54 protein-coding genes (2 of these 54 running past the window's edge) are annotated in these 55,936 nt (G+C 66.6%); 34 read left to right on the forward strand and 20 right to left on the reverse strand.

What is annotated here, in order from left to right; translation table 11 throughout:
* The 5 genes from ACXYMN_RS07110 to ispH form a co-directional block, all read left to right on the forward strand.
* Positions 1 to 274 carry the 3' end of a competence/damage-inducible protein A gene (locus tag ACXYMN_RS07110; RefSeq protein ID WP_459012825.1) on the forward strand. Its footprint begins 449 nt before the window's first position, so 274 of the gene's 723 nt are visible here — the last part of the coding sequence; the start codon falls outside the window, past its left edge; its stop codon occupies positions 272 to 274.
* Positions 271 to 990, forward strand: a complete 720-nt coding sequence (locus ACXYMN_RS07115; RefSeq protein WP_459012826.1) for a GNAT family N-acetyltransferase — start codon at positions 271 to 273, stop codon at positions 988 to 990. The genes ACXYMN_RS07110 and ACXYMN_RS07115 overlap by 4 nt, the downstream gene beginning before the upstream one ends.
* Before the next feature lie 5 nt (positions 991 to 995).
* On the forward strand, positions 996 to 1,559 hold the full coding sequence (locus ACXYMN_RS07120; RefSeq protein WP_459012900.1) for a peroxidase-related enzyme: 564 nt from the start codon (positions 996 to 998) through the stop codon (positions 1,557 to 1,559).
* Positions 1,531 to 2,505 (forward strand): OmpA family protein, encoded by a 975-nt coding sequence (locus tag ACXYMN_RS07125; RefSeq protein WP_459012827.1) that lies wholly within the window; start codon positions 1,531 to 1,533, stop codon positions 2,503 to 2,505. Before ACXYMN_RS07120 ends, ACXYMN_RS07125 begins: the two co-directional genes overlap by 29 nt.
* A 67-nt stretch (positions 2,506 to 2,572) precedes the next feature.
* Positions 2,573 to 3,523 (forward strand): 4-hydroxy-3-methylbut-2-enyl diphosphate reductase, encoded by a 951-nt coding sequence (gene ispH, locus ACXYMN_RS07130; protein WP_459012828.1) that lies wholly within the window; start codon positions 2,573 to 2,575, stop codon positions 3,521 to 3,523.
* A 48-nt stretch (positions 3,524 to 3,571) separates the two neighbouring features.
* Here ispH and ACXYMN_RS07135 read toward each other — a convergent pair whose 3' ends face one another.
* Entirely contained in the window at positions 3,572 to 4,849 is a 1,278-nt protein-coding gene (locus tag ACXYMN_RS07135; protein WP_459012829.1) for an acetylornithine deacetylase/succinyl-diaminopimelate desuccinylase family protein, read from the reverse strand.
* 42 nt (positions 4,850 to 4,891) lie between these two features.
* The gene (locus ACXYMN_RS07140; RefSeq protein WP_459012831.1) at positions 4,892 to 5,821 is read right to left on the reverse strand and encodes a DUF2125 domain-containing protein; all 930 of its coding nucleotides are present in this window, start codon (positions 5,819 to 5,821) and stop codon (positions 4,892 to 4,894) included.
* 66 nt (positions 5,822 to 5,887) lie between these two features.
* On the opposite strand from ACXYMN_RS07140, the gene ACXYMN_RS07145 reads away from it, so the two are divergent.
* From ACXYMN_RS07145 to ACXYMN_RS07155, 3 genes are all read left to right on the forward strand, one after another.
* The gene (locus tag ACXYMN_RS07145) at positions 5,888 to 6,415 is read left to right on the forward strand and encodes a gamma-glutamylcyclotransferase (protein ID WP_459012832.1); all 528 of its coding nucleotides are present in this window, start codon (positions 5,888 to 5,890) and stop codon (positions 6,413 to 6,415) included.
* 71 nt (positions 6,416 to 6,486) lie between these two features.
* Positions 6,487 to 7,728 carry a biopolymer transporter ExbB gene (locus ACXYMN_RS07150; protein ID WP_459012833.1) on the forward strand — a complete coding sequence of 414 codons (1,242 nt, stop codon included), beginning with the start codon at positions 6,487 to 6,489 and terminating at the stop codon, positions 7,726 to 7,728.
* Positions 7,729 to 7,731: 3 nt separating this feature from the next.
* The gene (locus ACXYMN_RS07155; protein WP_459012834.1) at positions 7,732 to 9,522 is read left to right on the forward strand and encodes a peptidoglycan -binding protein; all 1,791 of its coding nucleotides are present in this window, start codon (positions 7,732 to 7,734) and stop codon (positions 9,520 to 9,522) included.
* Positions 9,523 to 9,542: 20 nt separating this feature from the next.
* Here ACXYMN_RS07155 and ACXYMN_RS07160 read toward each other — a convergent pair whose 3' ends face one another.
* From ACXYMN_RS07160 to gloB, 3 genes are all read right to left on the reverse strand, one after another.
* Complete coding sequence (locus ACXYMN_RS07160; protein WP_459012835.1) at positions 9,543 to 10,499, reverse strand: M23 family metallopeptidase; 957 nt, start codon at positions 10,497 to 10,499, stop codon at positions 9,543 to 9,545.
* The gene (gene clpA, locus ACXYMN_RS07165) at positions 10,499 to 12,826 is read right to left on the reverse strand and encodes an ATP-dependent Clp protease ATP-binding subunit ClpA (RefSeq protein ID WP_459012836.1); all 2,328 of its coding nucleotides are present in this window, start codon (positions 12,824 to 12,826) and stop codon (positions 10,499 to 10,501) included. Before clpA ends, ACXYMN_RS07160 begins: the two co-directional genes overlap by 1 nt.
* 155 nt (positions 12,827 to 12,981) lie before the next feature.
* Complete coding sequence (gene gloB, locus ACXYMN_RS07170; RefSeq protein ID WP_459012837.1) at positions 12,982 to 13,749, reverse strand: hydroxyacylglutathione hydrolase; 768 nt, start codon at positions 13,747 to 13,749, stop codon at positions 12,982 to 12,984.
* A gap of 64 nt (positions 13,750 to 13,813) precedes the next feature.
* On the opposite strand from gloB, the gene ACXYMN_RS07175 reads away from it, so the two are divergent.
* From ACXYMN_RS07175 to ACXYMN_RS07205, 7 genes are all read left to right on the forward strand, one after another.
* The gene (locus ACXYMN_RS07175) at positions 13,814 to 14,551 is read left to right on the forward strand and encodes a methyltransferase domain-containing protein (protein ID WP_459012838.1); all 738 of its coding nucleotides are present in this window, start codon (positions 13,814 to 13,816) and stop codon (positions 14,549 to 14,551) included.
* Between the two features lie 304 nt (positions 14,552 to 14,855).
* Positions 14,856 to 15,422, forward strand: a complete 567-nt coding sequence (locus ACXYMN_RS07180) for a F0F1 ATP synthase subunit delta (protein WP_459012839.1) — start codon at positions 14,856 to 14,858, stop codon at positions 15,420 to 15,422.
* Positions 15,423 to 16,961 carry a F0F1 ATP synthase subunit alpha gene (gene atpA, locus ACXYMN_RS07185; protein ID WP_459012840.1) on the forward strand — a complete coding sequence of 513 codons (1,539 nt, stop codon included), beginning with the start codon at positions 15,423 to 15,425 and terminating at the stop codon, positions 16,959 to 16,961.
* A 12-nt stretch (positions 16,962 to 16,973) separates the two neighbouring features.
* The gene (locus ACXYMN_RS07190; RefSeq protein ID WP_459012841.1) at positions 16,974 to 17,858 is read left to right on the forward strand and encodes a F0F1 ATP synthase subunit gamma; all 885 of its coding nucleotides are present in this window, start codon (positions 16,974 to 16,976) and stop codon (positions 17,856 to 17,858) included.
* An 18-nt stretch (positions 17,859 to 17,876) separates the two neighbouring features.
* A complete protein-coding gene (gene atpD, locus ACXYMN_RS07195; protein WP_459012842.1) occupies positions 17,877 to 19,301 on the forward strand; it encodes a F0F1 ATP synthase subunit beta in 1,425 nt (474 codons plus the stop codon).
* A 57-nt stretch (positions 19,302 to 19,358) separates the two neighbouring features.
* A complete protein-coding gene (locus ACXYMN_RS07200) occupies positions 19,359 to 19,796 on the forward strand; it encodes a F0F1 ATP synthase subunit epsilon (protein ID WP_459012843.1) in 438 nt (145 codons plus the stop codon).
* Positions 19,797 to 19,975: 179 nt separating this feature from the next.
* Positions 19,976 to 20,326, forward strand: a complete 351-nt coding sequence (locus tag ACXYMN_RS07205; RefSeq protein ID WP_459012844.1) for an H-type lectin domain-containing protein — start codon at positions 19,976 to 19,978, stop codon at positions 20,324 to 20,326.
* 150 nt (positions 20,327 to 20,476) lie between these two features.
* On the opposite strand, the gene ACXYMN_RS07210 is transcribed toward ACXYMN_RS07205, so the two are convergent.
* Positions 20,477 to 21,487 (reverse strand): ribose-phosphate pyrophosphokinase, encoded by a 1,011-nt coding sequence (locus tag ACXYMN_RS07210; protein WP_459012845.1) that lies wholly within the window; start codon positions 21,485 to 21,487, stop codon positions 20,477 to 20,479.
* Positions 21,488 to 21,588: 101 nt separating this feature from the next.
* Between ACXYMN_RS07210 and ACXYMN_RS07215 the strand changes: the two genes are divergently transcribed.
* Entirely contained in the window at positions 21,589 to 22,188 is a 600-nt protein-coding gene (locus ACXYMN_RS07215; RefSeq protein ID WP_459012846.1) for a DsbA family protein, read from the forward strand.
* A complete protein-coding gene (locus tag ACXYMN_RS07220; RefSeq protein ID WP_459012847.1) occupies positions 22,188 to 22,997 on the forward strand; it encodes an alpha/beta fold hydrolase in 810 nt (269 codons plus the stop codon). The genes ACXYMN_RS07215 and ACXYMN_RS07220 overlap by 1 nt, the downstream gene beginning before the upstream one ends.
* 6 nt (positions 22,998 to 23,003) lie before the next feature.
* Here the strand turns inward: ACXYMN_RS07220 and plsY are convergent, their stop codons facing one another.
* Complete coding sequence (gene plsY / locus ACXYMN_RS07225; RefSeq protein WP_459012848.1) at positions 23,004 to 23,612, reverse strand: glycerol-3-phosphate 1-O-acyltransferase PlsY; 609 nt, start codon at positions 23,610 to 23,612, stop codon at positions 23,004 to 23,006.
* 313 nt (positions 23,613 to 23,925) lie between these two features.
* Here plsY and ACXYMN_RS07230 point away from each other — a divergent pair, with 313 nt between their 5' ends.
* On the forward strand, positions 23,926 to 25,221 hold the full coding sequence (locus ACXYMN_RS07230) for a DUF2254 domain-containing protein (RefSeq protein ID WP_459012849.1): 1,296 nt from the start codon (positions 23,926 to 23,928) through the stop codon (positions 25,219 to 25,221).
* A 6-nt stretch (positions 25,222 to 25,227) separates the two neighbouring features.
* Here ACXYMN_RS07230 and ACXYMN_RS07235 read toward each other — a convergent pair whose 3' ends face one another.
* From ACXYMN_RS07235 to ACXYMN_RS07265, 7 genes are all read right to left on the reverse strand, one after another.
* Complete coding sequence (locus ACXYMN_RS07235) at positions 25,228 to 25,962, reverse strand: ABC transporter permease (protein ID WP_459012850.1); 735 nt, start codon at positions 25,960 to 25,962, stop codon at positions 25,228 to 25,230.
* Complete coding sequence (locus tag ACXYMN_RS07240) at positions 25,959 to 26,894, reverse strand: ABC transporter ATP-binding protein (protein WP_459012851.1); 936 nt, start codon at positions 26,892 to 26,894, stop codon at positions 25,959 to 25,961. Before ACXYMN_RS07240 ends, ACXYMN_RS07235 begins: the two co-directional genes overlap by 4 nt.
* Entirely contained in the window at positions 26,891 to 28,063 is a 1,173-nt protein-coding gene (locus tag ACXYMN_RS07245) for an ABC transporter permease (protein ID WP_459012853.1), read from the reverse strand. The genes ACXYMN_RS07240 and ACXYMN_RS07245 overlap by 4 nt, the downstream gene beginning before the upstream one ends.
* 11 nt (positions 28,064 to 28,074) lie before the next feature.
* On the reverse strand, positions 28,075 to 28,983 hold the full coding sequence (gene osmF, locus ACXYMN_RS07250; protein WP_459012854.1) for a glycine betaine ABC transporter substrate-binding protein OsmF: 909 nt from the start codon (positions 28,981 to 28,983) through the stop codon (positions 28,075 to 28,077).
* Positions 28,984 to 29,179: 196 nt separating this feature from the next.
* A complete protein-coding gene (gene pyrC / locus ACXYMN_RS07255; protein WP_459012855.1) occupies positions 29,180 to 30,472 on the reverse strand; it encodes a dihydroorotase in 1,293 nt (430 codons plus the stop codon).
* A gap of 6 nt (positions 30,473 to 30,478) precedes the next feature.
* On the reverse strand, positions 30,479 to 31,033 hold the full coding sequence (locus tag ACXYMN_RS07260; protein ID WP_459012856.1) for an aspartate carbamoyltransferase catalytic subunit: 555 nt from the start codon (positions 31,031 to 31,033) through the stop codon (positions 30,479 to 30,481).
* Entirely contained in the window at positions 31,030 to 31,980 is a 951-nt protein-coding gene (locus tag ACXYMN_RS07265) for an aspartate carbamoyltransferase catalytic subunit (protein WP_459012857.1), read from the reverse strand. The genes ACXYMN_RS07260 and ACXYMN_RS07265 overlap by 4 nt, the downstream gene beginning before the upstream one ends.
* A 232-nt stretch (positions 31,981 to 32,212) precedes the next feature.
* On the opposite strand from ACXYMN_RS07265, the gene ACXYMN_RS07270 reads away from it, so the two are divergent.
* The 4 genes from ACXYMN_RS07270 (at position 32,213) to ACXYMN_RS07285 (ending at position 38,536) form a co-directional block, all read left to right on the forward strand.
* Entirely contained in the window at positions 32,213 to 33,007 is a 795-nt protein-coding gene (locus tag ACXYMN_RS07270; protein ID WP_459012901.1) for a uracil-DNA glycosylase, read from the forward strand.
* On the forward strand, positions 33,004 to 33,546 hold the full coding sequence (moaB, locus tag ACXYMN_RS07275) for a molybdenum cofactor biosynthesis protein B (protein ID WP_459012858.1): 543 nt from the start codon (positions 33,004 to 33,006) through the stop codon (positions 33,544 to 33,546). The genes ACXYMN_RS07270 and moaB overlap by 4 nt, the downstream gene beginning before the upstream one ends.
* Before the next feature lie 147 nt (positions 33,547 to 33,693).
* Positions 33,694 to 35,154: an efflux RND transporter periplasmic adaptor subunit gene (locus ACXYMN_RS07280; protein WP_459012859.1), complete on the forward strand. Its 1,461-nt coding sequence runs from the start codon at positions 33,694 to 33,696 to the stop codon at positions 35,152 to 35,154.
* Between the two features lie 4 nt (positions 35,155 to 35,158).
* Complete coding sequence (locus ACXYMN_RS07285; RefSeq protein WP_459012860.1) at positions 35,159 to 38,536, forward strand: efflux RND transporter permease subunit; 3,378 nt, start codon at positions 35,159 to 35,161, stop codon at positions 38,534 to 38,536.
* Between the two features lie 154 nt (positions 38,537 to 38,690).
* Here the strand turns inward: ACXYMN_RS07285 and ACXYMN_RS07290 are convergent, their stop codons facing one another.
* On the reverse strand, positions 38,691 to 39,503 hold the full coding sequence (locus tag ACXYMN_RS07290) for a protein-disulfide reductase DsbD domain-containing protein (protein WP_459012861.1): 813 nt from the start codon (positions 39,501 to 39,503) through the stop codon (positions 38,691 to 38,693).
* A gap of 123 nt (positions 39,504 to 39,626) precedes the next feature.
* Between ACXYMN_RS07290 and ACXYMN_RS07295 the strand changes: the two genes are divergently transcribed.
* A complete protein-coding gene (locus tag ACXYMN_RS07295; protein ID WP_459012862.1) occupies positions 39,627 to 40,226 on the forward strand; it encodes a YqgE/AlgH family protein in 600 nt (199 codons plus the stop codon).
* Positions 40,227 to 40,229: 3 nt separating this feature from the next.
* On the opposite strand, the gene ACXYMN_RS07300 is transcribed toward ACXYMN_RS07295, so the two are convergent.
* Positions 40,230 to 41,165 (reverse strand): L-threonylcarbamoyladenylate synthase, encoded by a 936-nt coding sequence (locus ACXYMN_RS07300; RefSeq protein WP_459012863.1) that lies wholly within the window; start codon positions 41,163 to 41,165, stop codon positions 40,230 to 40,232.
* Between the two features lie 153 nt (positions 41,166 to 41,318).
* Here ACXYMN_RS07300 and ACXYMN_RS07305 point away from each other — a divergent pair, with 153 nt between their 5' ends.
* The 4 genes from ACXYMN_RS07305 to ACXYMN_RS07320 all read left to right on the forward strand — a co-directional run bounded on the left by ACXYMN_RS07305 (position 41,319) and on the right by ACXYMN_RS07320 (position 44,959).
* Positions 41,319 to 43,034, forward strand: coding sequence for an acyl-CoA dehydrogenase (locus ACXYMN_RS07305; protein WP_459012864.1), 1,716 nt, complete (start codon positions 41,319 to 41,321; stop codon positions 43,032 to 43,034).
* Positions 43,031 to 44,071 carry an MBL fold metallo-hydrolase gene (locus tag ACXYMN_RS07310; protein ID WP_459012865.1) on the forward strand — a complete coding sequence of 347 codons (1,041 nt, stop codon included), beginning with the start codon at positions 43,031 to 43,033 and terminating at the stop codon, positions 44,069 to 44,071. Before ACXYMN_RS07305 ends, ACXYMN_RS07310 begins: the two co-directional genes overlap by 4 nt.
* A 95-nt stretch (positions 44,072 to 44,166) precedes the next feature.
* On the forward strand, positions 44,167 to 44,301 hold the full coding sequence (locus ACXYMN_RS07315; protein ID WP_459012866.1) for an aa3-type cytochrome c oxidase subunit IV: 135 nt from the start codon (positions 44,167 to 44,169) through the stop codon (positions 44,299 to 44,301).
* Positions 44,302 to 44,335: 34 nt separating this feature from the next.
* Positions 44,336 to 44,959: a hypothetical protein gene (locus tag ACXYMN_RS07320; RefSeq protein ID WP_459012867.1), complete on the forward strand. Its 624-nt coding sequence runs from the start codon at positions 44,336 to 44,338 to the stop codon at positions 44,957 to 44,959.
* Positions 44,960 to 44,990: 31 nt separating this feature from the next.
* Here ACXYMN_RS07320 and ACXYMN_RS07325 read toward each other — a convergent pair whose 3' ends face one another.
* Positions 44,991 to 45,317, reverse strand: a complete 327-nt coding sequence (locus ACXYMN_RS07325) for an AzlD domain-containing protein (RefSeq protein WP_459012868.1) — start codon at positions 45,315 to 45,317, stop codon at positions 44,991 to 44,993.
* Positions 45,314 to 46,027 (reverse strand): AzlC family ABC transporter permease, encoded by a 714-nt coding sequence (locus ACXYMN_RS07330; RefSeq protein WP_459012869.1) that lies wholly within the window; start codon positions 46,025 to 46,027, stop codon positions 45,314 to 45,316. The genes ACXYMN_RS07325 and ACXYMN_RS07330 overlap by 4 nt, the downstream gene beginning before the upstream one ends.
* A 61-nt stretch (positions 46,028 to 46,088) precedes the next feature.
* On the opposite strand from ACXYMN_RS07330, the gene ACXYMN_RS07335 reads away from it, so the two are divergent.
* The 4 genes from ACXYMN_RS07335 (at position 46,089) to ACXYMN_RS07350 (ending at position 50,317) form a co-directional block, all read left to right on the forward strand.
* Positions 46,089 to 46,982: a formate dehydrogenase accessory sulfurtransferase FdhD gene (locus tag ACXYMN_RS07335; RefSeq protein WP_459012870.1), complete on the forward strand. Its 894-nt coding sequence runs from the start codon at positions 46,089 to 46,091 to the stop codon at positions 46,980 to 46,982.
* A 130-nt stretch (positions 46,983 to 47,112) separates the two neighbouring features.
* The gene (mobA, locus tag ACXYMN_RS07340; RefSeq protein ID WP_459012871.1) at positions 47,113 to 47,721 is read left to right on the forward strand and encodes a molybdenum cofactor guanylyltransferase MobA; all 609 of its coding nucleotides are present in this window, start codon (positions 47,113 to 47,115) and stop codon (positions 47,719 to 47,721) included.
* Positions 47,718 to 48,209 carry a molybdopterin-guanine dinucleotide biosynthesis protein B gene (gene mobB, locus ACXYMN_RS07345; RefSeq protein ID WP_459012872.1) on the forward strand — a complete coding sequence of 164 codons (492 nt, stop codon included), beginning with the start codon at positions 47,718 to 47,720 and terminating at the stop codon, positions 48,207 to 48,209. The genes mobA and mobB overlap by 4 nt, the downstream gene beginning before the upstream one ends.
* Positions 48,206 to 50,317, forward strand: a complete 2,112-nt coding sequence (locus ACXYMN_RS07350; RefSeq protein WP_459012873.1) for a molybdopterin-binding protein — start codon at positions 48,206 to 48,208, stop codon at positions 50,315 to 50,317. Before mobB ends, ACXYMN_RS07350 begins: the two co-directional genes overlap by 4 nt.
* A gap of 284 nt (positions 50,318 to 50,601) precedes the next feature.
* Here ACXYMN_RS07350 and ACXYMN_RS07355 read toward each other — a convergent pair whose 3' ends face one another.
* A complete protein-coding gene (locus tag ACXYMN_RS07355) occupies positions 50,602 to 51,123 on the reverse strand; it encodes a DUF992 domain-containing protein (RefSeq protein WP_459012874.1) in 522 nt (173 codons plus the stop codon).
* A gap of 604 nt (positions 51,124 to 51,727) precedes the next feature.
* Between ACXYMN_RS07355 and ACXYMN_RS07360 the strand changes: the two genes are divergently transcribed.
* The 3 genes from ACXYMN_RS07360 (at position 51,728) to ACXYMN_RS07370 (ending at position 55,170) form a co-directional block, all read left to right on the forward strand.
* Positions 51,728 to 53,128, forward strand: a complete 1,401-nt coding sequence (locus ACXYMN_RS07360; protein ID WP_459012875.1) for a magnesium transporter — start codon at positions 51,728 to 51,730, stop codon at positions 53,126 to 53,128.
* A gap of 141 nt (positions 53,129 to 53,269) precedes the next feature.
* Positions 53,270 to 54,208: a LysR family transcriptional regulator gene (locus ACXYMN_RS07365; protein WP_459012876.1), complete on the forward strand. Its 939-nt coding sequence runs from the start codon at positions 53,270 to 53,272 to the stop codon at positions 54,206 to 54,208.
* Between the two features lie 125 nt (positions 54,209 to 54,333).
* Positions 54,334 to 55,170, forward strand: coding sequence for a DUF481 domain-containing protein (locus tag ACXYMN_RS07370; protein ID WP_459012877.1), 837 nt, complete (start codon positions 54,334 to 54,336; stop codon positions 55,168 to 55,170).
* Positions 55,171 to 55,295: 125 nt separating this feature from the next.
* Here ACXYMN_RS07370 and ACXYMN_RS07375 read toward each other — a convergent pair whose 3' ends face one another.
* Positions 55,296 to 55,936 carry the 3' portion of a hypothetical protein gene (locus ACXYMN_RS07375; protein WP_459012878.1) on the reverse strand. 358 nt of this gene lie beyond the right edge of the window, so 641 of the gene's 999 nt are visible here — the last part of the coding sequence; its start codon lies beyond the right edge, outside the window — the gene reads right to left on this strand; the stop codon is at positions 55,296 to 55,298.

Genomic DNA, 55,936 nt, shown 5'->3' on the forward strand with positions numbered 1-55,936 from the left:
GGTGCCGTCGGTCTTTCAGGCGATGGTCGCCAGCGTCCTGCCGACACTCACCAGCGGCGCGCCGATGCTCAGCCAGTCGCTGCGGGTCGAGCGGGGAGAGGGCGATATCGCTGGACCGCTGCGGGCGCTGGCCGAGGAATTCGACGATCTGTCCTTTGGCTCCTATCCGTTCCACGACAACGGCATATTCGGGGCCAATGTGGTTGTGCGCGGCACCGATCCGGGCCGCGTCGACGCCGCGATGACACGGCTCTGCGCGGTTTTCGACGGATGATCGATCTGACCGGTATGCTCGATGCGACCTGGCCTGCGGACCGCAAGCTGGAAACGCCGGGGTTCATCCTGCGTGCCGGGCAGGGCGGCGGCAAGCGGGTCTCGGCGGCCACTGCCGCAGACAGTTGGACCGCATCGCAGATCGCGCCTGCCGAGGCGGCGATGCGCGGGCTTGGCCAGACGCCGCTGTTCATGATCCGCCAGGGCGAGGCCGAGCTTGACGCAGAGCTTGAGGCGCGCGGCTATCGGGTGGTCGATCCCACAGTCATCCTGTCCGCGCCCATCGATGCCATCGACGACCGCGACATCCCTCGTGTCACCGCCTTTACCATCTGGGAACCCCTGGCGATCATGTACGAGATCTGGGCCGCCGCCGGTATCGGCCCCGCGCGACTTGCCGTCATGGACCGGGTGACAGCGCCGAAGACCGCCATTCTCGGGCGGATCAACGACAACCCCGGGGGGGTCGCCTTCGCCGCCATCGCCGACCGCAACGTCGTCGTGCACGCGGTCGAAGTGGTGCCGAAGCTGCGGAACATGGGTCTGGCCAAATGGATGATGCGGCAGGCCGCGCGCTGGGGGCGCGCGCATGGCGCGACCCATCTGGTGATCCTGGTGACCCGCGCCAATGCCACGGCCAACGCGCTTTATGCGGCCCTTGGAATGTCCGAAATTGGAGGATACCACTATCGCACCCACCCCGAGGAGACACCGTGAGCAAACTGCCAGCCCCGACCGCGCTTGATCTGCCGCAGGTTTCGCCGCTGCCCGCCGATACGCAAAAGTATTTTGACATCTGTCAGGAAAAGCTTGGCATGGTGCCCAATGTGCTGCGTGCGCATGCCTTCGACATTGCCAAGCTCAATGCATTTGCCGGGCTTTACAACGAATTGATGCTGGCCGACTCGGGCCTGTCCAAGCTCGAGCGTGAGATGATCGCGGTCTGCGTCTCGGCGATCAACCGCTGCTTCTACTGCCTGACCGCCCACGGGGCCGCCGTCCGCGAGCTTTCGGGCGACCCGATCCTCGGCGAAATGATCGTGATGAACTGGCGCGTGGCCGACCTGTCGCCGCGCCATCACGCCATGCTGCGCTTTACCGAGAAGGTCACCCAAAGCTCGGCCCTTGTCGAAGAGGCGGACCGCGCGGCATTGCGCGACGTCGGCTTTTCGGATCGCGACATCTGGGACATCGTGAATGTCGCGGCCTTCTTCAACATGACCAACCGGGTCGCAAGCGCCACCGACATGCGTCCGAATGACGATTACCATTCTCAGGCGCGCTAGCCTGATCCTCTGCCTCTGGGCGGGGCCGCTTGCGGCGTTTGAGGTGCCCCTGCCCGACGGGGCCGAGGTGACCGCGGATATCCGTCAAGGCGGCGCGGTCTACGCGCTGCCGACCGGTCCGTGGACGATCGAGACCGGCATTCCCGTGACCAGCATCGAAGGCGACGTCACCCGCCGCGCATGGCGGATCGACGGCACCCAGATCACACCGACACAGCTACTGTCGCCGATTCGCACGGCGCTGGAGCAGGCGGGCTACACCCTGCAGCTCGATTGCGCGGCGCGGCGGTGCGGCGGCTTCGACTTTCGCTTTGCGACGGATGTGATCCCGGCACCCGACATGTATGTCGATATCTCGAACTTCCGGTTCCTGTCGGCGATCGGCCCGCAGGGCGACGGCGTTGCGGTGCTGACCAGCCGCCACCTCGCGGCAGGCTATGTGCAGGCGATCACCGCACGGCCACGGGGCGGCGACGCGGTCCCGGCCTTGCGCCAAAGGGAGCCCGTCGGCACGGTCGGCACGGTCGGTTCCGGCGGCGCGCAGGTGTTGCCGCGGGTCAGCGCTGATCTGTCCGGCATCATCGCCGATCTTGAGTCGCGCGGCGCGGTCATTTTGCAGGGCGTGGACTTCGCCAGCGGCTCGGCGGCGCTTGACCCCGGTCCGGTGCCGGAGCTTGATGCGCTGGCCGCCTATCTGGCCGCCACGCCTGACCGACGTATCCTGCTGGTCGGGCACACGGATGCGATAGGCTCGCTCGCGGGCAATCGCGCGCTGTCGCAGCGCCGGGCCGAGGCCGCCGCCGCCTATATGCGGGCCGCCAACGTCGCGCTGGACCAGATCGCGGCGGAAGGCGCGGGCTACCTCGCGCCCATCGCCTCGAACCTCACCGAAGCGGGCCGCCAGGCGAACCGTCGCGTCGAGGCGGTGCTTCTGCCGCGCGATTGACCCCGCCCGAGGGGTGGAATCGGCCCCGCCCATCCCTTACCTGTGGGGATGACAACAGGAGCCAGACATGCCCAACCCGCCCCTTACACTGTTTCTCGCGGCCCCGCGCGGCTTTTGCGCGGGCGTCGACCGGGCCATCAGGATCGTCGAGATGGCGCTGCAGAAATGGGGCGCGCCGGTCTATGTGCGCCACGAGATCGTGCACAACAAGTTCGTCGTCGATGGGCTGCGCGACAAGGGTGCGGTTTTTGTCGAAGAGCTTGACGACTGCCCGGTGGACCGTCCGGTGATCTTCTCGGCCCATGGCGTCGCCCGGGCGGTGCCTGCCGCTGCCCGGGCGCGCGACATGATCTATGTCGATGCGACCTGTCCGCTGGTCTCGAAGGTGCATATCGAGGCCGCGCGGCACCATGAGAACGGTCTTCAAATGGTGATGATCGGGCATGCCGGTCACCCCGAAACCGTGGGCACGATGGGGCAGCTGCCCGAAGGCGAGGTGCTGCTGGTCGAGGTGCCCGAGGACGTGGCCGGGCTGAATGTGCGCGACCCCGACAGGCTGGCCTTCGTGACCCAGACGACGCTGTCGATCGACGACACCGCCGAGGTCGTGGCGGCCCTGCGCGCGCGCTTTCCGGCCATCGTCGGGCCGCACAAGGAAGACATCTGCTACGCCACCACCAACCGGCAGGAGGCCGTCAAGGCAATGGCCCCGAAATGCGACGCCCTGCTGGTCGTCGGCGCGCCCAATTCGTCCAATTCCAGGCGGCTGGTCGAGGTCGGCGCCAAGGCCGGGTGCGGCTATGCGCAGTTGGTCCAGCGCGCCACGGATATCGACTGGCGGTCGCTTGAGGGCATCCGCACCATCGGCCTGACCGCCGGGGCCTCGGCCCCGGACGTGCTGATCCAAGAGGTGATCGACGCCTTCCGCGCCCGCTACGACCTGACCGTCGAGACCGTCACCACCGCCGAGGAAAACGTCGAGTTCAAGATCCCGCGCGTGCTGCGCGAGCCGGCCTGAGCGCCGCGCCGACGCCCGCCCGGGCGGAGAAGCCGGTCCCGCGCCGCATCAATCCGGCAGCAGCAGCGTCTCCAGCGCCCGGCCCATGACCCGCGCGGTGTCCAGCATGTCGGTCACGCCGATCCATTCATCCGGCTTGTGCGCCAGTTCCAGCACGCCGGGCCCGTAGGCGATGCAGTTCTTCAGCTTGCCGATGCGGTCGATATGTTTCTGGTCGTAGCTGCCCGGCGAGGCCACGAACGCAGCCTCCTGTCCCAGCGCGTCGGCGATCGCCGCGCGGATCGTGGTGACGACCGGCGCATCCTCGTCCGTCATCGAGGGCAGCACGCGGTTGATCTCGCGCAGGGAGTAGTCGAAATTGTCGCGGCTCGCCCTGAGCCCGTCGAGCAGTTCGCGCATCTCGGCCTCGACCGCCTCTATCCCCTCTTCGATCAGGAACCGCCGGTCCACGGTGATCCGGCAGCTGTCGGGCACGCAATGGGCGGGCAGGGCGGTGCTGCCCGGGTCCTTCTCGGGTTGGCCGCCGTGGATCGCGTTGATGTTCATCGTCGATTGCCGCGCGCCGTCCGGGATCACCGGCATGTCGGTGTGCCGGGCGGCCATGGCGGGAAACAGGTCCCGCTCGAAGGCGTCAAGCACCGCGCCCATGTGCCGGATCGCACAATCGCCCAGAAACGGCATGGACCCATGGGCAATCTCGCCGTGGGTTTCGATCTCGGCCCACCATCCGCCGCGATGCCCAAGACAGATGCGATCCTTGCCAAGGGGTTCCGGGATGATGACGTGCTGGACACGGGCGGGATCGAAAAAGCCCTGTTCGGCCAGGTAGGCAACGCCGCCATAGCCGCCCGATTCTTCGTCCGCCGTGGCCGATATCTCGATCGCGCCCGCGTAATCGGGGTGTTCTTGCAGGAACGCCTCGACCGCGATGATCGACGCGGCAAGCCCGCCCTTCATGTCGCAGGCCCCGCGCCCATAGATGCGGTCGCCTTCCATGACAGCGGCAAACGGATCGCGTGTCCAGCCGCGACCGACCTCGACCACGTCGATATGCGAATTGAAATGCACGCAGTCGCCTGGGCGGGGGCCTTCGCGGCGGGCCACGAGGTTCCAGCGCGGGAAGCGGTCGGTGTCGCCGGGCGCGCCCTCGGCGCGGATCATCCGGGTCTCGAACCCCAGCGGGCGCAGGCGGTCGCCCACCAGCGCGCAGCATTCGTGGTAGAATTGCCCCGGCGGGTTCAGCGTCGGGATCCGGATCAGGGCCTGTGTCAGCGCGACGATGTCGTCGCGGCGCGCTTCGATACGGGTATAAAGGGGGTCGGACATGGGGCCGATTTTGATCCCTCGGGCGCAGGCGCGCAAGCCCGATCACATGTCCGGCAGTCGCCCGATGGTCAGCGGCCCCAGCGACACGCGCCCCTTGTCGATGCGCAGCGTCAGATCCAGATCGTCGCCCGACCCGCTAAGCCCCGCAACCACGTTGAACACGTTTTCAAGCAGCGGCACCACTTCCTGCGGCAGCCGCCCCTCCTGGCCCGCGCGCGCCAGCAGCGTGCGCCACTGTTCGGCGTCCAGGGTCAGCGGGCCGGACAGCCTGCGCTTGTCGTCGATCTCGAAGTCGCCGGACAGCGACAGCCCCGCGCCCCCGGACCTGTAGGTCAACCCGTCAAGCGCGATGGTTTGCAACTGCGCGGCAGCACTCAGCGCCCCCGCGAGCCCAAGCGTGGCATCTAGCGAGATGCGTTCGTCCCCGGCCTTGGGGGCATCGGGGCCGACCGGGGCGGCGGCAAGGGCCAGACGCCAGGTCTCTGGTTGACCGGGCAGGCGGTTCAGCGTGCCGCCCAGATCGCGCAGGTAGATGTTGCTCCGACCGTTGCGGATCAGGTCGAGCCGGGCGGCCTCGATGGCGATCCGGTCAAGGGTTCCGTCCTCGCTGACCGCGCTGGCGCGCAGGCCGTCCCCGTCGATGGTGATCTGCTCGCCATTGAATTCCAGACGTTGTCCGCCCAGCGCCGCGATGATCAGATGCTCGGGGTCGTAGACCAGTTGCATGACCTGCAGCTTCGGCACCTCCCAGCGCAGACCCGGGCGGGGTTCGAGCACCAGTTCCTCAAAGCGGGCATCCAGACGGTTGGGAAAGCCATGCACCGAGATATCGGCGGCTTCCGCGACCCAGCCATCGGCGCGCTTGGCCGCGAACCAGGCGTCGATCTCACCGCGCAGCGCCCGCGCCTGCCAGAACCATGCCCCGGACCACAGCAGCGCCGCCGCGACCACGACCAAAATCAGCTTCTTCATGTTCCTGCCCTTTTCGCCCGGCCACATTTGGTATTTAGAACGCGGGCGATGAAAGGACCAGAATCCATGACGCTTTGGGTCTTCGGCTACGGATCACTTCTCTGGAACCCCGGCTTCGACGTGGTCGAGAAGGTGCCCGCGCGCCTGCCGGGTTATAGGCGCAGTTTCTGCATGCGCTCGATCCATCATCGCGGCACCGAGGAAGACCCCGGCCTCGTTTTGGCCCTCGACGCCGATGAGGGTGCGGCCTGCGACGGCGTGGCCTTTGCCGCGGACCCCGACAAGGCCGACGAGGTCCTGGCCTACCTGCGCGCGCGTGAACTGATCTCGTCGGCCTATCTTGAACGCCAGGTGACCCTGTCGCTGTCCGACGGGCGCGTCATCACCGCCGTGGTCTACGTGATCGATCCGGATCACGTGCAATACTGCCACCTCGAACTGGAAGAGCAGGCCCGGATCATCGCGCGGGCGGTGGGCGGACGCGGGCCCAACACGGAATATCTTTTCAACACGGCGCAGCATCTGGACGAACTGGGCATCCCCGATGCAGAGCTGCAATGGCTCGACCGGCGCGTGCGTGAACTGAACGCTTAAGAACTTGGCTTGCCAAAGCCGAGAGTCTAGTCTTTGCAAGACAATGAACTGAAGCGTCAGGAGCGATCCCGTTGGATCAACCGGACCTCGAGGCCGAGCCGCATTTTTCGCAACCGTTGCGCCAGCTGTTTCTCATGCTGGCGGTGCTGGTGCTGTCGGCTGTGGGTGCCGTCATGGCCTTGCCATCGGTGCTGCCGGTGTTCCAGGCGAACCCGTATCTGAACGGCTTTATCATCCTGGTCTTCTTCATCGGCGTGCTGGCCTGTTTCTGGCAGGTGGCGCAGTTGATGAACTCGGTCCGCTGGATCGAGAATTTCGTCCACGGGCAAGGCGACAGCGGCGGCGCGCCGCAACTTCTGGCACCTCTGGCGGCGCTGCTTCGGGCCCGCGGGCGGCGAATGAAGATCACCACGACCTCGACCCGGTCGATCCTCGACTCGGTGGCGCAGCGCATCGACGAGGTGCGCGAGATCACGCGTTACATCGTGTCGCTGCTGATCTTCCTGGGCCTTCTGGGCACGTTCTGGGGACTGGCCACAACCGTGCCCGCGCTGGTCGAGACGATCCGTTCGCTTGCGCCGCAGGCCGGCGAAAGCGGCGTCGATGTCTTTTCGCGGCTGATGAACGGGCTCGAGGGGCAATTGGGCGGCATGGGCATCGCCTTTGCCTCGTCGCTTCTGGGGCTTGCCGGTTCGCTTATCGTGGGGCTGCTGGAGCTGTTCGCCGGGCACGGTCAGAACCGGTTCTACCGCGAGCTTGAGGAATGGCTGTCGTCGATCACCCGCATCGGCGTATCCTCGGGTGACAGCGAGGGCGCGGGCGAGATGTCCGGCGCGGCGATGGCGCTGGAACAGGTGGCCGATCAGCTTGACGGCATGCAGCGGCTCTATGCGCGATCCGAAGACAGCCGGTCCGAAGTGGAAGGCCAGTTGGGCCAGTTGGCGGATTCGATCGAGCGGATGACCGAACGGCTTGAGGCGTCGGCGCCGTCGGCGTCTGCCTTCGCGCGGCTGGCCGAGGGGCAGGAACGGCTGATCGACGCGCTGACGCGGCAGGAAGATACCGGCCTCGACGCGGAAAGCCGGATGCGCCTGCGCTCGATCGACGTGCAGATGCTGCGGATCCTCGAAGAGATGTCGGCGGGGCGGCAGGAAAGCATGGCCGAACTGCGCACCGATCTGGCCGCGCTGAGCCGGGTGATCGGACAGATGAGTCGGCAATCGGGCAAGGGCGGCGTGGGCGGCGGCGACAAGGGCCCGGGTTCTGCGCCGGTGCGCCCGCAGCGTGTCACCACCCGCCGGCAGGAGAGCTGACCCATGGCGCTGTCACGGCGCACAGGCCAACGCTTCCAGGCCGCGATCTGGCCGGGCTTCGTCGATGCGATGACCGGACTCTTGCTGGTGCTGATGTTCGTGCTGACGATCTTTCTGGTGATCCAGGCGGTGCTGCGCGAGACGATCTCGGGGCAGGAAAGCCAGCTTTCATCGCTGACCGACCAGATCGCGTCGCTGGCGGACGAACTGGGCATGGCAGAGCGTCAGAACACGGCCCTGACCAACCGTGTCGGTGCGCTGGAATCGACGCTGGAGAACCGCGATTCGCGGCTTCTGGAACAACAGACCTTCATCGCCGCCCTGACCGCGGAGCGCGACCGCGCGGAGGCCGACCTGGCCGCGGCCGAGGGCCGGATCAGCGATTTCGAGGACCGGGTGACCGCACTTCTGGCCGACCGCGACGCGGCCCGCGACCGGATCGCGGATCTGACCGCGACACAGGAAGACCTCGAAGCCGCCCGCAGCGCGCTTCTGTCGGAACGCGAGGCGCTGAACCTGGCGCTCGCCAGTGCCCGCGACGAGATCGACGCCGAAGCCGAAGCGGCCCGGCTGGCGGCGGCGCAGCGCGAAGCGATGGAGGCTCTTGTCGCCGACCTGCGGGCGCAGACCGCCACAACCGAGGGCGCGGTCGACCAGTTGTCCGGACGGGTCGACGAATTGACCGAGGCCCTGAGCGCGGAAGAGGCGGCGCGGCTGGCCGAAGCCGAGGCCGCACGGGCCTTGCGCGCGCGGCTTGAGACCGCCACTGCCGAACTGACCGCGATGACCCTGCAACTCGAGGCGCGACGGCAAGAGGCCGAAGACACCCTGACGCTGCTGGCCGCGGCGCGCGCCGCCGGGGACGAGTTGAACACCCTGCTCGAGACCGCGCTTGCGGGCCGCGCCGAAGTCACGGCGACCAATGCCGACCTGCGTGCCGAACTTGCGGCGTTGCTGGCGGCGCAGGCGCGATCCGAGGCGCGCGCCGCCGAAGCGATGAGCGAAGCGGAAGCGCAGGCGGCACTGCTGTCGGCGGCCCGCGACACGCTGGCCGGTCAGGAGGTGCAGACCGAAGCGGCACAGCGCGAAGCCGAGGTGCTCAACCAGCAGCTGACCGCCTTGCGCCAGCAGCTTTTGTCGTTGCAGGAAACGCTCGATGCGGCGGCGGCCAGCGACGCCGATGCGCAGGTGCAGATCGACAACCTGGGCGCGCGGCTGAACGCCGCGCTGGCTCGTGTTGCAACCGAGGCGCGGCGGGCGCAGCAGGCCGAGGCCGAGACCCTGCGGCTGGAGGCAGAGCGCGCGGCCCGGCTCGAGGCGGAAAACCGCGATCTGGAAAGGTACCGATCGGAGTTTTTCGGTCAGTTGCGCGCGCTGTTGGCGGATCGGGACGGGGTGCGGATCGAGGGTGACCGCTTTGTCTTTTCCTCCGAGGTGCTGTTTGCGCCCGGTGAGGCAGAGCTGTCGGCCGCGGGGCGGCGCGGAATCGCCACCGTCGCGGGCATCCTGCGCGACATCGCCGACGAGATCCCCGAGAGCATTGATTGGGTGATCCGGGTCGATGGCCATACCGACGACATCCCGATCTTGCCCGGTGCGAAGTTCGCCGACAACTGGGAGCTGAGCCAGGCGCGCGCCCTGTCGGTGGTGCGTTTTCTGATCGACACCCAGGGCATTCCGCCGTCACGGCTCGCGGCAAACGGTTTTGGAGAGTTTCAGCCGGTCAACCCCGCGAAGACGGTGGCGGCACGGGCGCAAAACCGGCGTATCGAGCTGAAACTGACCGAGAAGTAGCTTTTCCGCCCTGTCGGGCGTCAGCGCACGCGCAGATGGGCGTGGCGGACCGCGATGATCGTGTCGCCGCGGGTCAGTCGGACGCTGCCTTCATAGGCGCCCGCGGGCCAACCTGTCGCGGGGGCACGCTTTCCGTAGGCGCGGAAGCCCTCCGCGCGCGCGTCCTTGACAAGGATCCTGTGGGAAAAGACCGGCCCGTCGGGACCGCGTGCGGAAAGTTGCAATACGTCCCCCGGCGCTGGGTGGAACATATGCCCATAGACCACCAGCGGATCGCCGGGCCCCATGTCGGTCACCCGCGCGGCACCGGTGCGGACATCGTCGAAGGAGGGCACGCCGGGCGAGAAGCCCGCGGTGAAAAGGCCGCTTTTGGTATAGGCCGGGGGCGAGACCCAGAGCGTCGCCTGGGCGCTGCCGCAGACGCCGTCCGCATCCGGGGCGAACGGGTCGAGCCAGACACCGTCCTTCAGAACCGCGATATGCAGATGCGCGAAGTTGGTCTGGCCTGACAGACCGACGCGCCCGAGCCGGTCGCCTGCCGCGACGCGGTCCCCAGGTGCCACGGCCACGGACCCTTCGGCCATGTGGCAATAGAGCGTCTGGTGGCCGGAGGAGTGTGCGAGGCGCACGGCGTTGCCGCATTCCTGGCCTGCCACTTCGCCCGGATCGCCAAGGCGACGGTCGGGAACGCCGTCGCGCACCGCCTCGACCACGCCCGGTGCCGACGCCAGCACATCGACGCCTTCGCGCATCGCGTCCTCGGACAGAAGGGCGATGTCGGTGCCGTGATGCCCGTCGCGGGATTTCAGGCCGCAGGCATGGTCGCGCATGCCGGGGCCGTCCTGCGCATCGGCGTAATCCTCGATGAAACAGGTCTGCCCAAGCGTGCAGTCCACCGGCCAGTGCAAGAAGGGAACCTCCGCCGCGGTGGCCGCAGCGGAGGTCAGGACGAACAGCGCGCAGAGCGCGGGTTTCATCAGTCGGCGGTCAGCAGCGGCGGCTTCTTGGACGCCAGGCGCCGCTTTTCGGGTCCGTCGAGTTGCAGGTCGAGCTTGCCGTCCTTGACCGCGACCCGCACGACGCCGCCCTTGGCGAGCTTGCCGAACAGCAGTTCCTCGGCCAGCGGCTTCTTGATGCTTTCCTGGATCACGCGACCCAGCGGACGCGCGCCCATCTTGTCGTCATAGCCCTTGTCCGCCAGCCATTCGGCGGCGGGTTTGGTCAACTCGATGGTGACGTTGCGGTCCATCAGCTGCGCCTCGAGCTGCAGCACGAACTTCTCGACCACCTGCAGGATCGTCGATTTCGGCAGCGGCGCGAAGGAGATGACCGCGTCCAGGCGGTTGCGGAATTCCGGCGTGAAGGTCCGTTCGATCGCGGCGGTATCCTCGCCCTCGCGGCGGTCGCGACCAAAGCCGATGGCGGCTTTCGCCTGTTCCGATGCGCCGGCATTCGAGGTCATGATCAGGATCACGTTGCGGAAGTCCACCGTGCGCCCGTTGTGATCGGTCAGCGTGCCGTGATCCATCACCTGCAACAGGATGTTGTAGACGTCCGGATGCGCCTTCTCGATCTCGTCGAGCAAAAGGACGCAGTGGGGATGCTGGTCGACCCCGTCGGTCAACTGGCCGCCCTGGTCAAAGCCGACATAGCCCGGAGGCGCACCGATCAGGCGCGAGACCGCGTGCTTTTCCATGTATTCCGACATGTCGAAGCGCAGCAACTCGACCCCGAGAGAATCCGCCAGCTGCTTGGCCACCTCGGTCTTGCCGACGCCCGTGGGGCCCGCAAAGAGGTAGTTGCCGATGGGCTTTTCGGGTTCGCGCAGACCGGCCCGCGACAGCTTGATCGCCGAGGACAGCGCCTCGATGGCGGGGTCCTGGCCGAACACCACGCGCTTGAGCGAGGCTTCGAGATTGCGCAGAACCTCGGCGTCGTTGCGCGATACGTTCTTGGGCGGGATGCGCGCGATCTTCGCGACCACATCCTCGATCTCCTTGGTGCCGATGGTCTTGCGGCGCTTGCTTTCCGCCACCAGATGCTGGGCCGCTCCGGCCTCGTCTATGACGTCGATGGCCTTGTCGGGCAGCTTGCGGTCATTGATGTAGCGCGCCGACAATTCGACTGCGGTCTTGATCGCATCGGCGGTGTATTTGACGCCATGATGCTCTTCGAAATAGGGCTTGAGCCCTTTCAGGATCTTGACGCTGTCGGCGACGGTCGGCTCGGCCACGTCGATCTTCTGGAACCGGCGAGACAGGGCGCGGTCCTTTTCGAAGTGCTGGCGGAACTCCTTGTAGGTGGTGGAGCCCATGGTGCGCAGCTTGCCGCCCTGAAGCGCGGGCTTGAGCAGGTTCGACGCATCCATCGCGCCACCCGAGGTGGCACCGGCCCCGATCACGGTGTGGATCTCGTCGATGAAAAGAATGCCGTCGGGATGCTCTTCCAGTTCGGTGACGACGGCTTTGAGGCGTTCCTCGAAATCGCCGCGATAGCGCGTGCCCGCGAGAAGCGCACCCATGTCGAGCGAGTAGATCGTGGCATTGGCCAGAATCTCGGGCGTTTCACCCGCGACGATCTTGCGCGCGAGTCCCTCGGCGATGGCGGTCTTGCCGACGCCCGGATCGCCCACCAGAAGCGGGTTGTTCTTGCGCCGGCGGCAGAGGACCTGGATGCAGCGCTCGACCTCGGAATCGCGGCCGATCAGCGGGTCGACATCGCCCTTGCGGGACTTGGCGTTGAGATCGACGCAGTACTTCGCCAGCGCGGATTCCTTGCCGTCGTCGACCGGCTGGGCTTCGGCGGCCTGCGCCTCTTCGTCGTCGGTTGCGCCCTGCACGGGACGGGTTTCGCCGAAGGCGGGGTTCTTGGCCACGCCATGGGCGATGAAATTCACCGCGTCATAGCGCGTCATGTCCTGTTCCTGCAGGAAGTAGGCGGCATTGCTTTCGCGTTCGGCGAAGATCGCGACCAGCACGTTGGCCCCGGTCACTTCGGTGCGCCCCGAACTTTGGACGTGGATCGCGGCGCGCTGGATGACGCGCTGGAAGGCCGCCGTCGGCACCGCTTCGGAGCCGTCGATATCGGTCACCAGATTGGCAAGGTCGTCGTCGATGAATTCCACCAGCGTTGTGCGCAATTCTTCGGTGTCGACGTCGCAGGCTTTCAGCACCCGCGTGGCATCGGGCTCATCGACCAGTGCAAGAAGCAGGTGTTCCAGCGTCGCAAATTCGTGACTGCGCGAATTGGCAAGCGCGAGCGCTGCATGAATGGCCTGCTCAAGGGAATTCGAGAATGAAGGCACTGGCGATGCTCCTCTTGTTTGTGCCGGGAAAGGCGGTCCCAGCTTGGCCTCTTGAAGTTAAAGTTTGGTCGATCGACCCCTGCCTTCAAGTATTTTCTCTCACAAATATTGTCACAATTCGTACCGGAGTGGGTGAACGCTGTGAGAATAGTCGTTCAGAACGTGTCTTTTCGGAGTCGGATTTCAGCGAAGACCTCTGCGTCAGAGGCGTCGGCCATCCCGAGATTTTCGCGTATGGCGACGCTGTCGGCACGCAGGAACGGATTGGTTGCAAGTTCATCGGACAGGCGGGACGGCACCGTCGGCGCGCCTTGCGCCCGTGCGGCTTTGATCGCCTCGATACGTGATTTAAGCGCGGAATTGCCGGGTTCAATAGTCATCGCGAAACGCGCGTTGGCTTCGGTATACTCATGGCCCGAGCAGATCACCGTGGCAGGCGGCAGTTTCGCCAGCTTCGACAGGCTGTCCCACATCTGTGCCATGGTGCCTTCGAAGACCCGCCCGCAGCCCAGCGCCATGAGGCTGTCGGCGGTGAAGGCGATGCTTTCCTCGGGCAGGTGAAAGGCAATGTGGCCGACCGTATGGCCCGACACGTCCATTACCTGCACGCGGCGTCCGGCAAAGTCGAAGCTGTCGCCATCTACGACCGCCAGATCGAGAGGCGGCAGGCGGCGGGCATCGGCGCTGGCGCCCACGACGCGGGCATCGCGCCCGTCAAGAAGCGCGGCAAGGCCCTGGATGTGGTCTGGATGGTGGTGGGTCAGCCAGACCTCGGACAGGGTCCAGCCGCGTGCGTCGAGGGCGGCGGCAATCGGGGCGGCTTCGGGCACATCGATCACCGCGGTGGCACCGGTTTCGCTGTCGTGCAGCAGGAAGGCGTAGTTGTCCGATAGGCAGGGCACGGTGACGAGGTCGAGGGGCATGGCGTTTTCCGGTCCTATTTGTCAGGGTCCTGTCCTAGGCTAGGCCGATCGGGAGGGGCGGACAATGCATCTGGATGTGCGCGATCTGAGGAACTTCTACTACAGAAGCGCTTTGGGCCGCGCCGCGCAGAAGATCATCCGCGACGAAGTGCGCGCCACCTGGCCCGATACCCACGGGCACACGGTGGCGGGGTACGGCTTTGCGGCACCGCTGCTGCGCCCGTTCCTGTCCGACAGCCGCCGGGTGATCGCGCTGATGCCCGCGCAACAGGGGGTGATGCACTGGCCCGCCGGTCTGCCCAACGTGTCGGTGCTGGCCGAGGAAACGCGCTGGCCCATCGAGACGGGACATATCGACCGGCTGGTGGTGCTGCATGGGCTCGAGACGTCCGACGATGCGTCGGCGCTGCTCGATGAATGTTACCGGGCGCTGGGGCCGGGGGGCGAGGCGCTGTTCATCGTTCCCAACCGAAGCGGGCTCTGGGCGCGGTCCGACCGCACGCCCTTCGGTCATGGACGCCCCTATTCGCTGGGCCAGCTCGAACAGCTTCTGAGCTATCACGACTTCCTGCCCGACGCGCATGTCTCGCTGCTGTATCAGCCGCCATCCTCGCGCCGCTTCTGGATGAAGACCGGGCCGTTCTGGGAACGCACCGGGCGGGCGATTCCGGCTTTCATGGCCGGTGGAGTCGTGGCGGTGCGGGCGGCCAAGCGACATCCGCCGAGGCCGCGCGGCGTGGGCGAAAAGCTCAAGGTGCCGCTGGGAGCGCTGTCACCGAAGCCGGTGGCGAAACCGGCGTAGTTTCACAAGTGCCTACTTTTCGGGCAGACGGTCCGGAACACCGGCATCCTCTTATGCAAGAATCAAGCCTTTTCAAGACCTTCGCTCTGGCTACAGGGCGCGCGCGGCGTCGGTTATGTAAAGTAACCCATTGAATAGACTTTCGTTTGACCGTCCTGCTAATTGTGCCTAAGCATGTTGCGGGGCCAACAAGGCTCTGCTACATCCGCGCTGATTTTAGCGCTCTGGCCCCGCGGGTCAGGATATAGAAAACGCCTCCGGGTCCGCCGCCAAGGTCGGGCAAAGGGGGCTTGATAGCGGAAGGATGGACGTGTCTGAACCAGCTTCAATTTCCTCCGGCATCGCAGAACGCTACGCAGCAGCCGTATTCGCCCTCGCCAAGGAGGATGGCTCGCTCGACACGCTCGAAGCCAATATCGACGAACTCGCGGATGCGCTGGCTGCCAGCGAAGATCTGCGGGACCTGATCCACTCGCCGGTCTATTCCCGCGACACGCAAGGCCGCGCGATCCGTGCGATCGCCGACAAGATGAACCTTGCGGACATGATGAAGAACACGCTTTCCCTGATGTCCGAGAAGCGGCGCCTCTTCGTGCTGCCCGCGCTCATCGTGCAGCTGCGCGACATGATCGCCGAGGAAAAGGGCATCGTCACCGCCGAGGTGACATCCGCCGTCGCGCTGACCGACGATCAGTCCAGGTCGTTGTCCGAGACGCTGAAGGCCCAGGTGGGCCGCGATGTGAAGATCAAGACGACCGTCGATGAAAGCCTCATCGGCGGTCTTGTTGTCAAGGTGGGCTCCAGGATGATCGACACGTCGATCCGGGCGAAGCTCTCTTCCCTCCAGAATGTAATGAAAGAGGTCGGATAAATGGGTATCCAAGCAGCCGAAATTTCTGCGATCCTAAAGGACCAGATCAAGAACTTCGGTCAGGAGGCCGAGGTCGACGAGGTCGGTCGCGTGCTGTCCGTCGGTGACGGCATCGCCCGTGTCTACGGCCTCGACAAGGTCCAGGCCGGTGAGATGGTGGAATTTCCCGGTGGTATCCGGGGCATGGCGCTGAACCTCGAAGCCGACAACGTCGGTGTGGTGATCTTCGGGTCGGACCAGCAGATCAAGGAAGGTGACGTCGTCAAGCGCACCAACTCGATCGTGGACGTGCCCGTCGGGGACGCGCTTCTGGGCCGGGTCGTCGACGGCCTCGGCAATCCGATCGACGGCAAGGGGCCGATCGCTACGACGCAGCGCAGCCTGGCGGACGTCAAGGCCCCCGGCATCATGCCGCGCAAATCGGTGCACGAACCCATGGCGACCGGCCTCAAGGCCGTCGATGCGATGATCCCGATCGGTCGTGGCCAGCGCGAGCTGATCATCGGTGACCGCCAGACTGGCAAGACCGCCGTCGCACTCGACACGATCCTCAACCAGAAGGTCTACAACGACGCGGCGGGCGACGACGAGGGCAAGAAGCTCTACTGCGTCTATGTCGCCATCGGCCAGAAGCGGTCGACCGTTGCCCAGCTGGTGAAGAAACTGGAAGAAACCGGCGCCATCGCGTACTCGATCGTCGTCGCCGCCACCGCGTCGGACCCCGCGCCGATGCAGTACCTCGCCCCCTATACCGCGACCGCGATGGGCGAGTTCTTCCGCGACAACGGCCGTCACGCGCTGATGGTCTACGATGACCTTTCCAAGCAGGCCGTGGCCTATCGCCAGATGTCCCTGCTGCTGCGTCGCCCGCCCGGCCGCGAAGCCTATCCCGGCGACGTCTTCTACCTCCACTCGCGCCTGCTGGAGCGGTCCGCCAAGCTCAACGAGGCCAACGGCTCGGGGTCGCTGACCGCATTGCCGATCATCGAAACCCAGGGTGGCGACGTTTCGGCCTTCATTCCGACCAACGTGATCTCGATCACCGACGGCCAGATCTTCCTCGAGACGGAACTCTTCTACCAGGGCATCCGTCCCGCCGTGAACACCGGCCTCTCGGTCAGCCGCGTCGGCTCTTCGGCGCAGACCAACGCCATGAAGTCGGTCGCGGGCCCGGTGAAACTGGAGCTTGCGCAGTACCGCGAAATGGCGGCCTTCGCGCAGTTCGGCTCGGACCTCGATGCCGCGACACAGCGCCAGCTGAACCGTGGCGCGCGCCTGACCGAACTGATGAAGCAGCCGCAGTATTCGCCGCTGACCAACGCGGAAATCGTCTGTGTGATCTTCGCCGGGACCAATGGCTACCTCGACAAGATCAAGGTCAGCGATGTGGGCCGCTACGAAGAGGGTCTGCTCAAGCATCTGCGCAACAAGCACAAGGATCTTCTCGATTGGCTTACCAACGAGGACCCGAAGATCAAGGGCGACGCAGCTGACCGGCTCAAGTCTGCGCTGGATGAATTCGCCGCAGACTTCGCGTAAGGAGAAAGCCCCGTGGCGAATCTCAAGGATCTGAAAATGCGGATCTCCTCGGTCAAGTCGACCAGGAAGATCACCAAAGCCATGCAAATGGTCGCGGCGGCCAAACTTCGCCGCGCCCAGGACGCTGCCGAAATGGCGCGCCCCTATACCGAGCGTTTCAACGCCGTGATGGGCGCGCTCGCCTCTGCGGCGGGTGACAGCGCAAGCGCGCCGACCCTGCTGCGCGGGACCGGCAGCGACAAGGTGCACCTGCTTGTCGTGATGACCTCTGAACGGGGTCTTTGCGGCGGCTTCAACACCAATATCGCCAAGCTGGCGCGGACCCATGCCCGCAAGCTCCTCGACGAGGGGAAAGAGGTGAAGATCCTCACCGTGGGCAAGAAGGGCCGCGATCAGCTCAAACGCGAATACGGCGAGCATTTCGTCGGCCATGTCGATATGAGCGAGGTCAAGCGGGTCTCCTATGCGGATGCGCAGAACATCGCCAAGGATGTGCTCGGTCGCTTTGACGAGGGCGCGTTCGACGTCGCGACAATCTTCTTCGCGCGCTTCGAAAACGTCGTGAGCCAATTCCCGACAGCGCAGCAGATCATCCCGGCCAAATACGAGACCGAGGGTGGCGACAACGCCGAGGGTGGCAACACGCTTTACGATTACGAACCGTCCGAAGAGGAGATCCTCGCGGATCTTCTGCCACGCGGGGTCGCAACGCAGATTTTCGCCGCGCTGCTCGAGAATGGCGCATCCGAACAGGGTTCGCGGATGTCGGCGATGGACAACGCCACGCGCAATGCGGGCGACATGATCGACGACCTCACGATCGAATTCAACCGCACGCGTCAGGCCGTCATCACGAACGAACTGATCGAAATCATCTCGGGCGCCGAGGCGCTCTAAAAGTACCGGAGAAGACACATGGCAAACGCGAAAGGCAAAGTGACCCAGGTCATCGGCGCCGTCGTCGACGTGCAATTCGACGACGAACTGCCCGCGATCCTCAACGCGCTGACCACCGAGAACAACGGCAAGAAGCTGGTTCTCGAAGTGGCGCAGCACCTGGGTGAAAACACTGTGCGAACCATCGCTATGGACGCCTCCGAAGGCCTCGTGCGCGGTCAGGAAGTGCTCGACACCGGCGCGCCGATCTCGGTGCCGGTGGGCAACGCGACGCTCGGTCGTATCATCAACGTCGTGGGCGAGCCCGTGGACGAAGGCGAGCCGATCGTGGCGGACGAGTACCGTCCGATCCACGCGCTGGCGCCGGAATTCAGCGAACAGGCCACCGAATCCGAAGTGCTGGTCACCGGCATCAAGGTCATCGACCTGCTGGCGCCTTACGCCAAGGGCGGCAAGATCGGCCTCTTCGGCGGTGCGGGCGTCGGCAAGACGGTTCTGATCATGGAACTGATCAACAACATCGCCAAGGTCCACTCGGGTTTCTCGGTGTTCGCCGGTGTGGGTGAGCGGACGCGTGAGGGCAACGACCTCTACCACGAGATGGTGGAATCGAACGTCATCAAGCCCGACAACCTTCCCGAGTCGCAGGTGGCGCTGGTCTACGGCCAGATGAACGAGCCTCCGGGCGCGCGTGCCCGCGTCGCACTGACCGGCCTGACCCTGGCCGAGCAGTTCCGCGACCAGTCCGGCACCGACGTTCTGTTCTTCGTCGACAACATCTTCCGCTTCACCCAAGCGGGTTCGGAAGTGTCCGCCCTTCTGGGCCGTATTCCTTCCGCCGTGGGCTACCAGCCGACGCTGGCCACCGACATGGGGGCGATGCAGGAACGGATCACCTCGACCAAGGCCGGTTCGATCACCTCGATTCAGGCGGTCTACGTGCCTGCGGACGACCTGACCGACCCCGCGCCCGCCACGACCTTCGCGCACCTCGACGCGACGACGGTTCTGTCGCGTGCGATCTCCGAACTGGGCATCTACCCGGCGGTTGACCCGCTCGACTCCACGTCGCGCCTGATGGACCCGTCCATCGTCGGCGAAGAGCATTATCAGGTCGCCCGTGACGTCCAGGGGATCCTTCAGCGCTACAAGTCGCTGCAGGATATCATCGCCATTCTCGGCATGGACGAACTGTCGGAAGAGGACAAGCTTACCGTGTCCCGCGCCCGGAAGATCCAGCGCTTCCTGTCGCAGCCCTTCGACGTGGCCAAGGTGTTCACCGGGTCCGACGGCATCCAGGTGCCGATCGAAGACACGATCTCGTCCTTCAAGGCGGTCGTGGCTGGTGAATACGACCACCTGCCCGAAGGCGCATTCTACATGGTCGGCGGCATCGAGGAAGTGAAGGCCAAGGCCGAGAAGATGGCGTCCGACGCCGCCTGATCGCGCTAATCGTAGGGTGGGATATGTCCCGCCCTACAGCCTCTGAAGGAGAGCCACATGGCAGATACGATGCAGTTTGACCTCGTCAGCCCCGAACGTCGGCTGATGCAGGAAGAGGTTGTCTCGGTCCAGATCCCGGGTGCCGATGGCGACATGACGGCGATGCCCGACCACGCGCCGCTGATCACCACGCTGCGCCCCGGCGTGCTGCGGGTGCAGACCGCGTCCGGCAGCACCAGGGAATTCGTCGTCACCGGCGGTTTCGCGGAACTGGGCGAGGGGCTGTCGGTCCTGGCCGAACGTGCGCTGCCGCGCGAGGATGTGGACCAGGAGACGTACGAGGCGATGGTCTCCGAAGCGCACGAAGCCTACGGCCGCGCCAAGGCTGCCTTCGTCAATGAGCCCGGTCCGGTCGATGACGCCGCCAAGCTTCTGGCCGACATGGTCGCGGTCGGCTCCGAGATCGGGTTGTCCGAGAAACAGCCCAACCTCTGATCCGCGCCCGCACGGGCACCGGTTGATCGGATCGACAGACAATGACCCCCTGCCAGACGGCGGGGGGTTGCTTTTTCGGGGCGCGCCGGAACGTTGCATCCCCGCACCGATTTTTCCGGCTTTAAACCTTGCCGCAAATCGCCCATCGTGCTGCCCAGTTTCACGGCTACGGGCGGATCATGCAAAAACTCCATTCCAGCCGCATCGGTATCGACCAGGGCGAGGTCGAGCTGTTTTCCGACTTCGCCAACGGCGGTGAGATGTGGACCGGCGAGGGATCGCGCGAACGCCGCACGCGGGTCGCCTTTTCGGAGCCGTTCAGCCTGCCGCCGCAGGTGCAGCTGACGCTGTCGCTCTGGGACATGGACAGCCACGCCAATATCCGCGCCGACCTCGGGGCCGAGAAGATCGACGAAAAGGGCTTTGACATGGTGTTCCGCACCTGGGGCGATACGCGTGTCGCGCGGGTCCGGATGTCGTGGATGGCCATCGGCGAGGTCAAGGGCGAGGACGATTGGGACCTGTATTAGGGCACCGTCCTGGCCGTCCTATCTGAAAGCGCCTGCCGAAGGGGAGCGGCCAGCGCCAATCCGGTGGGCCGGATCGGCACTGGCCGGGCACCTTCGGTGCTGTCCCGGCTGGACGTCGCGCGATATCCGGGACCTCGCCGAAAGCTGCGCTCAAAGGATGCCTTCGTAGATCGGCCCCAGGGTGTCGGTCTCGAACAATGATGACACCGAGGTGCCGTTCCAGATGTTCAGGATCGCCTGGGCGAACATCGGCGCGGTCGGCACCACGCGGATATTCGGCGCGGCGGCGGCCTCGGGCGACAAGGGAATCGAATCGGTGATCACCAGCGATTTCATCACCGAGTTCGAGATCCGCTCGACCGCAGGGCCCGACAGCACGCCATGGGTGATATAGGCATGCACCTCGGTGGCCCCGTGCGACAGCAGCACCTCGGCGGCCTTGCAGAGCGTCCCCGCGGTGTCGCAGATGTCGTCCACGATGATGCACTTCTTGCCCGAGACATCGCCGATCACGGTCATTTCGGCCACTTCGCCCGCCTTCTCGCGGCGTTTGTCGACGATCGACAGCGGCGCGTTGATGCGCTTGGCCAGTTCGCGTGCCCGTGCGACGCCGCCCACGTCCGGCGACACGACCATCAGGTCATCCATTGTGTTCTTGAACTGCGATTGCACATCCAGCGCAAAGATCGGCGATGCATAGAGGTTGTCCACGGGAATATCGAAGAAGCCCTGGATCTGGGCGGCGTGCAGATCCATCGTCAGCACCCGCTCGATGCCCGACGACACCATCATGTTGGCGACCAGCTTGGCGGTGATCGGCGTGCGCGCCTTGGTGCGACGATCCTGCCGCGCATAGCCGAAATAGGGGATCACGGCGGTGATGCGCGCCGCCGAGGACCGGCGCAGCGCATCCGACATGATCAGCAGTTCCAGCAGGTTGTCGTTGGCGGGATTCGAGGTCGGCTGGATGATGAACATGTCCTCGCCGCGCACGTTCTCGTAGACTTCGACAAAGATCTCCTGATCGTTGAACCGTTCGACCCGGGCGTCGACAAGGCCGACATTCATCCCGCGATACAGCGACATTCGGCGCGCGATGGCCTTGGCGAGATCGAGATTGGCATTGCCCGAAATGAGCTTGGGTTCGATGACGGTTGGCATGGCAGCACGGTCCCCTGGGATAAGATGTTGCCGCGGCTTTTACATGGGCTAGGCTCAGGCGGAAAGCACGACACCGCATGACATCCTCAGGAGCGCCTTGAATGCCGCATATCGACTACTATTTCTCGACGATTTCCCCGTTCACCTATCTTTCCGGCCTCCGGCTCGAGGAGATCGCGGCGAAACACGGCGCGACGATCTCCTACAAGCCGCTCGACGTGATGGCCCTGTTCGAACGCACCGGCGGCACCGCGCCCAAGGACAGGCACCCCAACCGAATGGATTACCGGGCGCAGGATCTGCCCCGGCAGGCGAAGAAGTCGGGCCTGCCGTTCAACCTCAAGCCGGCGCACTGGCCGACAAACCCGGCGCCGTCCTCCTTCGCGATCATCGCGGCGCAGCAGGCCGGGGGTGGCGATCTGGGGAAATTGTGCCATGCGATCCTGCGCGCCTGCTGGGCCGAGGAAAAGGACGTGGCCGAGGACGGGGCGATCCGGGCGTGCCTGTCCGAGGCGGGCTTCGATCCGGCGCTGGCCGACAAGGGGCTGCTTGCCGGGGCCGAGGAATACTCCCGCAACCTCGAGGCGGCGGTGGCCGCGGGCGTCTTCGGCGCGCCGTTCTACATCACCGATCAGGATCACCGCTTTTGGGGGCAGGACAAGCTTGACGATCTGGATGCGCATCTCTCTGGCGAACTTTGATGCCGAAGGACCTGCGCGCGGCGGTTTCGACCAACTGGGTACAGCTGGGTGACGAAAACGGCGCGCGGGCCCTCGCCCTGCACTGTGCGCTGGCCCATTCCGGCGCGTGGCTCGGTGTGATCAAGGCGCTCGAGGGGCGGCTTTCGGTCGCCGCCTTCGACATGCCGGGTCACGGTCAGTCGGACGCCTGGGACGGGCACAGCGACTACCACGATCAGGTAACCGATATCGCGGAAACCTTCATGTCGGGCGGCATCACGCTGCTGGGTCATTCCTTCGGCGCGACGGTGGCGCTCAGGCTGGCAGAGCGGCACCCCGACATGGTCCGGCGGATGGTGCTGATCGAACCGGTGCTGTTCGCCGTGGCGCGCGACACCGCGCCCGGGGACTTTGCCGACCGCCGTGCCGCGTCACAGCCGATGGCCGACGCACTGGCCCGTGGCGATACCGCGACGGCGGCCCGGATCTTCACCGCGACCTGGGGGCTGGGGCGCAGCTGGGACGCCATGGGCGCGCGGGCGCAGGCGCTGTTGCAGGACCAGATGTGGATCGTCGCGCAGACCGATCAGGCGCTGAGCCACGATGCCAACGGCCTTCTGCGCGCCGGGCGGCTCGAGGCGTGCCGGATGCCGGTGCTGTTCCTGCGCGGGGCCTCGACCGAGCCGATCCTGAGCGTGATACATGCCGGGCTGATGGCGCGGCTGCCCGATGCGCGCGAAGAGGTGATCGACGGGGCGGGCCACATGGCCCCGATCACCCATCCCGACGCGGTCGCAAGCCGGATCGCGGCGTTTCTCGATACGACCTGAGGCCGATCAGGCCTTCTTGCCGATCTTGGGTTCCGTGCCTGCGCGCAGACGCGCGATGTTCTGACGGTGCCGCCAGAACACCAGCAGCGTCAGGATCATGCCAAGCAGGAAGATGTCGAACCGGCCCATGATCAGCATCCAGGCGGTGGAACTGGCGGCGGCGACAAGCGCGCCCATCGACGAAATCCGCGTCAGCGCGACCCCGGCCAGCCAGGCCGTGCAGGTCAGCAGGCCGACCGGCCAGGCCAGCGCCAGCAGCAGGCCGAGGAACGTCGCGACCCCCTTGCCGCCCCTGAAGCCCAGCCAGACCGGGTAGCAATGCCCGAGGAACGCCGCCAGCGCCGCGATCTGGGCTGCGTCCTCTCCGGCAAAGAGCCGCGCCGCCAGAACCGCCACGACACCCTTGATCCCGTCAAGCAGCAGCGTCAGCGCGCCCGCCGTCTTCGACCCGGTGCGCAGCACGTTGGTCGCGCCGATATTGCCCGAGCCGATCTGGCGCGGATCGCCGATGCCCATGGCCCGGGTCACCACAAGGCCGAACGGGATGGACCCCAGCAGGTAGCCGATGACCCCCCAGAACACGAGGAAGACGGTCGCGGTGTCGAACAGGGGCATGGCGGTCTCCGGGGTCAGGGTCCGGCGCAGATTACAGAGCGCGGCCAAAGCGTCAAACGCTAGTCGTTCCGGGGGCGGGATTTCAACCCGGCGGCGCGGCGGCTGGCCGACTTTCCCGCGGTTGCCTGCCCGGGCGTGCGGGGGCCGCGCTGGCAACCCATGATGCAGACACCGCACCGCGCAGGCGTCCAAAACCCGCAAGGGCAGGGGCGTTCCGGCAGGAACTTGCACGCGTGGGATGGAGGATACCGCCGCGCGCCCTATGATCACGGTCTGAGCTTCGACTGCGACAGCCACTGGAGACGCCCGAGACATGATCCGAAGCAAGCTGAAATTCACGTTGCGCAGCCTGCGCGAAAGGCTCTGGATCAAACCGCTGGGCTATGCGGTGCTCGCCATCGGCGTGGTTTTCGTGGCGCATTGGGCCGACGGTCTGCCGCTGGAAGAGCTGGTGCCGGACATCAGCGCCGAGACGGTGGAAAAGCTGCTGACCACGATCTCGGCCAGCATGCTGGGTGTGGCGACCTTCGCGGTGGCCTCGATGGTGTCGGCCTATGCCTCGGCCAGCGGCACCGCGACGCCGCGCGCCTTTGTGCTGGTGGTGGCCGACAGCCTGTCGCAGACCGCGCTGTCGGCCTTTATCGGGGCGTTCATTTTCAGCATCGTCGGCATCATCGCCATCAAGGTCGGGTATTTTGCCGTGGCCGGGCGCTTTGCGCTCTTCCTGTTCACGCTTGCGGTCTATGCCCTTGTCATCGTCACCTTCGTGCGCTGGGTGGACAATATCGCGCGGCTCGGGCGGATGGGAAACACCATCGAGAAGGTCGAGGATGCGACCCGCGAAGCATTTCTGCACTGGCCGCCGGACGCACCGCTGTCGGCGCGGCCCGCTGACGGCACACCGCGCGACGGCATCGACCTGTGCACAGACACGCTCGGGTTCATCCAGCATGTCGACGTCGAGAAGTTGCAGGCATGGGCCAGCAAACACGACGCCGAGATTCACCTGCGCACCCGCCCCGGAAGCCTCGTGTCCGAGGAACGGGCGCTGCTGACCGTCGTGATGAAGGGCGAAAAGGAAACCGACGCGACAGACCCGGAGCCCGATCCCGCGGACCTGCTCGACGCCTTCGTCGTGGCATCGCGGCGCAGCTATGCGCTCGACCCCCGGTTCGGCCTGATCGCCATGTCCGAAATCGGATCGCGCGCCCTGTCACCGGCGGTCAACGATCCCGGCACCGCGATCGACCTTGTGGTCCGGGCGGCAAGGATCCTGCGCGACTGGAGCCTGTCGGGATCGGGCGAGGGCAAGGACGGTCCGGAGTTCGACCGGGTCTTCGTGCCGTCGCTGTCTGCGCGCGACCTGCTGCAGGATGCCTATTCCGCGATTATCAAGGACGGCGTCGGGTCGGTCGAGGTCGACATCTGGATCCAGAAGACGCTCGGACTGTTGATCCGGCAGGGCGGGCCTGATCTGCGCGCGGCGGCCGTATGGCAGGCGGATCTCGCGCTGGAACGGGCGGAACAGGAACTTGGCTTTGCCCACGACCTCGACCGGGTGCGGCAAGCCCATGCAGCGGCGACAGGCGGCGACAAGGCGACGACCTGACGCGTCTCAGCCGCCCATGCGCCGTGCAAGCCGTGCCTCGAGCTGCACCATGGCGTCATAGATCAGCACCGCGAAAAGCCCGACGATCAACCCGCCCTGCAGCACATAGGCGGTGTTGTTGGTTAGCAACCCGGCAATGATCACCTCGCCCAGGGTCCGGGCTGCGACGGTCGAGCCGATGGTCGCGGTGCCAAGCGCGATCACCACAGACAGGCGGATGCCGGTCAGCATCACCGGCAGGGCAAGCGGCAGTTCCACCCGCACCAGCCGTTGCCAGCGGCTCAGACCGATGCCGCGCGCGGCTTCCATTGTGGCCGGCGGCAGGGTCGACAGACCGGTGATGGCATTCTCGAAGATCGGCAGCAGACCGTAGAGGAACAGCGCCACCAGCGTCGGCCCCGCCCCGAAGCCCAACGCCGGAACCGCCAGCGCCAGCACCGCGACCGGCGGAAAGGTCTGCCCCATGTTGGTGATGGTGCGCGACAACGGCCGGAAAGCGGCACCGGCGGGCCGGGTCACGAGGATCGCCAGGGTCACCGCCACCAGCGTCGCCGCCACCGAAGCCGCCGCGACCAGCCCCAGGTGGCTGAGCGACAGCGACAAAAGCGATGCGCGCTGATAGATCACCGGGCCGCCCTCGGGGGCCAGCGGCGCGAGGATCGGCGTGAACCATTCCGGTCGGATCACCAGCGCGGCCAACAGCGCGACCAGCGCCGGGCGCAGAAACGTGCCGATCGTCATGCGTGCTGTCCGGCGCGGGCGCGGATCGCGTCAAGCGTCACCCGGCCCATCGGGGCGCCGTCGCGCTCGACCGGCACCGCCACCCGACCGGTCCAGAGGCAGGCGGACAGCGCGTCCCGCAGGCTCGCGTCGGCGGCCAGGGCCGCGCCCTCGGCGGGGCCGTCCTCGACCACCTCGGAGACTGGCACCAGCGACAAGAGCCGCAGCGGGCGCTCCACGTCGCCCACCATGTCGGCGACGAAATCGGTCGCGGGCCTGGCGATGATTGCGGCGGGGGTGTCGTACTGGACCAGCCGTCCGGCATCCATCACCGCGACGCGGTCGCCGAGGCGAATGGCCTCCTCCATGTCATGTGTGACCAGCATGATGGTCGAGCCGAGCCGTTGCTGGATGCGGCGCAGATCGGCCTGCGCGCGGTGCCGGATGATCGGATCGAGCGCGCCGAACGGTTCGTCCATGAGCAATAGATCGGGCCGCGATGCCAGTGCCCGCGCCACGCCGACGCGCTGTTGCTGCCCGCCCGACAACTCCGCGGGATAGCGGTCGCGGAAGGCGGCAGGCTCCATCGAGAACAGCTCGAGCAATTCGTCGACCCGGGCGCGGATCTTCTCCTGCGACCAGTTCAGCAATTGGGGTACCGCGCCGATGTTGCGCGCCACGTCGTGATGCGGAAACAGCCCGTGACCCTGGATCGCATAGCCGATCCGCCGCCGCAGGATATGCGGCTTCACCGCAAGCGTCGATTCGCCGTTGATGCGCACTTCGCCCGAACTGGGCTCTTCCAGCCGGTTGATCATGCGCAACAGCGTGGTCTTGCCGGACCCCGAGGTGCCGACGATCACCGTGATGGTGCCGGTCTCGACGGTCATGGTCACGCTGTCCACGGCCTTGGTTCCGTCGTAGATCTTGGTGATCCGGTCGATCTCGATCATGGGGTGGTCTCCGGTGTCGGGCGGGCCAGTTCGACCAGAACGTCCATCAGGATCGCCGCCACGAGCGCCAGCACCACGGTCGGCAATGCGCCCAGCAGGATCAGGTCGGTGGCGGTCTGGTTCAGGCCCTGGAAAACGAAGGTGCCGAAGCCGCCGCCGCCGATCAGACCGGCGATGACCGCAAGGCCGATATTCTGGACAAGCACGATGCGCAGCCCGGTCAGGATGATGGGCAGGCCGAGCGGCAATTCAACCTGCAGCAGGCGCTGGCGCGGGGTCATGCCCATGCCACGCGCGGCCTCGAGCGCGGCGGGTGGCGCAGAGGCCAGCCCGACCACGGTGTTGCCGACCACCGGAAGCAGCGCATACAGCACCAGTGCCAGGAACGCCGGGGCAAAGCCGATGCCCGCGATGCCGATGGCCTGCGCGCCGGGCACAGTGTCGCCGACCCAGCCCAGGATCGGGATCATCAGTCCGAACATCGCCAGCGACGGAATGGTCTGCAGAAAACTGAGCACCGGTAGGGTCGCCCCGCGCAACTGGGCGCGACGATGACACAGGACCCCCAGCGGAAAGCCGATCGCCGATGCCGCCGCCAGCGAGCCGAAGGCCAGCCCCAGATGGCGCAGGGCTGCATCGACAAAGGCGTCCTTGCGACCGGCGTATTCGCGCAGGATCGACAGGTCGGACAGGGCGCCGGACCACAGCACCAGCGCCAGCGTCGCCAGCACCGCCGCCAGCAGCGCCGCGCGCGCCCGGGGTCCCGGTGACATCGCTGCAAGCGCATCGGCCATCAGCAGCATCAGCACCGTCAGCAGACACCAGAACCCCGCCGCGGGCGAGACCCGGGCATAGTCACCCGCGCCGTCCAGCAGCACCGACGCGCCGTTCGTCAGCAGCCACAACAGCCCGGCCAACCCCAGCACAGCACCGCCAAGGCGCAGTCGCGGAAAGCCCGCCGGAAGTCCAAGCGCCAGCCCCGCAACAACCGCCGCGAGGCCGGGCAGCGTGGTCTCGGGGCTGGCGACGCGCCAGGCAGGCACGCCCGTGCCCGCGACGATCCGGTTGGCGGCCAGCGTCATGAACGGCACCAGCAGGGCAGCCAGCCCGAGAATGGCAAAGAGAATGCCGGGCGGGGACCATGCCCGCCCGGCGCGTAGCAGGGACATCGTCCGCGCGATCAGTCCAGAACCCCGGTCTGGGTCAGGTAGTCGCGGGCCACGGCCTCGGCGGGCTCACCGCCGACCTGGATGCGCCCGTTCAGCTTTTGCAGCGTCGCCATGTCCAGGGCCGCGAAAATCGGGTTCAGGACGTCGGCAATCGCCGGGTATTCCTCGAGCACCTCGGCCCGGACGATGGGCGTGGGCTCGTAGACCGGCTGCACGCCCTTGTCGTCGGCCATCACCACAAGCCCGGTCGCGCCGACGCCGCCATCGGTGCCGTAGACCATCGCCGCGTTGACACCCGAGGTGCCCCGCGCGGCGGCCTGGATCGTCGCCGCGGTATCGCCGCCCGACAGGATCACGGTCTGGTCCGGCGACAGCGCGAAGCCGTAGGTGTCCTGCATCGCGGGCAGCACCGCCGGGGATGAGACGAACTCGGTCGAGGCGGCCAGCTTGACGTCGCCGCCAGCGGCGATCCAGGCCCCGAAATCGGACATGGTGGACAGGCTGTTCGCTTCGGCGACGGGGCCGGTCACGGCGATGGCCCATGTGTTGTTGGCCGGTGCGGGCTCGAGCCAGGTGATGCCGTTCTGCGCCCCGTCAAGTTCGGCGGCGCGGGCATGGGCGGCGTCGGCGTCCTTCCAGACATCGCTGTCGGCCTCGTTGAAGAAGAAGGCCGCGTTGCCGGTATATTCGGGGTAGATGTCGATCTGGTCGGCAAGGATCGCCTCGCGCACCACCTGGGTGCCGCCAAGTTGCAGGCGTCGTTCCACCGGCAGACCGGCATCTTCCAGCGCAAGGGCGATGACATTGCCCAGCAGGCCGCCCTCCGTGTCGATCTTGGACGAGACCGTGATGTCGGCAGCGGCGACCGTGGCCAGGGCCCCGGTGAGGCCTGCGGCGGCAAGGAAAATTCGGGTTTTCATGGCGGAACGATCCCTTGGAACATTGATGTTTCAACACGCTTTTCGGCAGTGAAGTGGCCATGCAACATAGCGGAGCACGCCCATACGCCAAGTGTCGCATGCGCCGTCGGGGCCAGTTTTTTGCGTCGAGGGGCACGGGCGGGTGCGGCGCAAAGGGCGCGGGACAGCCCCGGGCGGTGCCGGTGGCGCGGCGCGATCAGGCGGCGAACACCTGCTTTCCGCCAACGAAGGTGGCCAGCACGCGGCCTTGCAGGCGGGCGTTGTCGAACGGTGTGTTCTTCGATTTCGACCGCAGCTTGAACCGGTCGAGGATCAACGGACGGTCGGCATCGAACAGCATCAGGTCCGCGGGCGCGCCCCTGGCCATGCGCCCGGTCTCGAGCCCGAGCCGCCGGGACGGGTTCAGCGACAGCGCCCGAAATAGGGTCGGCAGGTCCAGATCGCCGGAATGATAGAGCCGCAGCAACACCGGCAGCATCGTCTCAAGGCCGACCGCCCCCGAGGCCGCCTCTTCGAAGGGCAGGCGCTTGCTCTCCTCGTCCTGCGGCGTGTGCATCGACGAGATCACGTCGATCAGGCCCGACCGGACCGCCGCGATCACCGCCTGACGGTCATCCTCGGCGCGCAGCGGCGGCTTGACCTTGAAGAAGGTTCGGTAGTCGGCAAGGTCGAACTCGTTCAGGGTCAGGTGGTGCATCGAGGTGCCCGCGGTCACGTCCAGACCGTTGGCCTTGGCGCGGTCGAGCGCGGGCAGGGCGCGGATGGTGGTGATCTGGTCGGCGTGATAGCGCACGCCGGTCATCTCGACCATCGCGAGGTCACGGTCGAGCCCCATGCGCTCGGCCATCTGCGATACCGCCGGAAGCCCCTTGAGCGATGCGAACTTGCCACTGGTGGCCGCCGCCCCCGCCGACAGGCCGGGCTCCTGCGGGTGGCCCACGACCAGCGCGCCGAGGCTCTTGGCATAGGTCATGGCGCGGCCCAGCACGCGGGTGTCGCGGGTGACGCGGTCGCAATCGGTGAAGGCCACGGCACCGGCATCCATCAGAAAGCCGATTTCGGTCATCTCGGTGCCTGCGCGTCCCTTGGTCAGGGCGGCCATGGGCAGCACGCGGACCGGGCTGACCTCTTGCCCGCGACGGCGGATGAATTCGAGCGCTTCGGGCGTGTCGACCGCGGGCGTGGTGTCGGGCCGGGTGACGATGGTGGTCACTCCGCCTGCCGCCGCCGCGGCCCCGGCGGTCTTGTAGCTTTCCTTGTGCCGCTCACCGGGCTCGCACACCTTGACGCCGATATCGACGATGCCGGGGGCCAGGAACCGTCCGTCCGCGTCAATCCGGTTCTCGGGCGCGGCACGCTGGCGCAGGGCGTCCCCGGGCGCGTCCGTGATTTCTGCGATAAGGCCGTTTTCGATCAGCACGGTGCCGTGGCGGACGCACCCGGCTTCGGGGTCGATCAGCCGGGCATTCTCGATGAGGGTGGGTGTCATGCGGGGCTACCCGACGAAGACGTAGATCAGGATGCCGACGGTCAGCGCGGTGGCAGCGATGACCAGGGCGCGCAGCAGGGGCGAGCCGCCATTGTCGGTCAGCGGATCCACCGGCGGCGCGACCGCCGGTCCGCTTCGCCTGGCGCTTTCGGTGACGATCGGGGTCGATGTAGTCTCGGACTCGGCCTCGCTGAAGGTGCCGATCCAGCGCAGCGGCGCCGCGACGGTCAGGGTCTGTGCCGTCTGCGCGAAGGCCTGGCTTGGCAGCACGATCACGTGGCCCTTCAGCGCATCGATCTGCGGCTGGGCCTTGGCGAAATCCGGGTCCCTGATGTCATGCGCCTCGGCAAGATAGCGCGACAGCGGCATGTCTCCCAGGTCGCGGATCGACACCACCTCGACAAACGAGGGGCGCAGCTTGGTCGCCCCAAGCGCATAGGGCAGCGGCCATTCGCCGGTCCCGGCCTGTGTCGTGAACCTTTCGACCGCCTCGGCGGGCAGATCGATGTGAAAAAGCCGTGTCACGCCGGTTTCGGCGGCGCGGATATCGATTGTCGTCATGCCATGACCTCCGTCGGGCGGGCGCGCAGATTACGGGCGAGCAGGTCCATCGCGGCCATGCGGACGGCAACGCCCATCTCGACCTGTTCCTGGATCACCGAGCGGTGAATGTCGTCGGCGATGGTGCCGTCGATCTCGACCCCGCGATTCATTGGCCCCGGGTGCATCACGATGGCGTCGTCGCGCGCCATGGCAAGCTTTTCGGCATCGAGACCGTAGCGGTAGAAATATTCGCGTTCGGACGGGATGAAACCGCCATCCATCCGCTCTTTCTGAAGTCGCAGCATCATCACCACATCGGCGTCGCGAAGACCTTCGGCCATGTCGTGAAAGACCTCGACCCCGAAGGCGTCGATGCCCGCGGGCATCAGCGTCGGCGGGCCGACAAGGCGCACGCGGTTTTCCATCTTGTGCAGCAACAGCAGGTTCGACCGGGCCACGCGGCTATGGGCGATATCGCCGCAGATCGCCACGGTCAGCCGGTGCAGCCGCCCCTTGGCGCGCCGGATCGTCAGCGCATCGAGCAGCGCCTGGGTCGGATGTTCGTGCCGCCCGTCGCCCGCGTTGATTACCGCGCAGTTCACCTTTTGCGACAGCAGATCGACCGCGCCAGAGCTGGGATGCCGCACCACCAGAAGGTCGGGATGCATTGCGTTGAGCGTGAGCGCGGTATCGACCAGCGTCTCGCCCTTCTTGATCGACGACGCCGCCATCGCCATCGACATGACGTCCGCCCCGAGCCGCTTGCCCGCCAGCTCAAAGCTGGCCTGGGTGCGGGTGGAATTTTCGAAGAACATGTTGATCTGGGTCAGCCCGGCAAGAATGGCCGAGCGTTTGTTCCGCGACCGGTTCATCGTGGCGTATTTGTCGGCCAGATCGAGAAGCGTGGTGATCTCGTCGGGACGCAGGGGCTCTATGCCGAGAAGATGACGTTGATCGAAACGCATGGGTTCGGCGAAGCTCCGATAGGTGATCCGGGTTGTTATATGTAGCTCGTCCCAGCGCGGCAAGGGGCCGGATTCTTGGCGAAATTCGCGGCTGGAGTCCGCGGCGGGGGCCGCTGCCCCGCGTTGTCGGCGTGCCCTGGGGCCTGCGGGCGGTCGCGGCGGCCATCGCGGCCGGGGCGCGCTGATCGGTCCGCTTTTGCCCGGACCGCCGGAGGGCTATGGTCTGGCGATGATGGATTCGCTCGAATGGCATAGCGCGGTGGCCATGCTCGCCTGGCAGGTGGAGCTTGGGGTGACCGAGACGATCTCGGAGGTGCCGGTGGACCGGTTCGCCGCCGCCGAAACCGCCGTGGCCGAAAAGGCCGTACAGGCGAGCGTCGCCGTGGCGCAGGCCAGTGTCAGAGGCGCGCCGCCCGCCGCCGATCCCGTGGCCGAGGCCCGGGCCGCCGCCGCCGCGGCGCAGGATCTGGCCGGTCTCAAGGCGGCGCTGGCCGACTTTGATGGATGCGATCTGAAGCGCGGGGCGCAGACGCTCGTCTTCGCCGACGGTGATGCGAGCGCGCGGGTGATGATCGTGAGCGAGCCGCCGGGGCGCGACGAGGATCGTGCCGGGCGGCCTCTTGTGGGACCCGCGGGGCAGCTGCTCGACCGGATGCTGGCGGCGATCGGTCTGGACCGCGCCGCGCAGGGCCCGTCGGGCGCGTATCTGACCAGCGCGCTGCCGTGGCGTCCGCCGCAGAACCGCGCGCCCACCGCAGGCGAGATCGCCATGATGCTGCCCTTTCTTGAACGTCACGTGACCCTGGCCGCCCCGGATGTGCTGGTGGCGATGGGCAATGTCCCGGCGCAGGCCCTGCTCGGGCGGCGCGGGATCACCCGGCTGCGCGGTCATTGGGCCGAGGCCTGGGGCCGTCCGGTGCTGCCGATGCTGCATCCCGAATATCTGCTGCGCAATCCGGCGGCCAAGCGCGAGGCCTGGCACGACCTGCTGGATCTGCAGGCGAAACTGAAAGCGACCGCACCATGACCCGTATCGACACATCCCGCGCCTTCATGCCGGTGCGCATCGCCGTTCTGACGGTGTCGGACACCCGCACGCCCACCGACGACCGCTCGGGCGACACGCTGGTCGCCCGGCTCGAGGCGGCGGGGCATCTGCTGGCCGCGCGCGACATCGTGCGGGACGAGCGCGACGCCATCGCGGCGCAGTTGCGCGCCTGGTGCGCCGATCCGGCCATCGACGTGGTGATTTCGACCGGCGGCACCGGGCTGACCGGTCGGGACGTGACCGTCGAGGCGCATCGCGATGTCTACGAAAAGGAGATCGAGGCGTTCGGCACCGTTTTCACCCATGTCTCGATGGCCAAGATCGGCACCTCGGCGGTGCAGAGCCGGGCCACCGGCGGCGTCGCGCAGGGCACCTATCTGTTTGCGCTGCCCGGCAGCCCCGGCGCGTGCAAGGACGCCTGGGACGAGATCCTCGTGCTGCAGCTCGACTATCGCCACCGGCCCTGCAACTTCGTCGAGATCATGCCGCGTCTCGACGAACATCAGCGCCGCAAATAGCGCCCGGCCCCGACTTTTTTCGACCAATTCGCGCGGGATGGGCGTAACACAACGGTGAAGCTGCGCGCGCAGCCTTGGGAAAACGCGTGCGGCGGCTTATTTTCCAGACAAGGCGGGCTGTTGCCCGTCATGGATGATCGAGGTGACATGCGGTTTCTCAGACGCTCCCTGACCGGGCTGTTCCTGCTGGCGGCGACGCTGGGCCTCTTGGTCTATGCCGCCGCGCTGGTGCGCGGCGCGGTCGAGGCGCGGATGGCCGATGCGCCGCGCATGCCCGAGGGCCGGGAGCGGGTCTTCGCGGTCAACGTGGTCGAGGCGGTGCCGGGCACCGAAGTGCCGGTCCTGACCGCCTATGGCGCGGTGGAAAGTCGCCGCACGCTGGAGATCAGAACCGAGGCGGGCGGTCGCATCGTCGAACTGGCCCCCGGTTTCGACGAGGGCGGCGAGGTGGCGCAGGGCCAGCTGCTGGCGCGAATCGACCCGGCGGATGCCGAGGCGGCGCTGGAACGGGCGCGCTCGGCCCTGATGGATGCCGAGGCCGAGGCCCGCGACGGTCGCCGCGCCGTCGAACTGGCGCGCCAGAACCTTGCCGCCTCCGAGGAACAGGCGGACCTCTATGCCCGCGCCTTCACGCGGCAGCAGGACTTGCGGACCCGCGGCGTGGGATCGGCGACGGCGGCGGAGGCGGCGGAATTGCAGGCCTCGACGGCGCGCGCGGCGGTGATCCAGCGCCGCCAGACGCTGGCCGATACCGAGGCGCGTGTGTCGCAGGCCGAAACCGCCATCGCGCGGGCCCGCCTCGATGTCGCCGAAGCCGAGCGCCGGCTGGCCGCGACCGAGATCCGCGCGGGCTTTTCCGGTGTTCTAACCGGCGTCGGCGTGGTCGAGGGACGGCTCGTGTCGGCCAATGAGCAGATCGCGACCCTGATCGATGCCGACGCGCTCGACGTGGCGTTTCGCGTCTCGACTCAGGGCTTCGCGCAGCTGATCGACGATTCGGGCCGGGTGGTGCGGGCACCGGTGACCGCGACGCTGGATATCTACGGCACCGATCTGGTGGCCAATGGCGTGATCGACCGGGCCAGCCCGCAGGTCGCGGCAGGCGAAACCGGTCGTGTGATCTATGCCCGGCTTGATGCCGCGCGCGGTTTCCAGCCCGGCGATTTCGTGACGGTGCGGGTCGAGGAGGCCCCGGTCGCGAACGTGGTCCGTCTGCCCGCAACCGCGCTCGACGGCAACGATCAGGTGCTTCTGGTCGGGGCCGAGGACCGGCTCGAGGCGCTGGCGGTGACGGTGGTACGGCGACAGGGCGATGACGTGCTGGTCCGGGCCGACGGGCTGGCGGGACGCCAGGTGGTGGCCCAGCAGACGCCGCTTCTGGGCCCCGGGATCAAGGTGCGCGCACGCGGCGCGCCCTCGGCTGACGGCGACCCTGAGACGGACGCCATGGTCGAGATCACCGACGAACGCCGCGCCAGGTTGCGCGCCTTCATCGAAGCCAACGACCGCATGCCGGACGCCGCCAAGGCGCGCCTTCTGAGTCAGCTCGATGCGCCGAAGGTGCCTGCGGCCATGGTCGCGCGGATCGAAGCGCGGATCGGGGGATAGGGCCATGACACCGGACAAGCCCGCGCTATTCGGACTGTTCTCGCATTTCGTGCGGCACCGGACGCTGGCGAACCTGCTTTTGGTGCTGATGCTGGCGGCAGGCGCGCTGGCGCTGCCCAACATGCGGGCGCAGTTCTTTCCCGACGTGATCGTGGACGAGATCGACATCTCGGTGCGCTGGGACGGTGCCGGTGCCGAGGACATCGATCAGGCCATTGTGCAACGGCTGGAACCGGCGCTGCTCGCCGTGGAGGGGGTCGAGGCCAGCCGTGCGCGGTCGCGCGAAGGCTTTGCCGGTATCGCGCTGGAGTTCGAGCCCAACTGGGACATGAGCCGGGCCAGCAACGACGTGCGCCAGGCCATCGATGCGGTCAGCGACCTGCCCGAGGATGCCGACGAGGCCGAGATTTCGCGCTCAGCGTGGTTCGACCGGGTCACCGACGTGGTCATCACCGGTCCGATCGCTGCCGAACAGCTTGCCAATTACGCGGACCTCTTCGTCAACCGCCTGTTCGCGGCAGGGGTGACCAACACCACGATCCGCGGGCTGGCGGCACCGGAAACCATTGTCGAGGTGCCCTCGACCAACCTGATCGCCCATGACGTCACGCTGCGCGAGATCGCGGCGGCCATCGGTGCCGAGGTCGACGCGAACCCGGCAGGCGAGGTCGACGGGGCCAACGCCCGCGTGCGCACCGGCACCGAAAAGCGCGCCGCCGATGAGATCGAGGCCATCGTGCTGCGGTCGAACCCCGACGGCACCAAGCTGACCGTCGGCGACGTGGCGCGCATCCGCATCGAGGGCGTGACCCGCGAGCGGAGCTACTTCGTCGGCGAGAACCCGGCGATCTCGGTCCGGGTCGACCGCACCGCGCGGGGCGACGCCATCGGCATCCAGCGGCAGGTCGAGCAGATCGCGGCAGAGCTTCAGGCCGAGATGCCGGAAGGCGCGGGCATCGACCTGATCCGCACCCGGGCCGAGGCGATCTCGGGCAGGCTCGATATCCTTGTGGACAACGGGCTGATGGGTCTGGCGCTGGTGGTGGCGCTGTTGTTTCTGTTCCTCAACGCGCGGATCGCCTTCTGGGTCGCGGCGGGGATCCCGACGGCGATGCTGGCGGCGGTGGCGCTGATGTATGCGGCGGGCATCACCTTCAACATGATCTCGCTGTTTGCGCTGATCATCACGCTGGGCATCGTGGTCGACGATGCCATCGTGGTGGGTGAGCATGCCGATCATCTGGCGCGGCGCGGTTACGGCCCGGCGGAGGCGGCGGAACGCGCCGCGGCGCGTATGGCGTTGCCGGTGTTCTGTGCGACGCTGACCACGGTGATCGCGTTTTTCGGTCTCGTGGCGATCGGCGGGCGCTTCGGCGATCTGATCAAGGACATTCCCTTCACGGTGATCGCGGTGCTGATCGCGAGCCTTGTGGAGTGCTTCCTGATCCTGCCCAACCACATGCGGCACGCGCTGGCCCATGCGGACAAGCGGCACTGGTACGACGCGCCGTCGCGCGCGGTGAACCGGGTCTTTCGCTGGGTCCGGTCGCAGCTCTTCCGCCCTCTGATCGCGGGCGTCATCGCGGGCCGTTACGTGGTGATCGCGGGCGTGATCGCGATCCTGGCCAGCCAGGCGGCGCTGCTTGTTCGCGGCGACGTGCCCTGGCGCTTTTTCAACGCGCCCGAGCGGTCCTCGGTGACCGGCAACTTCGCCATGGCCCCCGGCGCCACCCGCGCCGACAGCTACGAGCAGATGCGGGCGATGCAATCGGCGGTTGCGGCGCTGGGCGCGGAATACGAACAGCGCTACGGGTTGAACCCGGTCGATTACGTGTTGTCCGAGATCGGCGGCAATTCGGGCCGTGGCCTTGCGGGCACCGACAGCAAGGAGCCGGACCAGCTCGGCTCGATCGCCATCGAGCTGATCGAGGCCGATCTGCGCCCCTATTCGTCGTTCCAGTTCGTCGGCGAATTGCAGGACCGGGTCGAGCAGCACCCGCTGGCCGAGACGGTCAGCTTTCGCGGCTGGCGGTCGGGGCCGGGGGGCGACGCGCTCGATGTGCAGTTCTACGGTGCCGATGCCGCCACGCTGAAGGCCGCGGCGGAAGACCTGAAAGCCGCGCTGGCGCGGTTTCCCGAAGTGTCCGCGCTTGAGGACGACCTGTCTTACGACAAGGAAGAGTTGATCCTCGATCTGACGCCGCAGGGCCGCGCGCTGGGATTTGACATCGCGGCGCTGGGCCAGACCCTGCGGGCGCGTCTTGGCGGTGTCGAGGCCGCGAATTACCCGGTCGGGCCGCGCTCTGCCACCATTCGGGTCGAGTTGCCGGAGGACGAGCTGACCGCGGATTTCCTGGAACGGATGCAGCTGCGCACTCCCGGCGGGGCCTATGTGGCGCTTGCCGATATCGTGCAGGTCGAACGGCGGTCCGGGTTCTCGACGGTGCGGCGCGAAAACGGCATCCGCCTGATCTCGGTCACCGGCGATCTGTCCGAGGATGACCCCGCGCGCGCCGCCGAGGTGGTGCAGGCCCTAGAGGACGAGATCCTGCCCGGCATCTCGGCCGAGCGGCAGGTGGATTACCGGCTGTCCGGCCTGTCCGAGCAGGAGGACGAATTCCTGTCCGATGCGGTGGTGGCGCTGATCATGGTGCTTCTGGGCATCTATCTGGTGCTGGCCTGGGTCTTTGCCAGCTGGTCGCGCCCGATGGTGGTGATGGCGATCATCCCCTTCGGCCTCGTGGGGACGATCTGGGGGCACAATTTCTGGGATGTTCCGATGAGCATGTTCACGGTCGTGGGCCTGCTGGGCATGACCGGGATCGTGATCAACGACTCCATCGTGCTGGTGACGACGATCGACGAATACGCGGCCGATCGCGGCATCCTGCCCGCGATTGTCGACGGGGCGGCAGATCGCCTGCGGCCCGTGCTGCTGACGACGCTGACGACGGTTCTGGGCCTGGCCCCGCTGCTCTACGAAGGGTCAAGCCAGGCGGAGTTCCTGAAGCCGACGGTGATCACGCTGGTCTACGGGCTGGGCTTCGGGATGGTGCTGGTGCTGCTCATCGTGCCTGCGCTTATCGCTGTCGGTGAGGATTTCGCCCGCGCCAGGGCCAGCGTGCAACGCGGCTTGCGGCACCGCGCCGGGGGGCTGAGACTGGCCCATCTCGCGGCGCTGACGGTCGTGCTGGGTTGGCTGGCGGTGACCATGGGCTGGGCCGCGGTGACCGGTGCGCTGCCGCCCGCATTGGCCGGGGTCTGGCCGATGGGCAGCGGGCTGAGCGCGGCGTTTGCGCTGTTTCTTGCCGGTGTCGCGGCGGCCTTGCTGCTGACCTATGCGATCCTCGCGACAATGCTGGGACTGCGTCGAAGGGCATGAAGGTCGCGGTCGGCGCCGGGTGTGGGGTCCGACGTGACAGGCACGGGGGCGTCATACCAAGTGCGTCAGATCCGGTGCGGCGACACCATCGCGGCGCGGCCCCAAGGGGGGTGCGGGCGCGATCTGCGGCGTTCGGACCATGTCGGCCCGATCTCTAACCGTTGCAGCCGTCCAGTTCGACCGCGTGACGACTGCCGAGAATGGTGAAGGTCAGCGCCCCGCGATCGAGCGCGAAGGGCTTTTTCTCCATGTGCACGATGCGCGTCGAGGCGACGAGCGTGCCGCCATCGCGCCGCGTTTCGGGATCGGCAACCCAGAGAAACGGATTTCCGGTCTCGACCACCACCTCTTCGCGGGGGCCCGCGGCGGGCATGGCGATCCGCGCAGTCAGGGACATCGCGCCGCCACCGGTGGGGGCAATTTCGCAGGTGACGGTGGCGCCGCCGATTTCGGTCGCGGTGAAGGGGCGGTCCGACATGGCGGCGGTGATCAGCGGATCGCGATTGGTGACGGCGGCGTCCAGACTGCCCGAGAAGCGCAGGTTGTGCGGCATGCAGATGTCCTTGCAGACGCCAAGCTGCATATCGCCCTCAAGACGCACGTCGCCCGCCGCTTTCGGCCGCACGAGCAGCGGCAACACCACTTCGTTGGTGTATCCGATCGACCGCATCCCGCCCTGATCGAACACGTCCGGTCGCGGCCAGATGATCGACACGCCCGCAAGGTTGCCTGACCCGCGCCAGCCAAACTCGGGCGGGATGCCCGCATCGCCCGGCGCCCGCCAATAGGTCTTCCAGCCGGGTGCCAGCGTCAGGTGCAACGCGGCGACATGGGTGCCGTCGGGTTGCCGCCAGCCGGGGCGCAACTCGGCCCTGATCACGTTGGCGAAATCCTGCGCGGCGGCAGGGGCCGACGCGACAGGCAGCAAGAGTGCGGCGGCACAGACAAGAAGGATACGTTTGATCATGTCTTGTCTCTGCCCTGTCGATGGCCAAATGGGAAGTCACGTCTCGGCGAACGGATTGACATATCGCCGTGCTTGCGCCGCCCCGGCGGGGTCGGCATTGTGCACGAAATACGAAAGAGTCGGATGCCCACAGACACTCCCAAAGCCTCCCGCGCAGACCCCGGCTCGACGGATCTGACCGGACGCATGCTGATCGCGATGCCGGGCATGGGCGATCCGCGTTTCGATCACGCGGTGATCTTCCTGTGCTCGCATTCGGAAGATGGCGCGATGGGCCTCATTCTCAACAAGGCGGCTCCGGGGCTCAGCATCAGCGGGCTCTTGCAGCAGCTCGACATCGCGCAGGAGGGCAGCCTGCCGTTCGAGCCGGTGTTTTTCGGCGGGCCGGTCGAGACCGGGCGCGGCTTCGTGCTGCACAGCGCGGAATTTCACTCGGACGTGGCGACGCTCAAAGTCGACGATGACTTCGCCATGACCGCGACGCTCGACATCCTCGAAGAGATCGCGGCGGGTGACGGGCCGGTCCGGCGGCGCATGTGTCTCGGCTATTCGGGCTGGGGGCCGGGCCAGCTCGAGCACGAGTTGCAGCAGAACGGCTGGCTGGTCTGCGATGCCGATACGGACCTGGTCTTCGAGACCAAGGAGGGCAACATGTGGGAACAGGCGCTGGCCCGGCTGGGCGTCTCGGCGCTGATGTTGTCCGCCGAGGGCGGGCAGGCCTGACGCTCAGCGCGGCGCGGCTGCCCGGCTCAGCCGGTCGTTGATCGCGATGCCAAGACCGCGATGCGGCACCGGGGCCACGGCGATCACGTCGCGGCCCAGATCGTCCAGCGCGTGCAGATGCGCAAACAGGTTGGCGGCGGCCTCGGCAAGGTCTTCGGTCTCTGACAGGTTCAGATCGCAGGGCATCCGGCCGAACCCGAGCCGCGCCTCGCCGTCGCGCCAATCGGTCGCGTTCAGCCGCATCGCGGCGCGGGGCGCGTAATGCGACGGCGTCTGGCCAGGGGCCGAGATCGCCTCGGCGTCATGCCGGGTGAACACCCGCTGCCCGAGCGTCCGGGCCAGCGCGTCGGTGCCGATGCTGCCGGGGCGCATCAGCGTCGGCTTGCCGGTCAGGCCGATGATCGACGATTCCAGCCCGACCTCGGATGGCCCGCCGGACACCACCGCGTCGATGCGCCCGTCGAGACTGGAAAGCACGTGTTCGGCGCGGGTCGGGCTGATCAGACCGGACCGGTTTGCCGACGGGGCCGCGATTCCGCCGCCGAATGCCCGCAAAAGCTGCCGGGCCACCGGATGCGCGGGCATGCGCAGCGCCACCGAGGGCAGCCCCGCCGTCACCAGTTTCGACAGCGCCGCACCGTCGCGCAGGGGCAGCACCATGGTCAGCGGGCCGGGCCAGTAGGCATCGGCCAGTGCCGCGGCCTCATCGGACCAGGCCGCCAGCGCCTGTGCCTGGGCCAGATCGGCCACGTGGGTGATCAGCGGGTTGAAGCTGGGCCGTCCCTTGGCCGCGTAGATGCGGGCCACGGCCCGGTCCGACGCCGCGTCCGCCCCCAGCCCGTAGACCGTTTCGGTCGGGAAGGCGACGAGCCCGCCCGCGCGCCATATTTCAACGGCCCGCGCGATATCGGCATCGCCCAGCGTAAGACGTTCGGTCATCGCGCTTTCCGCCCTTTTCGTGACGCCGCGTTTCGGTTGCCCGTTCGGACCGCGCGGGACACCCTGTCGCACGGCACGGACACCCGCTTGGGATATCAGGCGGCTCGTAAGTGAACCGAAGCTGTTTGCCAAGACGTCGACGAGGAGGCCCCCATGCCCTATTCCGCACCTGTTTCCGATTTCCGTTTTCTGTTCGACCATGTGGTCGACCTGTCCCGCGTGACCGGGCACGACCTCTTTGCGGAAGCCACCCCCGACGTGATCGAGGCGATCCTGACCGAGGCCGGCAAGCTGTGCGATGAGGTGGTGGCCCCGACAAGACGCGCGGGCGACACCCACCCGGCGCGGCTCGAGAATGGTGTCGTGCGCACCTCGCCGGGTTTCAAGGAGGCGTATCAGGCCATCGCCGAGGGCGGCTGGGTGGCGATCGCCGCATCGCCCGACCATGGTGGCATGGGCCTGCCGCAAAGCATGGCCACGGCGGTCAACGACATGCTGTCGGGCGCAAACCTGTCGCTGCAGCTTTGCCCGCTGCTGAGCCAGGGCCAGATCGACGCCATCGAGGCGCACGGCTCGGACGAGATCAAGCAGATGTACCTGCCCCGGCTGATCTCGGGCGAATGGACCGGCACGATGAACCTGACCGAACCGCAGGCCGGGTCCGATGTGGGCGCGGTGCGGTCGAAGGCCGAACCCAACGGCGACGGGTCTTTCGCGGTCACGGGCCAGAAGATCTACATCACCTGGGGCGACCACGACGTCGCCGAGAACGTCTGCCACCTGGTCCTCGCGCGGCTGCCCGACGCGCCTGCCGGGACCAAGGGGCTGAGCCTGTTCCTGGTACCGAAGTTCATTCCCAATGACGACGGCACCCTGGGCGACGCCAACAGCCTGCGGGTCGTGTCGCTTGAAGAAAAGATGGGCATTCACGGCTCGCCGACGGCGGTGATGCAATATGACGGCGCGACCGGCTGGCTTGTCGGTGCGGAAGGGGCCGGAATGAAGGCGATGTTCACCATGATGAACAATGCCCGTCTCGGCGTCGGCGCGCAGGGCGTCGGCATCGCCGAGGGTGCGTATCAGCATGCGCTGGCCTACGCCATGGACCGCACCCAGGGGCAATCGCGGATCGAAGGGGCCACCGGCGCCATTGTCGATCACGCCGATGTGCGTCGGATGCTGGCCTCGATGAAGGCCGACATCTATGCCGCGCGTGCCATCGCGCTGGCCTGCGGCGTTGCCATCGACATGGCCCGCGCCACCGGCGAGCCCGACTGGCAGGCGCGTGCGGCGCTGTTGACCCCGATCGCCAAGGCGTTCGGCACCGAGGTCGGCATGCGCGTCGCCAACGAGGGCGTGCAGGTCCATGGCGGCATGGGCTTCGTCGAGGAAACCGGCGCGGCGCAATTTCTGCGCGACGTGCGCGTCACCCCGATCTACGAGGGCACCAACGGTATCCAGGCGATGGACCTTGTCGGGCGCAAGATGATGGATGGCGGCGAGGCGGCCTTTGCCCTTCTGGACGAGATCGAGGAGACGGCCGAGACCGCGCGCGCCAACCTGCCCGACCTGGCAGAGCCGGTCTGGCAGGCCACCGAAACCCTGCGCGAGGCGGTCGAATGGCTGGTGGCGGAGCCGGACATGAACGCCCGTTTCGCAGGCTCGGTGCCGTTTCTGATGGCGTTTGCCCGGGTTCTGGGCGGATACTACCACCTGCGCGCCGCGATGGCCGAACCGGGCGGCAGCCGCGCGCGTCTGGCACGGTTCTACATCACCCGGATGCTGCCCGAGCATGTCGGCCTGCTGGCCCATGCGCGCAGCGGGTCCGACGATCTCTATGCGATCACGCCCGACGATCTGGCCGCATGAGCGCGCAGGCAACCGGGATCCGCTATCCCTGGGCCGAGCCGCCCGCGGAAGGCGCGGCGACCGAGGTCGCGCCCGGTGTGCTCTGGCTGCGGTTGCCGCTGCCGATGAAGCTCGATCACGTCAACGTCTATGCGCTGGACGATGGCGACGGCTGGACGGTGGTCGATACCGGCATGTATTCGCGGCGCTCCGTGAAGATCTGGGAAGGCCTGCTGGATGGGCCGCTCGGCGGCAAGCCGGTGACCCGCGTGCTGCTGACCCATCATCACCCCGATCACGTCGGCATGGCGGGCTGGTTCCGCAAGGTGCACGGGGCCGAGATCGTCACCACCCGCACCGCGATGCTGATGGCGCGGATGCTGACGCTCGATGAACAGGCGCTGCCCCCGCCCGAGACGCTGGAATTCTGGCGGCGCTGCGGCATGGACGCGCGCATCTACGCCGAGCGCGCGGCGGGCCGTCCGTTCAATTTTGCCGACATGGTGCACCCCTTGCCACTGGGCTACCGGCGCATCCGGCAGGGCGACAGCTTTCGCGCGGGCGGGCGCGACTGGGATGTGCATATCGGCAACGGGCACGCGCCGGAACATGCAACGCTGTGGTCGCGCGACGACGACCTGGTGCTGGCGGGCGACCAGATCCTGGCCTCGATCAGTTCGAATATCGGGGTCTATGCCACCGAACCCGAGGCCGACCCGGTCGCGGACTGGATCGAAGCGTGCGAACGGCTGCGGACGCTGGCGCGGCCCGAACACCTGGTGCTTGGCGGCCACAAGCTGCCCTTCACGGGACTCTCGACGCGGCTGCGGCAACTGATCGACAATCATCATGGTGCGCTCAGGCGGCTGCACGCCCACATGGACACGCCCAAATCCGCGACCGAGTGCTTTGCGCCGCTGTTCATGCGCCGCATCGGCGATTCGGAATACGGTCTCGCCATGGTCGAGGCGATGGCCCATTGCCTGCACCTGTGGCATGACGGGCGGGCGGAACGCACCCTTGGCGACGACGAAGCGTGGCTCTTCCGTGCCATTTGATCCGGTGATGGACAAAAGTGGGTTTCGAAGCGGGTGACACCGGATCATAAATCAGATAATTCGCGCCGAACCTTATTCCCGGGAAGGACAGGACCATGGCTGAGCACAAACACGGCGAAATGGACATCACTACGCACGAAAAGACCTTCGAAGGCTTCGTCACCCTGGTCACACGCATTGTCATTGTGATCCTCGTGGCTGTTGTGCTGCTTGCGATCTTCAACGGCTAGGCGTCCCGGTGGGAGCAGTCGGTTGGACCGCAGCATGAGATCAAGACTTCGCGCAGGAATCGTCGCGGTTCTGGCGTCGCTGACGCTGGCGGGCTGTAGCATCGGGCAGATCGGCGAGGTCGACGCCTCGCCGCAGGAGGTCGCGCAGGCGGCCTATCGCCATGACGGCCCCCCCGCGATCACGCTCTACACGATGGTGTCGAACAATTCGGGGGCCGGGGCCCATTCGAGCCTGATGATCAACGGGTCCGAACGGATCATCTTCGACCCGGCGGGCACCGTGCGCCACACGCGGGTCCCCGAACGCGGCGACGTGCTTTATGGCGTCACCCCCGAAATCGCCCGCTTCTATGAACTTGCTCACGCGCGCGAGACGTTTCACGTGGTGGTCCAGCGCATCGAGGTCAGCCCCGCCGTGGCCGAGCAGGCGCTGCAACTTGCCAAGACCAACGGGCGTGTCGGTTCGGCCTTCTGCACCAACGCCACCTCGGGGCTGTTGCGCAAGCTGCCGGGGTTTGAACACATCGGCCAGACGTTCTTTCCGCTGAACCTCGCGGACCAGGTGGGCGAGATGCCGGGCGTCGTGACGCGGCGTGTCTACGACGATGACGGCGACGACAAATCCGAGGCGATCGAGGCCTTTTCGGTCACGAACTAGGCGCGGCGGCGTCTTGCGCGCCGCCCCCGGCTCATCCCCAGAAATACAGACCGACACCCAGCGTCGCGGCCCCGACCAGCATCGCGGACAGCACGTTTTTGGTGTAGAACGCGACGGCCAGCGTCAGTAGTCCGGCGGTAAAGCGCACCGGCTCAAAGCTGTTGCCCGTGGCGCTTGGCCAGACCACCAGCGGCGCGATCAGCGCGGGCAGGATCGCCACGGCGGTATACCGCAGGTGTCGCAGCAGCCATGGCGGCAGCGGCCGGTCGCCGACCAGCCCGAGAAACACGAAGCGCAGCGCGAAACTGCCGATGCCAAGGCCGATGATCACGGTCCAGAGGGGGGCTGTATCGATCATGAGAACGGCTCCACGCCCAGGCGGCGTTCGGTTTCGGCCCCGGCGATCATGCCCGCGACGCCGCCGACCAGCAGGCCGAGGTTGAACGGCATCCACGAAAACAGCAGCGAGAAGATCACCGCGACCAGCGCGGCGGCCAGGTGCGCCCGGGTCCGCAACATCGGCCCGACCATCGCCAGAAACGCCACCGGCAGCGCGAAGTCGAGCCCGAACCCGGTCGAGATCGATCCGCCCAGCATCGCCCCGGCAAGCGTCGCGAGGTACCAGATCGGACAGATCGGGGTGACCACGCCGAGGAAATAGGCAAAGCGCTGGGCCGGGGTCTGGTCGGGCCGGTTTTCATAGTCCAGCGCGGCGCAAGCATAGACCTGATCGACAAGGAAATAGGCCGCGACCGCGCGTTTCCAGACCGGCAGCGTTCCGAGATAAGGCGTGAGCGACGCAGAATACATTGCCATCCGCAGGTTGATCGCCAGCGCCGAGGCCAGCACGATCAGGGTCGGTGCCTCGTCCTGCAGAAGCTGCAGCGCGGTGAACTGCGCGGCACCCGCGATCACCACCACCGAAAAGGACAGCGCCTCGAAGACCGACAGCCCCGCCTCGGTCGCGAGCACCCCGAACAGCAGGCCGAAGGGGATGATCACCAGAAGGAACGGCAAGCCGTCCCGAAACCCGCGCCGATAACTTGACTTTGCGTCCTGAGAGGCCATCACTCTGCCCTGACATCCTGTTTGCCATACCGGCCTTATGCCCGCGCAAAGGAAAGTGCAATTGCCCGACCCCGCAGCCAAGACCGCCACCACCGCGCCCTATCTCATCGCCCCGAACCCTGCCCGCGCGGGTCTGACGCGGGCGGTGACCGGCACCGATCAGACCGGCGCCGAGGTGACCATCTCGGTGGTCGAGGAACGTCCGCTGACGATCTACCTCAACGGGCAGGAAATCGTCACCGCGATGACCATCGGGGATTATCCCGACTACCTCGCGGTGGGGTTCCTGCGCAATCAGGGCATGCTGGCAGACAACGAGACCATCACCGCCATCGACTTCGACGAAGAGCTTGACACCGTGGTGGTGCGCACCGCCTCCGCCACCAGCTTCGAGGAAAAGATGAAGAAGAAGACCCGCACCTCGGGATGTGCTGTGGGCACGGTCTTCGGCGACATGATGGAGGGGCTCGAGGGGCTGGTCCTGCCCGCGGTCGAGGTACGATCCTCGTGGCTTTACCGGCTGGCGCATGTGATCAACACCACGCCGTCGCTGTATCTCGAGGCAGGTGCGATCCATGGCACGGTGCTGTGCCAGGGCGACCGGCCGCTGGTCTACATGGAGGATGTCGGGCGTCACAACGCGGTCGACAAGATCGCGGGCTGGATGTTTCTGGAAGGCGTCGGCGCGGCGGACAAGATCCTGTATACCACCGGGCGGCTGACCTCGGAGATGGTGATCAAGACGGCGCTGATGGGCATTCCGGTGCTGGCCTCGCGGTCCGGGTTCACCGCATGGGGTGTCGAGATCGCCAATCAGGTCGGGCTGACCTGCATCGGGCGGATGCGGGGCAAGCGGTTCACGTGCCTGTCCGGTGCCGAACGGCTGGTGCGCGATGTCGACCCCGACAGCGTGCCCGACGAAGACCGCAAGGCGCGGCGAAAGAGCGCGACGTGACCGTGTCGTACGACATCTCCGGGCAGCGTGGGGCCTGCCGGTCGCCGTCCGCGCGGCGGGGGGCGGATCGGTGGGCCATGCGGTCCACGACAGGTCGGGGCCGCTTCGGGTGGCCGGGGGCGTCATGGGCATGAGCGCGCCTCTGGGGGTCATCCTTGCCGGCGGGCTCGCCCGGCGCATGGGCGGCGGCGACAAGGGCTTGCGCGACCTCGGCGGGCGCAGTCTTCTGGCCCATGTCATCGACAGGCTCGCGCCGCAGACCCGGGCGATGGCGATCAATGCCAATGGCGATCCCGCGCGGTTCGAGGCGTATGGCCTGCCGGTCCTGCCCGACAGCGTGCCCGGTTTCCCCGGACCTCTCGCGGGCGTTCTGGCCGGTCTCGACTGGGCGGCGGCGCAAGGCGCGGACCGGATCGTGACCGTTGCCGCCGACACGCCTTTCTTTCCGCGCGATCTGGTGGCCCGGCTGACCGGCGAGGCCGCGGGCATGGATCCTCCCCTGGTGCTGGCCGCGACGCCGGATCCCGACCGGGGGCGGGTGCGCCACCCGACCTTCGGCCTCTGGCCCGTCGCGCTGCGCGAGGACCTGCGGCAGGCGCTGGGCGCAGGCACGCGCAAGGTCGTACTCTGGACCGATGGCCATGGCGGGCGAGAGGCGCTGTTCGAGGGGCCGAACGATCCGTTCTTCAACGTCAATGCTCCCGAGGACCTGATCCGCGCGGAGGCGCTGCTGCCATGAAGCATTACGGCGTCACCGGCTGGAAGAATTCCGGCAAGACCGGCCTGATGGAACGGCTGGTGACCGAGATCACCGGGCGCGGCTTTTCCGTTTCGACGATCAAGCACGCCCATCACAGCTTCGATGTCGACCAGAAAGGCCGCGACAGTCATCGCCACCGCGAAGCGGGCGCATCCGAAGTGCTGCTCGCCTCGCGCAACCGCATCGCGCTGATGACAGAGTTGCGCGGTGCCGAAGAGCCGACGCTGGCAGCGTTGTTGCCGCGTCTCGCGCCGGTCGATCTGGTCCTGATCGAGGGCTACAAGCGGGACCGGCATCCCAAGATCGAAGCGCACCGGGCCGCGACCGGTCAGCCCCTGATCGCGCCTGGAGATGCGACGATCCGGGCCGTGGCTTCGGATTCCGCGTTGACCCTGGACCGACCGGTCTTCGATCTGGATGACACGGTTGCGATTGCCGATTTCATCCTTGCCGAGGTAGGTTTGTGACGGGCTTTCACAGTTTTGCAATTGTCGACTGGTCCGGCGGCAATGACCGAGGGGCCACGCCGAAAGCCGATGCGATCTGGATCGGGCTGGTGCGGGACGGCATCTCGCAAGAACCGATCTATTGCCGTTCCCGCGCCTTCGCCGAAGAGCGACTGGCGGCCCTGATCGCGGACGAGACGTCGGCGGGGCGGCGGCTTTTTCTGGGCGTCGATTTTCCCTTCGGCTATCCGGAGGGCTTTGCCGAGGCCTTGACCGGGCGGGCCGATCCCTTCGCGCTCTGGGCGTGGTTTGCGGCGCGGGTCCAGGATGGCCCCCGGGCCAACAGCCGGTTCGACCTGGCCGGCGAGATCAACCGGAAGTTCGGCGGGCAGGGGCCGTTCTGGGCCAATGGTCTCAAGCGTGACATCGACGGGTTGCCCCGAACCAAGTCCGACTACAGCAACCCCTTCCCGGACCGCCGCGCCTGCGAGCGGAAAGCCAGGGGCGCCTTCACCTGCTGGCAGATGGCGGGGGCAGGCGCCGTGGGATCGCAGGTCGTGATGGGCCTGCCGGTGCTGGAGCGTCTGCGGCGCCGCTTCGACGTCGCCGTCTGGCCGTTCGAGCCGCCGGACCGACCGGTGGCGATGGTCGAGGTCTGGCCGTCGCTGATCGCCGAGGCGGTGGCCGCACGACGGCACGAAGGCGAGGTCAAGGACCGCGCGCAGGTGCGGGTGCTTGCCGAGGCCGTGGCAGCGCTGCCCCCCGAGGCTCTGGCGCGGATGCTGGCGGTCTCGGCACCGGAAGAAGGATGGATCTTCGGCCTCGGCCATGAGGCCGCCTTGCGTCAGGCGGCCACATCCGGGGTTTCGGAAGGGCTGAAGCCGCCGCCGCTGCGCGACGATTGCTTCGCGCTGCCCGCCGGGATCGACTGGACGCCGGTGGACGACGCGCTGGCGCTGTTGCGGAACGGGTTGGCGCCGGTGACCGGCGTTGAGGATGTCGATCTTTTCGCAGCCGACGGGCGGGTGCTCGGGGCCGATCTCCATGCGCTGCGATCCAACCCGCCGCATCCGAACAGCGCCGTCGACGGCTACGGATTTGCCGCCGCCGGGCAGGGGGCCGGCGATGTCGTGCTGCCGCTTGTCGCGGGGCGCGCCGCCGCCGGGGTGCCCTATGGCGCAGAGGTGCCGCCTGGGCATGCGGTGCGGGTCCTGACCGGGGCGGATCTGCCGCGTGGCGTCGATACCGTGGTGCTGGACGAGGACTGCGCGGTCGATGCGGTCCGGGTCGCCTTTCGTGGCGGCATCAGGCGCGGGGCCAATACCCGCAAGGCGGGCGAAGACGTGGCTGCGGGCGACGTGGCGCTGCGCGCCGGGGTCCGGCTCGGGCCGCCGGAGCTGGCCCTCGCGGCTGCGGTCGGACATGGCCAGCTTCGCGTGCGCAAGGCGCTGCGCGTCGCCGTCCTCTCGACGGGGGACGAATTGTGCGAGCCGGGAACGCAAGCGGGCCCGGGGGGGATATACGATGCAAACCGGCCGATGCTGCTGAGCCTTGCGGCGCGCTGGGGCTACGTGCCGGTCGACCTGGGCCGCGTGGCCGACGATCGAGCGACGCTGCGCGCGGCGTTTGACCGGGCCGCGACGGAGGCGGATGTGATCCTGACATCGGGCGGCGCGTCTGCTGGCGACGAGGATCACGTGTCCGCCCTGCTGCGGTCGGCGGGGGCGATGCAGGAATGGCGGATCGCGCTGAAGCCGGGTCGTCCGCTGGCGCTGGGGCTTTGGCAGGGGGTGCCGGTCTTCGGTCTGCCGGGAAACCCGGTCGCGGCCTTCGTCTGTGCGCTGATCTTCGCGCGCCCGGCAATGTCGGTGCTGGCCGGTGCGGGATGGATCGCGCCGCAGGGCTTCGATGTGCCCGCGGGGTTTTCCAAGCGCAAGAAGCCGGGACGGCGGGAATACCTGCGGGCGCGGCTGCGCGACGGTCGCGCGCAGGTTTTCGCCTCTGAGGGATCGGGGCGGGTGTCGGGACTGTCCTGGGCCGAGGGGCTGGTGGCGCTGGACGAGGGCGCACGCGACATCGCCCCCGGCGACATGGTGCGCTTTCTGCCCTACGCCGCGTTCGGGCTTTGACGCGCGATCCTGCCCGCGACCGGGCGACGGATCCGCGTGGCGCGACCCGGGGCCATCGACCGGCAGCCGTCATTGCCACGATGTCTGTCCGGTCAGCGCAGCTTTTGCGCCGCCCGATGAATGTGCCCCCGATCGAAGCGCCTGACAGGTGATGGCAGGTCGCCGACCGGAGGCATCGTTGTCAATCCGTGTCCTGTTCCAGACCGATTCCGGCGGGAACACGCGTCACCCCGAAAGCCTGCCGCGGTTGCACCGCACCGAGCCTCCGGGGATCTTCACGGGAGTTACTCAGCCGCTGCCAGCGTCAGCGACGCAAGGCCAAGGGCCAGGTTCACGCCTTTCACGCCTTCCACGCTGACCGGCTGAAGGCCGATCTGTTTCTGCGAACCGCCGACCAGCGCGTTTGCGCCCAGCCCGATACCCAGCGATGCGCCCGCCGAGACACCGACATAGGTTCCTGCCAGTGCGTGCTCTCCGGGCTTGTTGTCCGCCGTCGTGAACACGATCCAGGTCATGTAGCTCTTCTCGGTCAAGCCGATGTCCAGACCCAGCTTGTCCATCTGACCGGCGTATTTTTCGGTCGTGCCGTCGCGGTTTTCGAAATTGCAGGTCACCGCCTTGGAAGACCCGAGGAACATGCCCCAACCGCCTTCGATCTCGCAATCGAGCTTGCCGATATTCTGACCGCCGACTTCGGTGGCAGGCTTCACGGTTGCCATCTTGTCCTCGATCGTCTGCTGAGCGACAGCCGGGATCGAGATCAGGGCAACCAGTGCGCTGGCAACGGTGAGTTTCAAATTGTTCATGGTAATCTCCTTGGATTGAGATCGGGGCGGACGAGGTCGAACAGTCACCCGATCGATTTGGCGACGTTTCCTTTCGGTGGCGCACCAGTACCTGTGTCAAAAATAGGTACGGTGGAGAGATGATGAAAATTCAAAATAATTGTGGTTGAAGCGATAATTGCTCATTGATCAGGAAATCGCTGTTTCCGGGGGGCTTACGCATCCGCGCGGCGTGTCGGGCGCGGGCGCCGGGACGATATGTTGCGAAATTGCACCACATGGCGGCGCATGGCCACGCCGTCCATACCCCATCGCGCGGCGCCGTGTCGCGCAAGAAAACCGCCCTGCGAAAGCGTCGCGTGTCGCACGCCACGGTTGAATCGCTGGTCATTTGCCGGACCGGCAAGCGCCCCGATCGCCCCGCCCGGCGTCGCGGGCACCGCGCGGGAATCCGGCTGACAGGAGGCGCGGCAAGTCCATGCCGGCCATCCGCTTCGCCGCGTCGCAACTTGTCTCGGACATCCGCGAAATATTGGTAAGATGCCCGTCAGGCGACCAGGCCGACGCCAGTCTGTTCGCGGAAAATCGGTTTCGGCGAGGCACCCAACGCAAGGAGTTCATTTGAATGATTGATGACGACACTCTGGCGGCCCCGCCAGAAATCCCGGACCCCGAGGAAGACGCAAAACCGGTGCGCACGCAGGTCAAGGCGGCGGTCGATGCGCGCGATGCAGAGGTGCTATCGGCGCTGCTGGATCCGCTGGCCCCCTCGGCCGCGCTGCGCCAGTTGCTGCTGCTGGATGCCGAGGACCGGGATATTCTGCTGTCACTGGTGCCTCTGTCGCTGGCCGCGGATCTGATCGTCGAAGCGCCGCTTCAGGCCGCGACCGATCTGGTCGAACGGATGACCATGGATCGCGCAGCCGAGGTGCTGAACGAACTGAACTCGGACCTGCAGGCCGATATCATCGGCAACCTCGATCCCGAAGCGGCGCACGCGATCCTGTCGCGGCTGCATCCGGATGACGCAGCCGATGTCCGGCGGCTGGCGGAATACGAGGACGGCACAGCGGGCGGCCTGATGGCGGCCGAGGCGTTCAAGTTCCTCGGGACGGCAACGGTGGGTTCGGTGTTGCGCAGCATCGTGTCCGACGAGGTCGATTACGAACGCTATCGCGGGCAACACCCATACGTGGTCGATGCCGAGGACCGTCCGGTCGGTGTGGTTTCGCTGCGTGGGCTGCTGACCTCGAACCGCAGCGCGCCGCTGTCGACGATCATGGCGCCGCTGGTCACGGTCGGCGTCGATACGACGCTGGATGCGCTGGAAGACATGTTCGACGAGTACAACTTCTTTGGGCTTCCGGTCGTCGAGGCTGACGGACGGCTGGTCGGCGTTGTGTCGCGCTCGGCCGTGCATGACGCGTCGCTGCAGCGGTCCCAGAGCGAAAGCCTGAAACGGCAGGGTGTGGTGGGCGATGAACTGCGCTCGATGCCCACATGGCTGCGGTCGCGTCGCAGGCTCGCGTGGCTGTCGGCGAATATCGTCCTCAACATCATCGCCGCATCGGTCATCTCGGCCTACGAGGAAACCCTTGCGGCGGTCATCGCCATCGCCGTCTTTCTGCCAATGGTCTCGGACATGTCCGGTTGCTCCGGCAATCAGGCGGTCGGAGTGACGATGCGCGAACTGGCGCTGGGCATCGTGCAACCCAAGGACGCGTTCCGGGTATGGCGCAAGGAGGCGACCATCGGGGTCATCAACGGTATCGCGCTTGGTATCCTGATCGGACTTGTCGCCTGGGCCTGGAAGGGCAACCCGTGGCTGGGCCTGGTCATCGGCAGCGCCCTTGCCGCCAACACGTTGCTGGCGGTGTCGATTGGCGGCGTCGTGCCTTTGCTGCTGAAAAAACTGGGCCAGGATCCAGCGGCAGCCTCGGGGCCGCTGTTGACGACAATCACGGATATGGCCGGTTTCTTTCTCGTTCTCAGTCTGGCGAGCCTGATGATGCCCCTGCTGCTGTAAGTTCGAAACGCTGCCCTGACGCCGACGCGCGACGCGTCAGGGCAGGCTCGGCCGCAGTCGATCTTGAATTAGGGAATTCAGAAACACTGGGGTATCGATTTGAAACATGACTGAAACGCTGGCCGAGCACGGAGACCCGCAATGGACATTGCCCTGATCCGAACCTTCCTCGAAGTCGCGGCAACCGGGTCCTTCGTGAATGCCAGCGAACGGCTTTTCGTCACGCAATCCGCTGTCAGCCTGCGGGTGCTCCGCCTTGAGACCGCGCTGGGCAAGCCGCTGTTCACGCGCTCGAAGGCGGGGGCCGAACTGACACCGGCAGGTCGCGCGTTCGAGCGCTACGCCCTGTCCATGATAAAGCTGTGGGAGGAGGCCCGTCAGCAGGTCGGCGTCCCCGAAGGCTTCACCAAGTCGCTGACGATCGGCGCGCAATATTCGCTTTGGCCCCGGCTCGGATTCAGGTGGATCGACCAGCTTCAGTCTGACCTGCCGTCGCTGAGCGTGCGGGCCGAGCTTGGGATGCCCGATCGCATCACGCGTTTTCTGATCGAAGGCATCGTTCAGGTCGGGCTGATGTACACGCCGCAACTCAGACCCGGCCTGACCGCATCCCCGGTGATGAATGAAGAACTGGTTCTTGCCGCGTCGTTCAAGGCAACTCTGGACGATGTTGCCGACCATTACGTGTTCGTCGACTGGGGTCCGGAATTTGTCCATGCCCATGCCAAGGAACTTCCCGAACTGACCAACGCGGGCTTGACCCTGTCACTGGGGGCGATGGCGGCAGATTACATCGTGAACCGACGAAAAGCCGCCTACCTGCCGGCGCGATATATCAAGAAATACCTGGAAGAGGGGCAATTGCACCTTGTCCCAGATGCGCCGGTTTTCCCGTATCCGGTCTGGTCGGTCTGGCGCGATGATCTCGACGAAGAGATCAGGACCACCGCCGAAGCGGCACTTGTTGCGGTAAAGTCACAGATCGAAACCGAACAGGATTCCGTTCGGGCCGACCTGGTCGAGTTGAGCATGGGTGATGCCTTGGAAGTGCTTGGGAAGGCGTCACTTCCTTTCACATGATTTTATATCGTTTCATTGCTAAATAAAATGAATGTTGCTCTTTTTAAGTGCATAATTAGATGTCGTTCCAGCAGAATTGCTCCCGCTCTTTAAGGACGGGCCATTCATTGTTGAAAGGACAACCAATGAAAACTGTAACCAGATTCGACGTGGGCGTGATCGCTCTGATCGCCGCGCTGTCGGCAACTTCCGTCTCTGCGCAAACGCTGGTCGGTCGAAGCACTGTCGCGGGCGACCTCAACGAAGACCTGATCGATGCCATCGAAGACGATGCCGAGCGCGAGCTTGACCGTTTTGGCAACGAAGGCCGCCCGCAAGGATTTTCCGGCTCGGCCGCGCTGCGCGCCATTGCATCTACCGGCAACACTGAAAGCGTTGATGTCGGCATCGGTACGGACATGAACTATGTGTTCGGCCCGAACGGTATCGAATTGCAGCTGAACTACGCTTACGGCGAAGACGATGGCACCAAGACTGAAGAAAGCCTGTTCTACGGTCTTGAGTATACCCGCGACTTCACCCCGGTAACGTTCGGCTTTGCCAAGGTGCAGGGGTCCGTCGACGAATTCTCGGATTTCGAAACCGACACTTTCGTCAGCTTCGGTGCCGGCTATCGCATCTTCAACGATGCCACCCGTCAATGGTCGGTTCAGGCCGGACCGGGCTACCGGTTCTCGAAACTTTCAGACGTATCCAAAGGCGACATTAGCGAAGGTGCTGTCGGCCTCAGCTCGGACTACGCACACAAGCTGTCTGACACGGTCTTCGTGACCAATGACACCGATGTGATCTGGTCGGAATCCGACACCGGGGTATTCAATGACCTCGCCCTGACCGTGTCCATGACAGATGCGCTGGCAGTGCGGACCAGCGTTCTGACAGAGCACCATTCTCAGGCTGCCGTCGGCGCGAAGCACACGGACAATACCATCGGTGTGTCGCTGGTCTATTCGTTCAAATAAACTGTTGGCCGACACCTCATGTGGCCTTGGGGGCAGAGAAATCTGCCCCCCTTTTTGTGCCTGCGCACAGTACCGGCTAACTGGAATTGCGGCACCCGACATAGGCATCTGCCGCAAACAGGTCGTCAGTCGAAGGTGCCTGCGACGCGGCCCAGCAGCATGAAGGCGCGGGCGGTGCGGGTGTTGGCCAGATCCGAGATGTCCGCGTCCGACGCGTCGGGTTCGAACCGGGCGAGCCCCTTGTCGAAAAGCCGCAGGAAATGGTGCGCGGCATCGCGGAAAATCGGGTCTTCCTTCATCCGGGAATTGGTCAGCGCCAGCGATGACCGGTCGCGAATGCCGCCCAATGCCGCCGTGGCGCGGCCCCTCTCGCCCTGGGCGAAGCGCCGCCACAACTCGGGGCGGGCCATGTCGGGCCGCAGATCGTCCATGTAGATGCCGTCCTGGCTGAGCAGCGTCAGCACGTCCTGGCTGGCCTGCACAAGTTGCGCCGCGGTGCGGTGTTTCAGCGCCCGGCGCAGGGCGGCAAACCCGGCCTCGTCCTCGGCGGTTTCGGGGAAGTTGAGGGCGCGGATCAGGTCGGCATTGGCCAGCGGCGGGCTCAGCGCTTCGGACGGGGTGCCCAGGGCCAGCGCGGGCTGGTCTCCGGGTGCGGGTTCCGGCTCGGCCCGCCGCGCGGCGATACCGTCGCGGGCGCGGGTCGAGACGAACATCGCCAGCGCGGTCTCGGCCTTTTTCTGGGTCGCCGCGATTTCGTCGAGTTTGC

The sequence above is a fragment of the Roseivivax sp. CAU 1753 genome, assembly GCF_054482575.1.

Coding starts and splice junctions, on each gene's coding strand:
- ACXYMN_RS07180 (WP_459012839.1), top strand. CDS start 14,856: ATGGACGTGTCTGAACCAGCTTCAATTTCCTCCGGCATCGCAGAACGC.
- mobA (WP_459012871.1), top strand. CDS start 47,113: ATGAGCGCGCCTCTGGGGGTCATCCTTGCCGGCGGGCTCGCCCGGCGC.
- ACXYMN_RS07230 (WP_459012849.1), top strand. CDS start 23,926: ATGATCCGAAGCAAGCTGAAATTCACGTTGCGCAGCCTGCGCGAAAGG.
- ACXYMN_RS07215 (WP_459012846.1), top strand. CDS start 21,589: ATGCCGCATATCGACTACTATTTCTCGACGATTTCCCCGTTCACCTAT.
- ACXYMN_RS07355 (WP_459012874.1), bottom strand. CDS start 51,123: ATGAACAATTTGAAACTCACCGTTGCCAGCGCACTGGTTGCCCTGATC.
- ACXYMN_RS07235 (WP_459012850.1), bottom strand. CDS start 25,962: ATGACGATCGGCACGTTTCTGCGCCCGGCGCTGGTCGCGCTGTTGGCC.
- ACXYMN_RS07200 (WP_459012843.1), top strand. CDS start 19,359: ATGGCAGATACGATGCAGTTTGACCTCGTCAGCCCCGAACGTCGGCTG.
- ACXYMN_RS07310 (WP_459012865.1), top strand. CDS start 43,031: ATGAGCGCGCAGGCAACCGGGATCCGCTATCCCTGGGCCGAGCCGCCC.
- ACXYMN_RS07245 (WP_459012853.1), bottom strand. CDS start 28,063: ATGTCCCTGCTACGCGCCGGGCGGGCATGGTCCCCGCCCGGCATTCTC.
- ACXYMN_RS07135 (WP_459012829.1), bottom strand. CDS start 4,849: ATGTCCGACCCCCTTTATACCCGTATCGAAGCGCGCCGCGACGACATC.
- ACXYMN_RS07360 (WP_459012875.1), top strand. CDS start 51,728: ATGATTGATGACGACACTCTGGCGGCCCCGCCAGAAATCCCGGACCCC.
- plsY (WP_459012848.1), bottom strand. CDS start 23,612: ATGCCCCTGTTCGACACCGCGACCGTCTTCCTCGTGTTCTGGGGGGTC.
- ACXYMN_RS07325 (WP_459012868.1), bottom strand. CDS start 45,317: ATGATCGATACAGCCCCCCTCTGGACCGTGATCATCGGCCTTGGCATC.
- ACXYMN_RS07320 (WP_459012867.1), top strand. CDS start 44,336: ATGAGATCAAGACTTCGCGCAGGAATCGTCGCGGTTCTGGCGTCGCTG.
- ACXYMN_RS07115 (WP_459012826.1), top strand. CDS start 271: ATGATCGATCTGACCGGTATGCTCGATGCGACCTGGCCTGCGGACCGC.
- ACXYMN_RS07155 (WP_459012834.1), top strand. CDS start 7,732: ATGGCGCTGTCACGGCGCACAGGCCAACGCTTCCAGGCCGCGATCTGG.
- ACXYMN_RS07260 (WP_459012856.1), bottom strand. CDS start 31,033: ATGACGACAATCGATATCCGCGCCGCCGAAACCGGCGTGACACGGCTT.
- ACXYMN_RS07305 (WP_459012864.1), top strand. CDS start 41,319: ATGCCCTATTCCGCACCTGTTTCCGATTTCCGTTTTCTGTTCGACCAT.
- ACXYMN_RS07220 (WP_459012847.1), top strand. CDS start 22,188: ATGCCGAAGGACCTGCGCGCGGCGGTTTCGACCAACTGGGTACAGCTG.
- ACXYMN_RS07280 (WP_459012859.1), top strand. CDS start 33,694: ATGCGGTTTCTCAGACGCTCCCTGACCGGGCTGTTCCTGCTGGCGGCG.
- ACXYMN_RS07285 (WP_459012860.1), top strand. CDS start 35,159: ATGACACCGGACAAGCCCGCGCTATTCGGACTGTTCTCGCATTTCGTG.
- ACXYMN_RS07240 (WP_459012851.1), bottom strand. CDS start 26,894: ATGATCGAGATCGACCGGATCACCAAGATCTACGACGGAACCAAGGCC.
- osmF (WP_459012854.1), bottom strand. CDS start 28,983: ATGAAAACCCGAATTTTCCTTGCCGCCGCAGGCCTCACCGGGGCCCTG.
- ACXYMN_RS07365 (WP_459012876.1), top strand. CDS start 53,270: ATGGACATTGCCCTGATCCGAACCTTCCTCGAAGTCGCGGCAACCGGG.
- ispH (WP_459012828.1), top strand. CDS start 2,573: ATGCCCAACCCGCCCCTTACACTGTTTCTCGCGGCCCCGCGCGGCTTT.
- ACXYMN_RS07315 (WP_459012866.1), top strand. CDS start 44,167: ATGGCTGAGCACAAACACGGCGAAATGGACATCACTACGCACGAAAAG.
- gloB (WP_459012837.1), bottom strand. CDS start 13,749: ATGCCCCTCGACCTCGTCACCGTGCCCTGCCTATCGGACAACTACGCC.
- ACXYMN_RS07290 (WP_459012861.1), bottom strand. CDS start 39,503: ATGATCAAACGTATCCTTCTTGTCTGTGCCGCCGCACTCTTGCTGCCT.
- ACXYMN_RS07160 (WP_459012835.1), bottom strand. CDS start 10,499: ATGAAACCCGCGCTCTGCGCGCTGTTCGTCCTGACCTCCGCTGCGGCC.
- ACXYMN_RS07145 (WP_459012832.1), top strand. CDS start 5,888: ATGACGCTTTGGGTCTTCGGCTACGGATCACTTCTCTGGAACCCCGGC.
- ACXYMN_RS07370 (WP_459012877.1), top strand. CDS start 54,334: ATGAAAACTGTAACCAGATTCGACGTGGGCGTGATCGCTCTGATCGCC.
- ACXYMN_RS07265 (WP_459012857.1), bottom strand. CDS start 31,980: ATGCGTTTCGATCAACGTCATCTTCTCGGCATAGAGCCCCTGCGTCCC.
- ACXYMN_RS07140 (WP_459012831.1), bottom strand. CDS start 5,821: ATGAAGAAGCTGATTTTGGTCGTGGTCGCGGCGGCGCTGCTGTGGTCC.
- ACXYMN_RS07205 (WP_459012844.1), top strand. CDS start 19,976: ATGCAAAAACTCCATTCCAGCCGCATCGGTATCGACCAGGGCGAGGTC.
- moaB (WP_459012858.1), top strand. CDS start 33,004: ATGACCCGTATCGACACATCCCGCGCCTTCATGCCGGTGCGCATCGCC.
- ACXYMN_RS07210 (WP_459012845.1), bottom strand. CDS start 21,487: ATGCCAACCGTCATCGAACCCAAGCTCATTTCGGGCAATGCCAATCTC.
- atpA (WP_459012840.1), top strand. CDS start 15,423: ATGGGTATCCAAGCAGCCGAAATTTCTGCGATCCTAAAGGACCAGATC.
- pyrC (WP_459012855.1), bottom strand. CDS start 30,472: ATGACACCCACCCTCATCGAGAATGCCCGGCTGATCGACCCCGAAGCC.
- ACXYMN_RS07175 (WP_459012838.1), top strand. CDS start 13,814: ATGCATCTGGATGTGCGCGATCTGAGGAACTTCTACTACAGAAGCGCT.
- ACXYMN_RS07300 (WP_459012863.1), bottom strand. CDS start 41,165: ATGACCGAACGTCTTACGCTGGGCGATGCCGATATCGCGCGGGCCGTT.
- ACXYMN_RS07330 (WP_459012869.1), bottom strand. CDS start 46,027: ATGGCCTCTCAGGACGCAAAGTCAAGTTATCGGCGCGGGTTTCGGGAC.
- ACXYMN_RS07295 (WP_459012862.1), top strand. CDS start 39,627: ATGCCCACAGACACTCCCAAAGCCTCCCGCGCAGACCCCGGCTCGACG.
- ACXYMN_RS07270 (WP_459012901.1), top strand. CDS start 32,213: ATGGATTCGCTCGAATGGCATAGCGCGGTGGCCATGCTCGCCTGGCAG.
- atpD (WP_459012842.1), top strand. CDS start 17,877: ATGGCAAACGCGAAAGGCAAAGTGACCCAGGTCATCGGCGCCGTCGTC.
- ACXYMN_RS07125 (WP_459012827.1), top strand. CDS start 1,531: ATGACGATTACCATTCTCAGGCGCGCTAGCCTGATCCTCTGCCTCTGG.
- mobB (WP_459012872.1), top strand. CDS start 47,718: ATGAAGCATTACGGCGTCACCGGCTGGAAGAATTCCGGCAAGACCGGC.